A 57,671-nucleotide genomic window follows, 5' to 3' on the forward strand; every position below is an offset into this window, starting at 1 on the left:
GGCGGCCATAATAAGCCGGCCATCAACCAGGACATAGACCTGGTCTTCGATATGTCTAAGATCCATTTTTTTGACAAAGATACGGACAAAACGATCATCTAGACGCTACAGGATGACTCCTCTCTCTAAAAAAGCCGGCTCCGGAATTCTGTCCATAGCACTCTTCATATCCCTGGCATATCTGCTGTCAAGGCTCGCCTCGAACGTAATGCCCGGCGCGCCTCTTAATGTAAATCTCGCCGCTTCCGCAATATCCGCGTTTAATATCGCCATACTATTGTCCTGGCTGGCTTTCGGGATCGCCGGAGGCGCCGTGATGACAGCCCTTTCCTTTATAGCGGTCCTGTGGCTGATGCTGCGGGAAGGCGCTCACTGGTATTCCGTCTATATGCTGACGTTCCTCGCGACCACCTATCTCGGCTATATATGTTCCAGCAAGGGTTTGAATGCCGCCGCATCGCATAAGCTGAAATTGGAAAAACTGGGCGAAGACGTCAACATATTATCTCATGAAACGGCCGAGCGCCGGGACGGTATAAAGGCGCTTGAAGACAGGCTTGAGAGGTACTCTACCCTTGAAAGCGTCGTCGAAAGCCTTAGCACCCTCCTGTCTCTCGACGATATAACCAAAAATATGATCGAAAAGGCTAAGAAGATAATAAACCCCGGCGGCAGGGCCCTTTTATTCCTGGTCGATACAGAAAAACAGGCGCTGAAGCTGGTGGCTTCCGACGGCAGCCTGCCCATACTGACGAAAACGGGCGATACGTTTGATATGTGGGTATTGAGGAGCAGGAAGTCCCTATTGATAGAGGATATAACGAAAGATTTCAGGTTCTCCGCTGATAACGTCGAACGGGCGAAAGGCGTATTCCGCTCTCTCATAGCTGTGCCGCTCATAAGCGAGGACAAGGTCATAGGCCTTTTCAGGATGGACGCCGGGCGCGACCGCGTTTTTAAACAGGATGACCTTCGCCTCCTGGATATAATAGCCAATTTAGGCGCGGTCGTCATACAGAATGCGCTCCTTTACGCTAAGACCCAGGAGTACGCCATAAAAGACGGGCTGACAGGGCTCGCCATCCGCCGTTATTTCCTTGAACGGTTCCAGGAGGAGATGAAGCGGTCGGCCATCAGGAAAGGGAAGCTCTCCATACTGATGCTCGACATAGACTATTTTAAGGACTACAACGATAAGTACGGCCATGCGGCCGGCGACCTTGTCCTGAAACACCTTGCGAAAGTCATAGGGTCTCTGGCGCGGGAGGGCGATATAGTGGCAAGGTACGGCGGAGAGGAGATAGTCGTTCTTCTTTGCGGAAGGAGCAGGAAAGAGGCCGCGACGGAAGCCGAAAATCTCAGGAAGCTGATAAGAAAAGAGCCTCTCACGCTGCGGCGGCATGCGACGAACATAACCGTTTCTATAGGCCTCTCCAGTTATCCGGAGGACGGCATGTCACAGCAGGAGCTTATCGGAAAAGCGGATGAACGCCTTTATAAAGCGAAGGCCGGAGGGAGGGACCGCGTTTGCTCGTCTTGATCAGTATACTGCTCATGTGTCTTGCGCCTCTTAGCTACCTGTGCTCGGACAGGGTTTCGCTTATCCTGGCCGCGTCGTTGTGGCTCTTTCTCTATCCTGTATCCGTATTTCTATTTAAGGCGGACGGCTTAAGCGCGTTCCTTGTTATCCTTGTCTTCAATTGTATGCAGGCATGCGCCCTGTTCTATAAAAAAATAATTGAGGATGACGCTCAGGGGTTGCGCGCGGAATACGCAAATGAAGAAGCCGTGAAAAAAGACCTTCTGGAGAAACTTGACAAACTGGTCGCCCTGGAAGCCTCGATAAAGGATAAGGAGCAGGCCACAGTAAGCTTTTATGAGATAACCAAGAAGATGTCGGAAAAACTTAAATTCAGTGACATATTCGGCGTATTCAGCGCTTACCTGAAAGAGAACTTCCAGTTCAGGCGGTGCGAGCTCCTTATACTTGACCGGGACGCTCCGGCCGCGCGCCTGTATAAGAGATTCAGCGCGCGCCGCGACGGCCGGGAGAACGATTCCGGCGAGGGGTTTGATTACCAGAAGATCATAGAATTCTTTGTAGATAAGCCGGTAGAGATATTCCTGTCGAGGCCGGACGATGAAGAGGTCTTCGCAGCGATAGGAATAAAAGACCCGGAGATAGAGAGCTTTACGGCCTTTCCGCTGTTGTTCGGGAAGAATCCGGTGGCCATATTGACGGTCGAGAATATGCCCAGGTCGGATCTGGCCAGGTTCTTCATACTAGCGACGCAATTTACTCTTGAAATAAAGAAGGTCTTCCTTTATGAGACGGTTGAAAAACTGGCCATGACGGATTCCCTTACGGGTCTCTATGTCCGGCAATATTTTTACGAGAGGGCGACCGAGGAGATGCAGAGATCCGGCAGGTATAAATTCAAATTTGCCTTTATTATGGCCGATATAGATGATTTCAAGCATACCAACGATACTTACGGCCATCTGGTCGGGGACGTCATATTGAAGGAGCTGGGAGACCTGATAAAAGGGAGCGTCAGGGAGATAGACCTGGCCTGCAGGTACGGCGGCGAAGAGTTTGCGCTCGTCCTTCCGGAGACAGGCATAGAAGGGGCGAGGCTTGTGGCCGAGAGGATACGGAAAAAAGTCGCCGAGAAGGTATTCAGGGCGTATGACGAAAAATTGAACATAACGATAAGCATCGGTATAGCGGCTTATCCCGATGATTCCGTCGAGGTGGACGATCTGATAGAAAAAGCCGACGCGGCGCTCTATAGGGCGAAAAGAGCCGGCAAAAATGTTGTATATGAATATAAAAAAGAGTATAATAGTGAGAATTAAATTTTTTCGCCCTATCGGGAAAATTCCCCTCTCGGCGTTGTGCTTCGCGGGGACGCGAAATTTTCCCAGCGTGAAAATTTCGCTCGGAAAATCGCTCGCTCTTTTTGCGCATAGAATAATTATGGCAAAAAACCGTGCCCGCTCGCGATTTTCGACGCCCCGCTTAAGCACGAACGCCTCGGGGGAATCTTCTATGGCTGGGCGAAGAAAATTTACCATGGAAGCAGGTTAAAAGGACAATTCTAACCAGGTTAGAGTCTAAAAGGATTGGCAGAGTGTTCCTAAAAAATAACAATGTGCCGGTTATAGATCATGGTTCACTATCAGCGCGCACTGTTCTGATCGTTGCGCTCTTTTGCCTTTCCCTCGCTATCCAGGCCCCGGATGTATCCGCAGCCGCCTCCAATAAGAACGAATACGATTACAGGGCGATCAGGATCAAAGAGGACCGTGTCCGCGCAGGCAGGATCTACTATGACGCAAAGATGTATGATAAGGCCGTTGAACTGTGGGAAAAGGCGCTGGAGATCGACCCGAATGATAAAAATGTGACAAACCTCCTGAACTCCGCAAAGAAACGATTAGAGACAAAATCAAAGGCCGCCGTTACAAAAGAAGAGGGAGCGCGGCTTAAAGAGCTTGAGGCTAAAAAGATAGAAGACGCCGGGCTTGAACAGGAGAGGCAGCGCCGGGAAGAGCTTGTCCGGAAAGAGGAGGAGCGCAAAGCGAAGCTTGAGCAAGTCCGCCTTGCCGAGGAGAAAAAGCCCCAGGAAGAGCCCTCCGCGCGTGAAGCGCCTCAAGCCGAGAAACCCGAAGAGTTGAAGGCTGAAGAGCCGAAACCCGAGGAGCCGAAGGCCGCTGTAGAAGAAGAGGGCGAGCCGCCGGTCCGCACAGAAGAGCCGGCTCCGGAAGCCGTCATAGAAGAGGATAAGCTTCCGCCCTCCGAACCTGAGCCTGCCGTAACCCCTCCGGTATCCGCAGGGCCGGAATTTGGGGCTAAAGAACCCATCGTCGTCAACGGAGATAGAGTCGAGTACTTCCAGGAAAAACAGGAAGTCGTCGGGACCGGCAATATCTCAATAACATATAAAGACGTAGTTCTCACTTGCGACCGGATAACGGTCCATCTCGATACGAGGGAAGGCGAAGCTTCCGGTAACGTTAAGGTAACCCAAAAAGACGCCTACATGACAGGCGACAGGATATCGTATAATTTCGATACGAGAAAAGGGTCTATCGTCGACGGGTATGTCGACGCCAAGCCGTTCTACGGCAGGGCCCAACAAGTCGATAAGCTCGCCAACAAGGAACAGGTCAATATGGAGAGGGGCTATTTCACGACCTGTAACCTCGATAAACCCCACTATCGCGTCCAGTCCCGGGAAGTGAAGATATATCTGGACGATAAGGTCGTGGCCAAACACATATTGTTATTCGCCGGCAATATACCCGTCCTTTACATGCCTTACTATGTGCAGCCGTTGAATCAGGGGAAGACCCATGTTACGGTCATACCCGGAGAGAGCAAGGAGTGGGGATACTACGCGCTCACTTCGATCAGATATTACCTCGACGATCTCAACCGCGGCGACATCCTTCTGGATTACAGGTCGAAGAAGGGGTTGGGGATGGGTATAAATCACTACTACGATACCAAAAGAGTAGGCAATGGCGCCGTAAAGTTCTATTATACTTATGAAAATTACCTGGTTTACAGAGATATGGGCGAAAAGAGATCTAAATACCGCGTCCAGTTAAGGCATCGTTGGGATATAGAAGAGGATACGGCCGCTTTAGTCGAATTCAATAAATTGAGTGACAGGAATTTCATAAAAGATTACTTCTATAATGAATACGAGGAGCTCGGGGACAGGCCGGACAGCTATATATCTGTTATTACCCAGAAGACGGACTTTTCGACGCAGTTTCTTTTGAGGAAGCGTTTTGACGATTTCAACAGCGTCGTCGAACGCCTGCCGGAATACAGCATAGACATACCGAACAACAGGATAATAAAGGATCTCCCCATATATTATCAGGCGAAAGCCAGCGCCGGGTATCTTAATCAGACGTATGATAATACCGGCACAAGTTCGTGGCAGAAAGACATAGGCTCGGTGAGGGTGGATGTGAATAACCAGCTCTCTTACGCGGCGAGATTTTTCAAGGCTTTGAGCGTGACCCCTTACGGCGGCATAGAGAATACATATTATTCCAGGAACAAGTGGGGAACGACGAACCAGGTAAGGACTGTCTTCAACGCCGGCGTGGACAATTCGATAAAATTTTATAAGATATACGACGTTGAGACCAACGTGCTCGGCCTCGATATTAATAAGCTAAGGCATATAATCACTCCGACGGCAAATTACTATTTTACGCACCAGCCGACGATCTCGCCGGATAATCTTATACAATTCGATGAGATCGACGCGCGCGATAAACAGAACGGGATAAGATTTGCCGTTGAGAACAGGCTCCAGACGAAAAGGCTGGAAGGTGACCAGATGAAATCGGTCGACCTGGCAACGCTGATAATCAGCACCGATTATGCGTTCAGGCTGAAAAAACACAGCCTGGCGACCTATTACGAGAAATTCAAGACCGTAGACCTCGAGCTCGAACTTATCCCTTACAGCTGGGCGTATCTTCTCTCCAAGATGAGCATCAATACCAAAAAGTACGACGTCCAGACCGAGAGCATAGACCTGGTAGTGCATAGAGACGATAAATGGTCCGTCGCTATAGGGCACAGGTATGAGAATGCGGGCACCGGCAGGACTAACCTGGTCACGTTTGACGGGAATTATAAGATAAATGAAAAGTGGAAGTTCCGCGCTTATGGAAGATACAACGCGGAAAAGGCCTCTTTCGAAGAGCAGGAATACACTATCGATAGGGACCTCCACTGCTGGATAGCCGAACTTACCTATAATATAAAGGATATGGGGGACCAGAGTGTCTGGTTCGTCATGAAGCTGAAGGCTTTCCCGGAATATTCAATTGGCCTGAAACGCACATATTCCAGGCCCCGATTTGGTTCGACAGGTGCTCAATAACGGACCTGAACCCGCCTAAATTTAACTTGTTACCAATAATTATATTATGATATAATTTTAACCATATCTATATATTAGACAGGAAGGGGTCAATATGAGATTAGGGATAATCGGTTCCGGGTATGTGGGGCTTGTTACCGGCGCATGCTTGGCCGATCTTGGCAATACGGTAATATGCATGGATAGTGATGAATCCAAGATTAAGCGCTTGCGCAAAGGCGATATCCCTATATATGAACCAGGTTTGGAGGAGATGATCAGGCGGAACAATAAAGAAGGCAGGCTCTCTTTTACGGCGGATCTGAAAGAGACCGTTAAAAAGTCCGATATCATCTTTATCTGCGTGGGCACTCCCCCCAGAGATAATGGTGAGGCGGATCTGAGCTTTGTCGAGAACGTTGCCAGGGATATAGCTTTTTCAATGCCTTCGTACAGGCTTATTGTTGAAAAATCTACCGTGCCGGTCAATACGGGCGAATGGATCGGTCATATAGTGGATGTAGCGAATAAAAAGAATGTGAAATTTGACGTCGCTTCAAACCCGGAATTCTTAAGGGAAGGCTCCGCCATAAATGATTTCATGCATCCGGACAGGATAGTCATTGGGGCCGCCTCGAAGAAGGCCCGCGAAATGCTCTTAGAGCTCTACAAACCTCTCAACGCGCAGATCGTCCTGACGGACATAAAGAGCGCCGAACTGATTAAACACGCCTCAAACTCTTTTCTTGCCGCAAAGATATCTTTTATCAATTCAATAGCCAATATATGCGATAAGGTCGGCGCCGATATATCCGAGGTCGCCAAAGGGATGGGCATGGACAAGAGGATCGGCGAGAAGTTCCTGACAGCCGGGATCGGGTTCGGAGGATTCTGTTTCCCGAAAGACCTGTCCGCCTTCATAAGGATATCGGAAAAGCTCGGGTATGATTTCGGGATATTGAAACAGGTCCAAGTGGTGAATGACCACCAGAAGAAGGTCCTGATGGAGAAGATAGAGGACGCTTTATGGAACCTTGCCGGCAAGACGGTGGGCATATTAGGGCTCTCTTTCAAGCCGGATACCGACGATATAAGGTATGCGCCTTCCCTCGATATAATCGCCTCGCTTCTTAAGGAGAAGGCCCGTGTAAAGGCGTACGATCCTGTTGCCATGGCCAGGATGAAAAAGGTGTTCGGCAAAGACGTGAAATTCTGCAAGGACGCCTATTCTACGGCGGAGGGCAGCGACTGCCTTGTAGTCGTGACCGAATGGAATGAATTCAAGGAACTGGATTTCAATAAGATAAAGAGATTGATGAGGCAGCCGATAATCGTTGACGGAAGGAATATCTACAACCCCGCCGAGATCAAGAAGATGGGGTTTAAATATACAGGGATCGGGCGTAGATAAACGTAGATTAAATAAGGTTGCGTAATGTTACGTAAGGTTAGTGAAGGTTACGTAATGTTATAAAAGTGCAGTAACCTTACGTAACCTTAATTAACTTTCTCTAACATTACGTAACATATTTTGAGGGTTTGGCATTATGATACACGGCGTAAAAGTCAAAAGACTGAAGGTTATCCCCGACGACCGCGGGCGTCTCATGGAGATATTGAGATCCGACGACGGGGCATTTACGAAATTTGGCCAGGTCTATATGACTACAGCCTTCCCCGGGGTCGTCAAGGCATGGCATTACCATAAGAAGCAGGACGACAACTTCACCTGCGTCCAGGGAAAGATGAGGCTCGCCCTTTATGACGCCAGAAAGAAGTCGCCCACCTACAAAGAGGTGAACGAATTTATCATAAGCCTGGATGAGCCGATGCTAGTCACCATACCGAAACTTATTTATCACGGATTCAAATGCGTAAGCGATACGGAGGCTTTTGTCATCAATACCGTTACGAGGGCATATGACCGGGAGAAGCCTGATGAATTCAGACTCGATCCTTATGATAACGATATACCGTATGACTGGAGGAGATAACGTATGGGACTGAAAGGCGTGATACTGGCAGGCGGCCTGGGAAAGCGTTTATATCCTCTGACTAAGATAACGAACAAGCACCTATTGCCTATATACAGCAAACCGATGATATATTACCCTATCCGGACGCTGGTCGCCGCGGGCATAAAAGATATATTGATAGTCACCGGAGGCCAGCACGCCGGTGAATTCTTGAGACTGCTCGGCAACGGCGAGGAATTCGGGCTTAAAGCTATCAATTACACTTACCAGGAAGGCGAAGGCGGCATAGCGGACGCATTGAGGCTCGCCCGCCATTTTGCCGATAACGACAGGATAGTCGTGATGCTCGGCGACAATATAATAGAAAAGGATATAAAGAGGCCTGTGACCGAATTCATGAAGCAGCCGAGAGGCGCGAGGATACTGCTCAAGAAAGTCGAAGACCCCGAAAGGTTCGGCGTAGCGGAGATGAAAGGGCAGAAGATCGTCTCGATAGAGGAGAAGCCCAGGAGGCCTAAATCCGATTACGCCGTAACAGGGATCTATATGTATGACAACAGGGTATTCGATATCATAAAGACTCTAAAGCCATCAGGCAGGGGCGAGCTTGAGATAACCGACGTGAATAATGCATATCTCAAAAAGGGAGAGCTCGCGTACAGCGTACTCGAGGGATGGTGGACCGATTCAGGCACGTTCGATTCGCTCTTAAGGGCGAATAACCTGGTTGCGGGATAATCCTATGAGAAGACTGCTGATCACAGGCGGCGCGGGATTCATCGGCTCCAATTTCATCCGCTATATCCTCGATAAATACAAAGACTATCATATCATCAACCTCGATAAACTCACCTATTGCGGTAATCCGGCAAACCTTAAAGGCATAGCGAAACATAAGAATTATGAATTCGTAAAAGGCGATATAGCCAATCCCAAACTTATGGAGAGGTTGGTTAAGAATTGTGATGTTATCGTGAACTTCGCCGCAGAGACCCATGTCGACAGGTCGATAGACGACGCCGCCGCTTTTATCAAGACCAATGTCTTCGGAACGTACACTCTTCTTGAGGCGGCTAAGAAATTCAAGACAGAGTTATTCATCCAGATCTCCACCGACGAGGTGTACGGCAGTATAGCAAAAGGCTCGTTCAGAGAAGAAGACGCTATGAAGCCTAACAGTCCTTATTCTGCGACCAAGGCGTCCGGGGATCTCCTCGCCAGGTCGTATTATACGACATTCGGCGTGCCGGTAATAGTGACGCGCAGCTCCAACAACTTCGGTCCGTACCAGTATCCTGAAAAGGTCATACCGCTTTTCATTACCAATGCGCTGGAGGACAAAAAAGTCCCTCTTTACGCGGACGGCATGAATGTAAGGGACTGGCTATTTGTAGAGGATAACTGTGAAGGCATCGATATCGTCATGCATAAGGGCCATCCTGGCCAGGCCTATAATATCGGAGCGGGAGCCGAGATCACTAACCTGGAACTCACGCATATTATCCTGGATATCCTCTGCAAGGACAGGAGCCTCATCAAATTTGTAAAGGACAGGCCCGGGCACGATAAGAGGTATTCTCTAGACATAACGAAGATGAAAGACCTCGGTTGGTATCCCAGGCATGATTTCAGGTCCGCTCTTGAATTGGCCGTGGGATGGTATAAGAAGAATGTCAGCTGGTGGAAGCGATTGGTTAAATGCAGAAAAAACATCAAATACTGATAACCGGCTCAAGCGGGATGCTCGGGATCGATCTTTCACAGGAATTGGGCGGGGGCTGTGAGGTGGTGGGAGCGGATATAGTCCACAGTCCACAGTCCATAGTCCATAGTTTTAAGGAATGCGACATAACGGACGAAAAGGTTGTTCTCGATGTTGTTACGGAAGTAAGGCCTGATATTGTCATCCATACTGCCGCAATGACGGATGTAGACGAATGTGAAACCAATAAAGATAAAGCTTATAAAATAAATTCCGAGGGGACTTGGAATGTGGCGCTCGGATGTAAAAAGATTAACGCATCGCTCATTTACATAAGCACCGATTTTGTGTTTGATGGGAAGAAGAAGGAGCCTTACAAAGAGTCGGATAAAGTCAGCCCATTGAGTGTTTACGGTGATTCGAAGCTTAAAGGCGAAGAGGCCGTGAAAAAGGCTATAAAGAGGTATTTTATCGTCCGAACGAGCTGGCTTTACGGAGGGCATGGCAAGAATTTTGTGGATACCATTCTCTTGAAAGCGAAAGCCGGGCAAACGTTGAAAGTGGTCGATGACCAGTCCGGATCGCCTACATATACGAAAGACCTGGCTAAGGCGCTGCATGCGCTGTTGGACAAGATGTTCACTGGTAGCGGATTAGAAATTGCGGATTATGGAACATATCACGTGTCAAATTCCGGCAGCGTCTCCTGGTGCGATTACGCGAAAGAGATAATAAGGTCAGCCGGTTTGAAGATAAAAGTGGCGCCGATCTCTTCGGAAGAATTAGACAGGCCGGCGAAAAGGCCGGCTATGTCTGTGCTGGATAATTCAAAGTTCAGGGTGTTTACGGATTACCGGATGCGTGGATGGAAGGAAGCGTTAAGGGACTATATGACTGCAAATGTTACGTAAGGGTAGAGAAGGTTAATTAAGGTTACGTAAGGTTGATTTTTGTAACTTTACGTAACCTTCACTAACTTTCGTAACATTACGTAACCTAAATGGAGATAGAGTATGTTCAAGGGACTTGAGAAGAAGATTCTAAGCAAAAAGGCGAAGATAGGCATAATAGGGCTCGGTTATGTAGGACTGCCGCTTGCCGTCGTCTTCGCTAAAGGCGGATTTGAGACATACGGTATAGATATAGATAAGAAGAGGGTGGACAGGCTGAAGAGGGGCGAGTCGTACATATTGGACGTGCCGGCCTCAGATGTCGCAAAGGCCCAGAAGAGCGGCAAGCTGACCGCGACCGCGGACTTCAGTGTCATTAAAAAGCTGGACGCCGTTATAATATGCGTCCCTACTCCGCTCAATAAGACGAAAGAGCCGGACGTCTCATACATAGTGTCGGCCGTCGAGAACATAAAACGCCATATGAAACGCGGCCAGATAGTCGTGCTGGAATCTACGACATATCCGGGCACTACCGAGGAGGTCATGCTGCCTGTCCTGGAGTCGAAAGACTTTAAGGAAGGAAAGGATTTTTATCTGGCGTTCTCGCCGGAAAGGATAGACCCGGGCAACGCCAAATATAAGACCGAGAATACCCCTAAGATAATCGGCGGCATATCCGAAGAATCTACGCGAATAACGAAGATATTGTATGAACAGGTGATAGAGACGATCATCCCTGTGTCGTCCTGCAAAGTTGCGGAGATGGTGAAACTGCTGGAGAACACGTTCAGGATAGTGAACATAGGAATGGTGAACGAGTTGATGCTCATGTGCGATAAGCTGGGAATCGATGTATGGGAGGTAATCGAGGCGGCCAGGACAAAGCCTTACGGTTTTATGCCCTTCTATCCCGGACCCGGCGTCGGCGGCCATTGTATTCCCGTGGATCCGATATATCTATCGTGGAAAGCCAGGGGGCATGGTTTTGAAGCCAGGTTCATAGACCTGGCGTCCCACGTGAATTCACTTATGCCGCATTATGTGATCGAAAAGGTAACAAGCGGGCTTAACGACCATAAAAAGGCGCTTAAAGGATCAAACGTTTTCGTGATGGGAGTTACCTATAAGAAAGACATAAAGGACCTTCGAGAGTCGCCGGCGCTGGAGATCATACATATTTTACAGCAGAAAGGCGCGAACGTTTCATATTACGATCCCTATCTTCCGTATTTGAAGATGGACGATATGGATCTGAAGTGCGTTAAATTCGATAAGCATACGTTTGAGAACGCGGATTGTGTCGTCATAATCACAGACCATTCGAGCGTGGATTACAAATTTATGCTTAAGCACTCGAGGCTCGTGGTAGACACGAGGAACGTATTGAAAAACATGAAAGACAGGACCAAGATAGTGAGGTTATGATGGCGCGTTACCTGGTTACCGGCGGAGCCGGATTCATAGGATCGAATATAGTAGAAGAGCTTGTCAGGCGCAAGGCGAAGGTAAGGGTGCTCGACAGTTTCATCACCGGGAAGATGGAGAATATAAAACCTTTTATGGGCAGGATAGAGCTCGTAAAAGGTGATATACGGGATAAGAGGGCGCTTGGCAAAGCTCTTAAAAGCATAGATTTTGTAATCCATCAGGCGGCTCTTCGCTCAGTCCCTAAATCGGTTGACGATCCGTTCACGACTAATGACATAAACGTATTCGGCACGCTCAACCTGCTCATGGCCGCGAAGAAGGCGAAGGTGAAGAGGGTCGTCTACGCTTCCTCAAGCTCGGTTTATGGGGACGCTAAGACTTTTCCACAGAGAGAGTCGGACCTTACGTCGCCGATCTCTCCTTACGGCGTATCGAAACTGGCGGCTGAGAACTACTGCATCACTTTTGCTAAGACGTTCGGGCTGGAGACCGTATCGCTCAGGTATTTTAACGTATTCGGCCCACGCCAGAATCCGGAGTCGAAGTATTCAGCCGTCATACCGATGTTCATATTCCAGATGATGAAAGGGAAGCCTCCGGTAGTCGAGTGGGACGGCAAGCAGGCCAGGGACTTTACGTATGTGGCAAATGTAGTCGAAGCGAATTTAAGGGCCTGCGTTACGCCCGGTATATCCGGAGAGGTATTTAATGTGGCATGCGGTACGAGCATTTCAGTTAACGAGATTGTGAATGAGCTGAATGAGATCCTCGGCACGGATATTAAAGCTATCCGCGCGCCCAAGAGAAGGGGAGATGTCCGGACTACATATGCGGACATATCTAAGATGAAGAGCTTGCTGCGGCCGAAAAAGATAGTGCCTTTCAGCGAAGGCCTGCGTCTTACCATCGACTGGTTTCTGAGGTCGAAAAGGACAGGGTAACTATGTCACATATCCTTAAAAGATCTCTGGTTGTATTTTCCTTCCTGCTGGTGGTCTTGCTGGGATTTTTTTCGTCATCCCCGTATTTCAAGTCGCGCCTGGGCGGGGCGGTGAAACAGGTCGAAGAGATGGCGTACGATTACCATTTTAAGAAATTAGAGATATATCCGTCGGCTAGACTTTTTTTTATTCTTCCCGAAGGAGCGTACTCTACGTTTTACAGGACCAGGTTCACGGACGGCATGGCATACCAGGTATTGTCGAACGTCTTCATAAACTCGTTCTTCCAACCTCTATTCCTGTGTATTTTTACCCCGCAGGTAGTCCTGCATTACCTGCTCCTGCCGTTTTTCTTATACGGCTCGATAAGGTATTTCAAGAAGGTCCCGCTCCTGATAATATTTTTTATCGTGTCTATGTTTGGTTTGTGTGTAAAGAATGCGGTGGTAGAAACCCTGGTGAGGCACAGGATGGTATGCGACTTAATATACATATCGATCGGTATAGCTGGTTTGACAGACTCGATTACAAGAAAGTTATTCTGATAGCTTTCCTGCTGCGGGTCATATTCGCTTCCGTATATGATATAGGCGTATCTGTTACGGGCAGGGATATCCTTCTGCCGGACGGCAGGTTCTATTCGGCGATGGGCCGGTATATACAGATTTTGTTGAACGGCAACAGCGCGTTCCGGATCACCGATGCCATGGCGCCGCAGGACACACATAGCCGGGAACTTCTTGCCGCAACGATAGCAAGGACCAAGGGAGGCCTTCCTGTCGTGGATAACGAGACAGGAGCTTTTCTTTATGTCGTAGGCGCCATATATTTCCTGTTCGGGTATTTCCCGATCTTTGTGAGGATTTTTAATATCATCCTCAGCATCTCCTGCGTCTTTTTCATCTTCAGGATAGCGGCCAGGCATTTCGGCGAAACGCCGGCGAAGATATTTCTTATTATAGGGCTGTTCCTGCCCACGCAATTAGTTTATTCTATTACGCTTTCCAAGGACTTCACCAGGATGTTCCTTGTCTGTTTTGTTCTATGGATCATTTACGGAGGTGTGAGATGGAAAAGAGTATAAAGAGGCTCATAATATTCCTTCTTGTATATCTTGTGCTTTTCTGGATAGGATTCAGGTCGGGCGAGATATATAACCGGATGAAGAACAAGGTCGCGATCGAAAGGGTAATAATACCGCAGTCCCCCAGATATTACTACATCGTAGAAAATAGTACGGGAAACTGGGGCAGTACCGTTACGTTTTCAAGAGTCGGTGAGGACGATACCATACTGCAGTTTTTCTTCAATGAAAAGCTCAGGCCTCTTCTCAAACTGCGCGACCTGAAAATATATAAAAATGACGGTGAAAGGATATATTAAATGAAAAGAGCAAAAAGCGTTCTTATCACCGGAGGGGCAGGTTTTATAGGATCGCATCTTTGTGAACGTTACATACGCAAAGGGTGTAGAGTCATATGCATGGACAACCTGATAACCGGCGGCATGGAGAACATCTCCCACCTTCTGCGTGATAAAAACTGCAGATTTATAAAACATAACGTTACCAAATATATCGATGTGAAGGGCCCGGTCGATTATATACTGCATTTTGCGTCTCCCGCGAGCCCGGTCGATTACATAAAATATCCGATACAAACGCTGAAAGTCGGCTCTCTGGGTACGCATAATGCGCTCGGTCTTGCCAAAGCAAAAGGAGCCAAATTCCTTTTGGCGTCCACAAGCGAGATATATGGGGACCCTATGGTAAATCCTCAGCCCGAGACTTACTGGGGGCACGTGAACACCATCGGCCCGAGAGGCGTCTATGACGAGGCTAAGAGATTCGCGGAGGCTATAACTATGGCCTATCACAGGATACATAGAGTCGATACCAAGATAGTTCGTATATTTAATACATTCGGCGAAAGGATGAGGAAAGAAGACGGAAGGGTTATACCGAATTTCATAACACAGGCTATTAATAATAAGCCTATCACTGTATACGGCGCAGGTTTGCAGACCAGGAGCTTCTGCTATATTTCAGACCTGACAGAGGGTATTTGCAAACTCATGGTGTCGTCTATGCATGACCCTGTTAATATAGGAAATCCCCGTGAAATGACTCTCTTGGAACTTGCGCGTATAGTTATAAAGATTACCGGAAGCAAAAGCAGGATGGTATTCAGAACATTACCCGTCGACGATCCGAAGGTCAGGTGCCCGGATATAAGGAAGGCCCGCCGGCTATTGAGATGGCAGCCGAAGGTAAGCATCGAAGAGGGCCTTGGCAGGACCATTGAGTTCTTTAAGTCGAAGACATGCTAAGACATGTATGAAAAAAATTCTTCTCATAAATCCTCCGTATTTTTACCAGATATTTTCCGGATCCATGGTCAGGGCGATGGTGAGCCCCGGCATAATGCCTCTGGGGTTGGCCTGTGTCGCAGCTTCTCTCAGGGAAATCTCCTTCAGGGTTGAGATACTGGACCTTAATCTCGTTAAAGACCCCGAAGCAACCTTGAGATCCAAGATCAATTCATTTAAACCGGATATTGCGGGTGTTACTTTCACAACACCTTTGTCCGGTATAGCGAAAATTTTGGCCGGAATAATAAAAGACGCGGACCCGGGTATAATAACGGTCTGCGGCGGGCCCCACGTATCGATACTGCCGGAAGAGACGCTGAAAGATTCGAAGTTTGACGTAGCCGTCTTGAGAGAAGGGGATCTTTCGTTGAAAGAGATAGCCCTGGATGTTCCATTAAGCCGGATAGACGGAGTAGCCTATAAGGCGCAGGGCGGTATAATGGTAAATCAACCGAAATCATATATAGAAAACCTTGATAAGCTTCCCTATGCCGGCGTGGACCTGTTCGATTCCGGTAAGTATACCTATCCAAGGGTTACCGCAAGGAGAAATCCCGTGGCCTCTCTCGAGACGAGCAGGGGATGTTTTTCGAGATGCTCCTACTGTAATAAATCCATTTTCGGACACAAGTTTCGGGCGAAGAGCGCGGGAAGGGTCGTCGATGAGGCTGAATTCATCCTGAAATCCGGATACAGGGAAATACACATTATAGACGACGGTTTTACGACCGACATGGAAAGGGCTTTTGCGATATGCAGCGAAGTGAAGAAGCGAGGCCTTAACTTCCCATGGTATGTACGCGGCGGCGTAAGGGTAGACAGGGTATCGAGGGATCTTCTGCGCGAGATGAAGAGCGCCGGATGTTACAGGGTGCCTTACGGGATAGAATCCGGCGATCAGTCTGTTCTTGATAATATAAGGAAAGGGATAACGCTTCAGCAGGTTGACAATGCCGTAAAATGGGCGAAAGAAGCGGGGATGATAGTAGACGGTTATTTTATGATAGGCCTCCCGGGAGAGACGGTCGCATCGGTGGAAAAGTCGATTGCCTTTGCCCGCAGCCTGGACCTGGATTACGCCAAATTCTCCATAACCGTTCCTCTCCCCGGGACGGAAATGTTTGAAAAACTGAAGAGGGACGGAAGGCTCCTGACCGAGGATTGGACCAAGTATAATTTCGCGCAGTCCCCGAGGTGCATATATAAGCATGAGAATATCAGCTGGAGCGACCTTGAGATGTACTATAACCGCGCTCATAATAACTTCTATTTCAGGCCGGGTTATATACTAAGGCGCTTTATCGCCGGTGTGAAGAACGGCGAACTTCTCGCGTATATTAAAGCATTCTTCGATTTCGCGGGTAGTATTGTCGTAAACTTTAGGAGGACGCATGGATAGATCCTTGAGCGTGATAGTTCCGGTGTTTAATGAAGAGGGCGGTATAAAGGCCGTTTTGGATTCCCTCATTTCGGAACTTGGGAATATAAAAATCCCGTATGAGATAATAGTTGTGGACGACGGTTCGGCGGACTCTACGGCCGAGATACTGAAGAGCTACAAAGACAGGGTCGGGATCATACGTCATCCGGAGAACATGGGTTACGGGCGGTCCATTAAGGACGGCATTCTCAAGGCGAAATATCCGTATATAGCAATGCTTGACGGCGACGGTTCCTATCCCGTCGGAAGCATAGGCGATCTCTTCCGTAATATGGGCGAATATGACATGGTGGTGGGAGCGAGGACGGGAGATAATTATAAAGGCGCGCTCTTGAAGTATCCGGCCAGGCTCGTTTTTTTATGGCTGAGCGAATTCGCGTGCGGCAGGCGCATCCCGGACGTCAATTCCGGGTTCAGGATCTTTAAGAAAGAGGTTGTGATGAAATACTTTAATACGTTATGCCTGGGGTTTTCGTTCACCACGACCATCACTCTGGCCATGTCGCTGGGAGGGTATTTCATAAAATATATGCCGATCGAATACCACAAACGCAAGGGCGCTTCGAAGGTAAGGTATTTCAGAGATACCTTAAGGTCGCTCCAGATAATAGTGGAGACGATACTCTATTATAACCCTATAAAGATATTCATACTTTTATGCGGTTTCCTGTGGGCCGTTATGGTCATAGCAGTCGTTGCGTGCGCGTTTTTGGGACTGGATTTTCTCACACTCCTGGCAATAGAATCATTCCTTGCGTCGTTTATAGTATTTGGTCTCGGCCTGATAGCGGATCTTATGAGAAAGATTGATCTTAAGAATTCCGATACCGAATAAAATATAAGAGAGAGATATGTCCTGGAAAAGAGCCCTGCCTATTTTCCTCATTGGCTATATCGCGGCTAATTTAGTTTATGCTTCGCAAAAGACGGTTCTTGTAGATCCCGATGGCGCGTCGCGCGGAATGTTTGCGGTAATGGCCAAAGAGATCACACAGGATATCGCCTCGTCGAGATCTTTCTCCGCAGCCCGGATACTGCGGATAGTCAAAAAATATAATGCGCATTACCAGGTAGGCCCCGAACCGCTTTTTGTATGGACGCCGCTCCAATTATCCTACCTGTACCCATTAAGCTTTATTCCTCTTGATCACGAATTTGTCTTTGCCCTCACGAATCTTGCTTTTCTCATACTCCTGGCTGTATTCATATATAAATTGGCTTATCTGACATTCGAGAATGAGGGATACGCGTTAATATCAAGCATATTATTTTTACTGCATCCCATTGTTTTCGATACCGCCATATCCTTGAGGCGGGGAATGGGGGAGACGGCTTTTCTTACAGCCGCAAGCTACTGTTTTGTCGTGTTTTTGAAGACCCGCAGCATAAGAGCGTTCCTCGATTCACTTATCATAGCGCTTATCGGCTTCTTTTACAGAGAAACAATGCTTCTTCCCGTCGTTGCCATTTGTGCGCTCGGAGTTTTCGTTATATCCCGCAATATACCATGGCCCGAGTATGCTAAAGGCTTTCTACGCTACCGCGGCAGGTTATCGGTGATCGCGGTATTATGCCTTATTCTTTTTTTATACCTGTCCTCTGAGATATATATGACTAAAAAAGGCGTAGGAACCCTTTTAACGAAGGGAAAAGAATATAACAGCCAGCGCGTGAAGAATGTGGCCGTTAAAGGTCTCGTTACCATGGACGATTATTTTAAAGTGGAGTCTGTATACGCGCCGCTTAGATTTGACAGGAACCTGTTTGAAAAGATGGAGCAGACGCAACCGGAGTTTTACTCAAAGATTCGGCTCATAGAATCACGGTTTGGCATCCCGCACTATAAAAAATCATTTTTTATCGCAAGCACCATCTTTTATCAATGGTATCTTCTGCCTTTTTTCATTATAGGGATCATCGCGGCCCGCAAAGCCGCTAAGATACGATATGCGTCCGGCTTTATCCTGTTCTCCGCGCTCCTTTACTTCGCGGCGCTCTCGCTGACAGGCACTATACCCGATTTCAGCCTTCCTATGATACCCGCTGTCATGATATTTTGTACTTTAGGGATATTCGAAGTCGCCGGTAACCTGAATAAGTATTTAAAGGCCGCTTTATTTTGCGGGCTTTTTTTCATAATTACAATAAGCGGTTTATATGCGTTGCAAAATATCCAACTTCACCAAAGGATGCATGTAAGGTCTTCGCTGGTCATAAGCGACATATTAAAAGATAACAGCGGAGGCGCTCCTTTTACATTAATGGTGGACAGCTATGTCGCTCCGGAATACGGCCTTCGCGCTGTTCAAATGGATAAAGCAGGCGTGATGTATCTATTACCGGTTTCCGCTTTCACATTGAAGAAAGATAGATTGGCGGATTGCATGAAAAGGAAAGGGCTTAATCGGAGGTCGGGCTTTCTGGGCGATATATCCTGCCCTGGAATAGAATATATCGCGGCATTTTCCGAAAAACAATATGACTATTACAATTCGATAATATCGCCGGCAAAGATGCCTTTCAATATAGATATGGTAATAAGCGAGCCTAGCGCCGCCACGAAAACATATATATATAAGAGGAATGATGATTACGACATTATTTAAATCGTTTAATATAAAATAAACACTCCCGCTTTATAATGCATCGCAATATCCCTATCTAATTGATAACAAACAAGTTATATAAATAGCTAATGGTCAGTACATTCTATTTTGATATTGACATATTACTGATAAAATGCTATTATTCCCATTGTAATCTGACACTAATATCGCAAAAAAAAGGAGATCGAGCGTGAAGACACCGTTATTGGACTTAAGGGCTCAATACAAACAGATAAAGTCAGACGTAGACAAAGCCATCCGTAAGGTTATCGACAACCAGAATTTTGTATTGGGCGAGGATGTAAAGAAGCTTGAAGTCGAAATTGCGTCATATTGCAACGTAAGATACGCTGTCGGGGTGGCTTCAGGCACGGACGCCCTGATATTATCGCTTAAGGCCCTCGGGATAAGGGAAGGAGATGAAGTCATCACGTCTCCTTTTACTTTTTTTGCGACTGCGGAGGCGGTCTCGATCGTCGGCGCGAAGCCGGTATTCGTTGATATCGATCCAAAGACTTTTAATATAGACCCGTCCCTCATCGAAAAGAAGATCAACAGAAATACAAAAGCGATAATACCGGTCCATTTATACGGCCAGTGCGCGGATATGGACCCAATAGTAACAGTGGCTAAGAAAAATGGGCTTAAGATAATAGAGGACTGCGCCCAGGCCGTAGGGGCCAAGTATAACGGCATAAAGGCCGGCTCGATGGGAGACGCGGGAGCTTTAAGCTTTTTCCCGAGCAAGAATCTCGGGGCCTTCGGTGACGGAGGAATGGTGATCACTAACGATGAAAAGATCGCCGAAAAGATAAAGATGCTGCGCGTCCATGGCAGCGCAGCCAGATACATCCATTCCGAAATAGGAATGAATTCCAGGCTGGATAATCTTCAGGCTGCAGTCCTAAGAGTAAAACTTAAACGTCTCGATAAATGGCTCGATATGCGGCGGCAGAAAGCTCGTTACTACAACGAACGCCTTAAGGGTTTACCTCTGACTACGCCCCATGTTCCCTCGTATAATATACATACCTACCATCTATATGTCCTGAGGGTCAAGTCCGACCTTCAAAGACTTATGACCTTTCTGACGGATTCAGGCATTGAGACCAGGACCTACTATCCAGTACCTCTTCATCTGCAGGAATGCTATAAGCACCTCGGGTATAAGGAAGGCGATCTTGTCCATGCCGAGTCGGCCGCGCGGCAGACATTCTCTATTGCCGTCTATCCTGAGATGAAGAGACAGGCAGCGGATCATGTGATAAATAAGATCAAGGCGTTTTTTGGAAAGTAGCCGATATGTGCGGAATAGTTGGAGCCTTCAATCTAAATAACCGGCCTGTTGACCATGCCAGCATTGAAAAGATGGGCAGGGTCCTTTCTCACAGGGGGCCCGACGACGAAGGCTCGTTTTTTGACGGCAATATAGGCCTGGCACACCGTAGGCTTTCTATCATCGACCTATCCAGCGATGGCCATCAGCCTATGCATAATGAAGATAACACCTTGTGCATAGTACATAACGGCGAGATCTACAACTATCTGGAGCTCATGGCCGAGCTCAAATCCCTCGGGCATCTATTCAGGTCCCATTCGGATACGGAAGTCATAATCCACGCATATGAAGAATGGGGAGCCGGTTGTCCGGGCAAATTCAACGGGATGTGGTCGTTTGCCATATGGGACAGGGGCTGTAAGACTCTTTTCTGCAGCCGCGATAGGTTCGGGGTAAAGCCGTTCTATTATTTTATGGATAAGGACAAATTCGTCTTTGCTTCGGAGATCAAGGCCGTCCTGGAGTATGACGGTGTCCCTAAAGCCCCCGACAATGACGCCATATACCGGTATCTCGCCAAAGGCTACGGATATATGGATACCGACGAAAATACCTTCTTCTCACGCATTAAACAGCTTAAGAGCGGTCATTGCCTGTCGGTATCAGCGGACAATTTTGAATGCAGGAGATACTGGAATATAGATTTTGAAAATAAAGACCACGCCATAGATTTTGGACGCGCTAAAGAAAAATTTTCATTTCTGCTGGATGATTCGGTGAAATTAAGGCTGAGAAGCGATGTCCCTGTTGGCATATCCCTGAGCGGCGGGATAGATTCGTCGTCGCTTGCTGTAGTAATGTCCGGGATGCTGGATAAGAAGATAGAGAGCTTCTCGGCATGCTTTGATATGGAAGGATTTGACGAGCGCTCCTATATCAACGAAACGCTAAAGGATAAGAAGATAGTTCCAAACTTTGTCTTTCCTGAAGCGAAATCGCTTATGAGTGAATTCGAGAAGATGGTATGGCATCAGGACGAACCGTACAGCGGGGCCAGCGTTTATTCGCAGTGGCGGGTTATGGAAGAGGCTCATAAAAAAGGGATAAAGGTGCTCTTGACCGGCCAGGGAGGGGACGAGACCCTGGGAGGTTACTACAAATATTATCCTTATTACCTGGCTGACCTGTTCGCGTCGTTCAGATGGCCGTATTTTTCCATGGAGCTGAAGACCCTAAGCTCGGTTGCCGGCTATTCACTATCGAGCGCTTTTTTCTCAACGATGAAAGTGATGGGTTCCAAGTGGTGCCCCGCATGGATCAAGGAAGGTATAAACGGGGGTTTTGATCGCCGTCCGTTATTCCTCGACAGGGATTTCCCGGGCGCAGATCCGGTCAATAAGAAAGACCGCAGACGGGCCGGTTTCGGATCCTTCACAGACACGGAATTGTATAATTCTCTGGTAGTGTCGCCGCTCCCGTCACTCCTGCACATAGACGACAGGAACAGCATGGCCCATTCGGTAGAATCACGCACGCCGTTCCTGGATTACAGGCTTGTAGAATTTCTCTTTTCGCTGCCGTACGACATGAAGATATCCAATGGCTATACGAAATACATATTGCGCGAGACGTTAAAGGGCCGCTTGCCGGAGAGCATAAGGACTCGGCGCGACAAGATGGGTTTCGTCACGCCTACCGGCGTCTGGTTCAGGCGCGAGCTTAAAGACGATATATTGGAGATATTCAATTCCTCCGATTTCAAAAAGAGAGGAATATTCGATAAGAAAGGCGTGGACGAAGCGCTCTACGCGCATTTTTCCGGAAAGAGGGACTTGTCATTTACTATATGGAGTTGGATTAACCTGGAGCTTTGGTTCAGGCGATTTTTTAACTAAAGGCAGGACATGAATAGCATGAAAGACGTTCTAAATGTATTCCGCGCAAATTATTCTTTCCGTCAAAAGATGAACTATCTGAAATACCGTTTTTCCGCGAAAGAGGAGACCCTGGGCTACGAACCGATAGTGATTTCTGTCGTAGCTACGGGACGCTGCACCCTTTCCTGCGACATGTGCCCTACGCACTCGAAGAAAATGCCTAAAGACTACCCGCATATTCAGAGTCCTTCGAAAGATATTTCATTCGAGGATTTTAAGCGAGCGGTGGACGCGCTCCCCAGGGCTTTACATGTCCATATAATAGGCTCCGGCGAGCCGCTTTTGAACAGGGACTTTTTCAGGATAGCCGAATATGCGGCCGTTAAAAAGCGCATGAAGGTAAAGACATTCTCAAACGGCACTACGATAGAGAAGAACATCGATAACATTATCAACTCGCCGCTTGACGGTATTACCATAAGCCTCAACGGCCATTCTCCAGAGGAATTCAGCCGAATGACGGGATGCCCCAAAGAGACATATTCCAGGATATATGACGCTACGGCCAGGCTAATAAAGGCGCGCGATAGTTCAGGCTCGAAGGTCAAGGTCAAGCTCTCATTCATAATAGACAGGGTAAATTATGTGAATATGCCGTTGATGATAGAAACAGGCGAGCGCCTCGGCGCGGATTCGATATTTTTCTGTAACTTTCTTCCGGCCCCTTACAAGGGGTTTACTGCGGACGAGCGCATGATATTTACCTATGATTTGAGAGAAATCGATTTTATGAGGGGCGTCTATTCGCGGCTGGATCCGGTCATGAAAAAAAAGATCAGTCTTCCCGACGCGATCGATCCTGGCAGGACCAAGAACGGCTGTAATACATATTTTACGCAGATACGCATTGACGGTGAAGGAAGGGCGTCGAGCTGCTCTATAATGCTCTTGAATATGAAAGGTAGCGGCCGCGTATGGGATTACGGCGTGTGGAACAACGCGTTCTTCAGAAATATGCGGAAGACCTTCCTCTCGGACAGCGCCGGGCTGCTCCCCGAGCCATGCCGCGTATGCCCTGAAAATAAAGGCGTTATTTTAAGGTAAAAATATTTATGAGAATACTTTTTATAGATCCATTGGGCGATGAGGAATCGACCGGCCTGAATATAGGGATAGCGTATTGCGCGGTGAGCCTGATTGAGAGAGGCCATACGGTCAGCATCCTGGATATGGTGAATCTGCGGCAGCATGACCCGTTCGAACGCATAGAGGCGGCTGTGAAAAGCCTGGATCCCCATATTGTAGGGATCTCGATAACTAACATGAGTTTTAACAACTCCAGGTCCTGTATAAAAGATATGAAGCGTTATTTTAAAGGCAAGATATTGCTGGGGGGGCCTGAGATAACGGTGCTGGGCTCCAGGTCGCTGGAGATGATGCCGGAGGCGGATATGGCGGTTATCGGCGAGGGAGAGAGAACTCTTCCTGAGCTGTTAAGCGCTCTCGAAGGAGAAAAGGACCTGTCGTCCGTCCAAGGGCTGGTTTGGCGCAGTCTCGGCAGGATAACGGCCAATCCTCCGCGCCCTTTTATCATGGATCTGGATTCAGTTTCTTTCCCGCAGTATGCCGCCTTCGGCGTAGATGCCATGGACGTTTATCCTATTATAACAAGCCGCGGCTGCCCCTATGGGTGCATATTCTGTTTTTCGCATCTTGGCAAGAAATGGAGGCCCAGGACCCCGGAGAACATCTTAAAAGAGATAAAAACGGCTAAAGAAGTTTATCGCGCAAAAATGTTCCATGTAACCGACGCCTCATTTAACGTAGACATAAACCGGGTGGAGAGGTTCTGCGACCTGCTGATAGAAAATAAGATCGACATGCCCTGGGTTATACAGGGGTTCAGGGCGGACAGGGTAACTGAAAAAATGGTAAAGCGGCTTCATGACGCGCGCTGCAGGCGCATATGGGTGGGTATAGAGACGCTCGAGCAGGATGTATTCAAAAATATCAATAAAGGGGAAACGATAGACCAGATAAAAAATAGCATTGCGCTGATGAAGAAGTACGATATGGAGATCTTTGGATACATGTTGATGGGTTTACCGGGAGATACATTCAAGAAAACTTTATGGTCATTTGAAAATGCCCGAAAGCTCGATCTGGATGTCCTGGCATACTCGTCATGCGTCCCTTTTACCGGGACAGCCATGGAGAAATGGGTGAAGGCGAATGCTGTCAGCCTGGAGGATTCGTATAACATATCCTCGATAGGAACGCGGTATGACCGTATCGCGTTCGAGACGAACGAATTCTCCGCGAAGGAGAGGGTGCGTGCGCGGATGATCTTAAATGTAAAGAGCGGCAGCTATAATGAGCCGGGCCTGCATCCCGTTATTTTCAAGATAAAAAAATGGATATTGATATTGAGATACGATCTTGCCAATATATCGAAGCGCCTGAAGCAGTCGATCGTATACAGACATCGGTATAAAAAGAGCGTTGATAATATCAATCTTAAGAGGGGGATTTATTTCTCGCGGCTGCCCGACGGGACGTGGGGAGCGAAAAAAGGCGGATGCGAGCGGAAGGCGCAGGGTAAAAGAATATTTCTGGACCTTAAGCGCCTTGTCGCGCATGAAGTGGACTAGAGCATGGGATCACGAAAACGGAAAGCGCTTCTCATATCTTACGCATGGCCGCCGATGGAAGGCATCGGCCTTTTGCGGGTGTTGAAGTTCGCTCAATACCTGCCGCTGTACGGATGGGAGGCGTCCATATTAACCGTAAAAACAGCGGCGGACAGCTCATCGTGCGACGAGGGCTTTGTTCAAGCCGGCACAAAAGTTTTCAGGTCTGAATACAGGGATCGCGCGGAAGATATCAGGCGGATTTTCAGGATTACTAAGAAGAGCGGCCTCGCGCATAGCGGCAGTTCTAATCGGGATCCGGAAAAAAAGAGGAGAAAAAATACTGTTCCGTCTTTTATGCGGGAACTCATAACGATGCCGGACGGCCAGATAGGGTGGTATCCTTTTGCCGTTCAATTGGGGATGGAAGTCCTGCAGAAGAATAGGTTTGATATCGTTTTCAGCACATCGCCTCCCGAGACCGCCCATCTGATTGCCCGAAAGATGAAAAAAGAATATGGTATCCCGTGGGTCGCCGATCTAAGGGACCTTTGGGCAGACGACCATTTTAGGCCCAGAACTATATTTAAAAAGGTAATGTTAAAATTCATAGAAAGGAATACGTTGAGAGACGCCGATGCCGTGGTAACGGTATCGGAGCCATGGGCCCGGACGCTGCGGACTTCGTTGGGCAAAAGCTGCCCCGATGTTAAGGTGATAACAAACGCTTTTGACGACAATGATTTCGCTTCCATGCGGTACGGCAGAAATAAGAAATTCACCATAAGCTATACCGGGAAATTGCACAGGGAGTATCAGAGGGTAGATCCTTTTTTCAAAGCGCTCAGGGATCTTATAGCGGAAGGCCGCATAGACAGGAACAAAATATTTGTAGATTTTTTTATAATGGGTTATGACAAGCCGGATATAACGGCTATCGCAAAGATGTACGGGCTCAGCGACGTGGTAAGAGAGTCCGCAAAAGTCAGCTATTCCGAGTCCCTTAAGATACAGAAGGCGTCCGATGCCCTGCTTTTAATACAATGGATCGGTAAGGGCGGCGAAGGGTGCCATACCGCGAAGCTGTATGATTACCTGGGAGCGAGGAGGCCTGTGATTGCCTTGACGACCAGGGGAGGCGTTATGAAAGATCTGGTGCGGGCCACATCATGCGGTGCCGCAGTTTACGGCGATCACGATCTGCGGGAGAGCATATTGGGATTATATACAGAGTATGTAGCTAAGGGGTATGTTGATTATACCGGGAACGAGTTGGAGATACAAAAACATACCAGGGCGATCAAGGCCGGAGAATTGGCCGGCCTTTTCGATTCACTTGTCGCCGATACGGGTAAATTAGAATGAAAAAAATATTTTTTCCTATAGATGCGGTTATTTTCCTGGTGTTATACTGCGCTCTCGCGCTCTGGCTCGCCGTGGTAACGGTATACTCCGCTTTCAATCCGCGCAAGAAGAAGATAGGCAAAAAAATGCTGGAATTGGCGCATTACAATATTAACGATATAGAGCGTGAGGGGCTGTCACATCCGGTCTTTGAATATGACCTCGGGGGCTATTTTGAAAATATAGTCACGGTCATTTTTTCAACTACGGATACAAAGGAGTCGGATAAAATATACAAGCCTTTCCATCGGATAATCAGCGTCCCTCAGCAGCCGGAAGGCATATTGAGGCGTCTCGGTTTTAGTAAGACCAACTTTGCATTGAGCGTTATACGGCTTTTGTCTAAATGCGTCAAGGCGGCGAAGGAAGAGAAGGCGACATTTTTCAGGGCTCAGGATCCGCATATGCTGGGGCTTGCGGCTTTCCTTTGCTCCGCTATTGCAGGGATCCCGTATACCATACATGTGCTCCAAAACTACGATATCTCGACAAGACGCGTCCAGCGGATAGTCTTTCCTCCTTTTATATTTAGGTCCGTTGAGAACGGCATCGAGCGGATGATATTGAAAAATGCCTTATTTGTGACCGCCGGATGCGCCAATTATAAATTCTACGCGCTGTCTCACGGCGCCATGCCTGAAAGCGTTTTTTCATCCAGGATGCCGGCCGGGAAAGCCCATTTGAAGGAACCCGCTCTCCGCAAGGACCTGAAAGGCGAGCTGGGCCTTTCAGGCAAGCGCGTTATACTCTATGTGGGAAGGTTGGAAAAGGTAAAGTTCGTGGAAGACCTCATCCTGTGTTTTAAGGAAGTAGCGGTTTTAGCGGATGACGCAAGGCTTGTGATCGCCGGGATGGGCAGCCTGGGAGAGGACCTGAAAGCCATGGCAAGACGATCCGGCTTGGAGAATAAGACCCTGTTTCTCGGGAAAGTTTCCCGGGACCGTCTGGTGGACCTTTATTACACAGCCGATGTCATACTATTTACGCATGCCGGCGTTACTATCGTGGAGGCCCTGCTCGCTGAAAAACCTGTGGTAGCTTATGACCATGACTGGGCGGGGGAAGTAACAGGATATAACGAGAGAGGGCTGTTGGCGCAATTCAGGGATTTCCGCGCCCTGGCGCGCTGTGTTACGGAAATATTGAATGATAAAGAGCGCGCTGCGTCTCTTGGTTCAGCTGGAAGGAAATTCGCGCTTTCCTACTTTACCAGAGATGTGATATCCGGCATAGAACGTGCCGCTTTTGAGCGGTTCGAATAAGGCGGTCTTATTATGAAAAAGATGCTTAAAGCGACGGCTACGGCAAGCTCGATAACCGTATCCAATATCTTTACGGCGCTGGTTAGGTCCAAGTTTACGGCTGTTGTTCTCGGAACCTCGGGCGTAGGGCTTTTTTCCCAGGCGTTCAATCTGTTGAACTTTTCCATAACGGTAGCGTCTCTGGGCATAGGCAGGGGAGTCACTAAGTACGTTTCCACATTTTCCGCGCAGGATAAGGAAGAAAAGACGTCGTATACGATCTCTTTCGCGGTTATGACGCAGCTTGCGGCTACGGTGGCGCTGGCTGTTTTGATGATCGTTTTTTCCGGTTTTGTATCGCGCTACCTATTCCTTTCGGAAAGTTATTCGAGACTTGTGCTTTTTCTTGCGGTAAGCATCCCTCTGATAGTCTTATCCGGCACGTTTGAGGCGGTGCTTGTAGGATTTGGCCACTATAAAAATTTTACGTATGGCAGGGTTGCGGCGGCCCTTATTTCTCTTGTGCCGTTATTCGGCTTCATATATTTCATGGGATTCAGGGGGACATTCCCGTATCTTTTAGCCAGTTCCCTTATAGCGTTCGGCATAGGATACTACCTGATATACCGCAAAGTGCCGAGGGAGGTGTTCGCCTCTATATTTGATTTCCGTAATTTAATAAAGAGGTACGATAAGGGCTTGAGCCGGATGATCCTGTCATACGGCGCGACGTCTTTTATTACGGGAGGGCTGGGGCTTTTTTGCGTAGTCTTCTTAAGGACTATACTCATTAACTATTTCGGCCCTGAAGCAAACGGCCTTTATCAGGTCGTATTCGCCATGTCCGCGAACTACCTGACGCTCTTTACCAACGGGATATGGGCCTACTTTTTCCCCAAGGTCTCTTCTCTGTCCGCCGGCCCGGACAAGCAGGAGTATATGAATGAATTGAATAACGCTTTGAGGTTCTGCCTTGTCGGGGTTATCCCGTTCGCCGTATGCTTATATATTTTGCGCGATGTTGTCATAAGGGTAGTATTCTCGGTGAAATTCCTTCCGGCCGCGGACCTTTTTTCTACACAGCTTGCGGGAGACATGTTCTACCTGATCTTTTATCTGTTATGCGCATCGCTATTGGCCAGGGAGAAATTGAAGATGTACCTGGGCATAGGGCTCGTATACAACGCCTGCCTTGTCGTGGTATTTCTATGTGCCGCAGGGCATATGGGCTTGAGGGCTATTACCTTCTCGTATATGGTCTCAAACATGGCCGCAGCTCTTATCCTCGTGTTTTATCACAGCAGGGTCCTGGGCGTAAAAATATCTCATGATAATTTGAAATTGGCCGTTAAGGGCGCGCTGGTGCTGGGGGCGGTATTTTTCACCGGCGACTTCGGAATTTTGGGCGCTCTTCTCAAGACAGTCTTTACCGCGGTATGCATCTATTTCATATTGACGGAACATGAAAGAGGAAAGGTGTTCGGATATATAAGGTCCAAATTGAGCTATGGCAGAAGATAAGATAAGTCTTATTATACCGATGCGGGACGAAGAGGGCTCGGCAAACGCTTTGCTGGCATCGGTGTTCGAACAGAGCCGGATACCTGATGAAGTTGTAATTGCGGACGGCGGGTCGACCGACAGGACGCCGGAGATAGTGCGGTCTTTTATAGATAAGGGATATCCGGTAAATTTTATAAAGTCGGGCGACGCTTATCCGGGGAAGGCCAGGAATATCGCGATAGAGGCGTCGCGCAATGAGCTCATAGCGATGACCGACGCGGGTATCACGGTCGATAAGGCGTGGCTTGAGAATCTATACAAAAAGATTAAGGAAGACGCTTCCGTAGATGTCGTATATGGAGTATTTGAGCCAAAAAAAGACACGATCTTTAAACGGTATTCCTCTATAGCGTTCGTGCCGCCGAAGAGGCACGTTGACGGCAGGCAGATGAGGACGTTCTTCCTTGCCTCTATGCTGCTTAAGAAGCGCGTCTGGAGGGACATCGGAGGATTGCCGGAAGACCTGAGGTCAGCGGAAGACAGGATATTCATGGAAGAGATAAAAGCGAAGGGATATAAGACGCTCTTCGCTCCCGACGCGCTTGTGACTTGGGACATACCGAGGGGGCCGAAAGAATTATTCGGCAGGTTTTTTCTCTATTCGTATCACGGCGCGCGGGCCGGAAGGATGAAGGATTGGCATATACCGGTGATCCGGATATATTCCGTTCTCTTGCTCATGGCCGCTATGGGGATAGTCATTTCGCCGCTCTTTTTTTACGCGCCTCTATTGCTTCTCATGGCAAGAGCTTTCGGGCTTATCCTGGAGAGGGAAGAGGGCGGGCTTTGGCATAAGCTAGATCCTATGCAATTCGCCGTGGTATTTTTCTGCATGCTTCTTATAGATGCAGCCATGTTCTCAGGCATGGTGAAGTATTTCTTAATAAATAGGAAAGAAAGATGCGCATAACTTTAATATATCCGCTGTTATCAAGAAGGCGCGCCTCTGTAGACGAGAATAAGCAGTTCTGGCCGCCGCTGGGTTTGGCATATCTTGCCTCTGTGCTCGAAGACGCCGGACACAGCGTCCAGATAATAGACAGGGATATAGTGTTGAGGCAGAACTCTCTCGATTTTGGGAAAACAGATCTTATAATGATAGACAGGATAGGGCAATTCCGCTCGGATATGGTGGGGATAAGCGCAACGACCCCTAATATGCCGGACGTCGACCATATTTCAGGCGTTATAAAGAAGAACAGGGATATACCGATAGTTTTGGGCGGCACCCACGCGACAGGCGAGCCCGAGCTTTCCATAGAGGAGTTGAAGAATGTGGATCTCGTCGCCCGCGGCGAAGGTGAGAATATCGTTGTAAGCCTGGCAAATGGGTTAAATTGGCAGGATATAAATGGACTGACGTTCAGGAAAGGAGCCGATATTATATCGACGCCTGACGCCGAGCCGATATCCGACCTGGACAAATTGCCTCTTCCCGCAAGACATCTTCTCGAGATGTCTTATTACACAAGGCCAAGCAGGTTCACGAGCAGGAACCTGAGCCTTAGGACTACTTCGATATTTACGGCCAGAGGATGCCCGTATAGATGTAATTTCTGCGCGGGGCCGCTGATATTCAACGGAAAGGTCAGGTATCATTCGCCTGAAAGGGTGGTAAAGGAGGCCGAGGAACTTGCAGACAGGTATGCTGTCGAAGCCTTATATTTTGCGGAGGATATGTTCCTGAGCAATAAGAAGAGGGCCGAAGAGGTGCTCAATCTTTTTATACAAAAGGGCCTCGACAAGAGGCTGCGGTGGGTCGCCCAGGCTAAGGCGAGCGTCATCACGGAAGACCTCCTGGCGTTCATGAAGAGGTCCGGGTGCATAGGCGTAGAATACGGGTTCGAATCCGGCTCGCAGCGCGTCCTGGATCTAATGAACAAAAAGATGAAAGTGGAAGAGAGTGTAATGGCCGCGAGCCTGGCGAAGAAGGCCGGCATGAGATTCCAGGCGAATATCATAGTGGGGTATCCGGGCGAAAAACCGGAAGACTTCAATATGACCATTAAGCTTATCAAAAAGACCAGGCCTAACATGATCGGCTTTAACATATTTATGCCGCTTCCGGGAACACAGAGTTACAGAGACCTTAAAGCGGCTGGCAGGGAGCTGCCGGACTGGCAGGATGTCGGCGATCAGGAGAAGACTCAAGTCAATTACGCGGATATGGGTGAGGGCGTATTCGAAAAGATGTATCTAAGGGCCAGATTCACGACGATATTGCCGATAAATTTTTATAATTTCGTAAAAGATAACATCGCCAACCCCGCCAGGCTTTTCAGTGTCCTCACTACGCAGTTCGGCGGGATAATGGTCAAAACCATGCGGGCGTTTCCGGCGATGCTCGGTGTTAAAAGACGGAAAACACGTGTTGTTTCCCGCATGAATATATTATTCCTGTCTTACAACGGACTTTTAGAGCCTATACTGCCATCCCAGGGTTTGTCTTATATGAAAGAGCTGAGCAAAAAAGGAGCGAGTTTTGTCCTGTTGACGTATGAGAAAGAGAAAGACCTGAGAAAGGCCGGAAGGAACGGAATAAAAGACCTGAAAGAGAGCCTTAAAAAAGAAGGTATAGAATGGCATATCCTGAGGTATCATAAATATCCACCGATAATATCGACCGTATTCGATCTTACGATGGGCGTGTTATGGTCGTATTTTTTAATGATAGCGAATAATATCAGAGTGGTCCATGTTAGGGGCGTTACGCCCGGTTTTATCGCGCTCGCCCTGTCCCATATCAGGAAGATTAAAATAATTTTCGATATGAGGGGTTTCCTGGCGGAAGAATATGCCGCCGGCGGGATATGGAAAGAGGGAAGCGTTATCTATAATATGGTAAAGCGTCTCGAGAAGAATCTTTTAAAACGCGCCGACGCCGTCACAGTTCTTACTAACAAGCACTATGAGTTTAACGGGGCTTCCGGTTCCGTGAAGCCGGGTTCAAAACCTATGGAGGTCGTGCCATGCTGCGTAGACCTCGGTCGATTCAAACCGGACGCCGCGGAGGCTAAGCGTATCAGAAAAGAGACCGGCATCGGCAGCCGGTTCGTCTTCATGTATCCCGGTAAGATAGGGACGTTCTATCTTATGGACGAAATGATGGAGTTCTTTAAGTGCGCCAAAGCACTTATACCCGAAAGCCTGTTTTTAGTATTGACCAAAGACGCCAAGGAGCTTATCGCCGCGTCGGCAAAAGACCACGGTATAGATCCGCAGGACATCAGGATAATGACCGCTGAATTTGATGAGATGCCCAAATATCTTAATCTTGCCGACGCCGGGATATTTTTCATCAACCCGTACAAAAAAACAGGATCGTCGCCTATAAAGATGGGAGAGTTCCTTTCTTCCGGTATCCCGGTTATAATAAATCCGGGGGTCGGCGATACCGAGGAGATAGTCAGGTCGAACCGCGTCGGTGTAGTCGTTGATAAATTCGACAGTGAACATTATGTAAGAGGGGTCAAAGAAATAACGGACCTCCTCGCCGGGGACGGCGGACTGAAAGAACGGTGCAGGGACACTGCAAGAAGTTATTTATCGCTGGAAGAAGGCGTTAATAAATATTACAAAATATACGAAAGCCTGATCAAGGTATGAAAGTGTTATTTATAGTTCCGTATCCGAACGAAGGCGCCTCTAACCGTCTCAGGGTGGAGCAGTTCCTGCCGTATTTAAGAGCGAACGGCATAGAATATACCTTAAGGCCGTTTATCGGAAGGGGCTTTTACAGGATATTATACCTGCGTCATAAATACTTGAAGAAGATATTGTTCTTCATTTTTGCCACAGTGGCCAGGATCTCGGACATATTCAGGGCCATGGCGCATGATATAATATTTATTCACCGCGAGGCGTATCCATTCGGCCCGCCCGTATTCGAACATATATTCCGCTGTCTCGGCAAGCCGATCATATACGATTTCGACGACGCGATATTTTTGCGCAATACGAGCGGTATAAATAATTACATCGAGAGGTTTAAGAATCCGGGTAAGATATCGGGGATAGTAAGCCTAAGCCGGTATGTCATAGCCGGCAACCGGTATCTTCGCGATTTCGCGGCTAGATTTAATATAAATGTTATAATAATACCCACCACCATAGATACCGATATGTACCGTCCGCCGGCCAGGCGGCCGGACAAAAAAGAAGTGGTCATAGGATGGATAGGGAGCAATACGACAAGAAGGTTCCTGCGGGATATGGAGGACGTATTCAAAGAATTGTCCGCCCGTTACGACAATCTGGTATTCAAGATCGTCGGCGGTTATCATCACTCCGAATTAAAGAACGTCGTGAATATTGAATGGTCCATGGAAAGAGAGATAGAGCTCCTGGGGACATTCGATATCGGCATAATGCCGATGCCGGACGATGAATGGACGCGCGGGAAGTGCGCTTTCAAGGCGATACTGTATATGGCATGCGGTATCGTGCCGGTCTGCTCTCCCGTTGGGGTGAATACGGAGGTCGTGCAGGACGGGGTGAACGGTTACCTGGCCAACGACAAGAGCGAATGGGTCGGGAAACTATCGGCCCTCATAGAGGATAGGGGCCTGAGGGAAAGGATGGCCGCCTCGGCCAGGGCCCTTGTGGAAAAAAAATATTCGGTGAAAACTTATGAGCCGGTTTTTCTCAGGACATTGAGAGCGGCGGGAAGTGAAAATGGCTAGGATAGCGTTCCTTCAGCATATATGGTACGAGACAATGGGCCCCATGTATCTCTCGGCGTCGGTCAAGGCCCGCGGCCACGAATGCGAAATGTTCATAGGCAGGGAGGACAGGATACTGGATGAGATCACGCGTTACAGGCCGGACATAGCGTGCTTTTCCGTCATGACGGCGCAGTTTCCCTGGGCCATAGCCCTGGCCGAGAAGATAAAGAGAAGTAACAGCGATATCGTCGTAGCTTTCGGCGGCGCGCATCCGACATTTTTCCCTGAAATGATAGAAGAGAAATCTGTCGATGTGATATGCGTCGGAGAAGGTGAACTCGCTTTGTCGGAGCTTGCCGACGCCCTAGACGCCGGGAAGGATATCACGGCTATAAAGAACCTGCATGTAAAACCAGGGGGCAGGGTCTATAAAAACGAGGTCAGGGACTTCGTGTCCGATATCGATACCCTGCCGCCGCCTGACAGGGCGCTCTACTACAAGTATCCTTTTCTGGCGAAAAGCCCTGAGAAATCGTTCATGTGCGGCAGGGGATGCCCTTATAACTGCACCTTCTGTTTCAACCATATATACATGCGTCTTTACAAGGACAAGGGGCCGTTCGTAAGATATCGGAAGGTGGAGAGCGTGATCAGGGAGCTTATCGATGTGAAGAGTAAATACGGCCTTGAGCTCGTATACTTCCAGGACGACACATGGGTGCTTAACAAAAAATGGCTGTATGAATTCCTGCCGCGATATAAAAAAGAGGTGAGGCTTCCCTTCATAGCTTATGTGCGGGGCAATATGGTCGATGATGAACTCGCTTTCAAGCTAAAGGATGCGGGCTGCAGGGTGGTCGATATGGGGGTCGAGACCGGTGATGAGGCGCGCCGCAACGCGATACTGAAAAAAGGGATAACGGATTTCGATCTGGAGAACGCGGCCCGGTTATTCCGGAAGCACAAACTTATGTTCAGGACCACAAATATGCTGGGCCTGCCGGGAGAGACGATTGACCAAGCGCTGAGGACCCTCGATGTCAACATTAAACTCAGGCCGAATTTCAGCTGGTGCTCGATATTCCAGCCGTTCCCAAAACTCGAGCTTACGGATATGGCCATAGCAGAGGGGTATATTCCTAAGGATGGGAGTCTGAAGATAGGGGGGTCATACAAAACGAGCCTTCTGAATATGCCGGACATAAAACGCATCGTAAACCTCCAAAAATTCTTCATAATAACGGTCAAGTATCCGTCGCTGTCGCCGCTGGTCAAAATATTGATACGGTTTCCAAATAATGCCCTGTATGATGTTATCGGATTTTTATGCTACGCTTTCATGTATTACAGATACACGGGCACAAGTTTCATAAGGCTTCTAAGGGAAGCGGTCAGGATGTTCTCGGAAAAAAGCTATGAACATGTATCATAGCGGAAGACGGCAATGATCGTAAAGACATACAGGTTAAAAGACAGAGGGGCCGCCGGCCAGGATATCTCGTCCTGGACAGAGGATTGGGATAAGGTGCAAAACCTGGCCCGGGGCGCGGAAGGCACAGACCGAAACCACCTCTCTTTCTTCCTGAAGAAATATTTTCCGCGCCCGCCCGCCAGGATACTCGACGGCGGATGCGGCACGGGCAGATATGTGATATCGTACAGGTCAAAAGGATATGACATTACGGGGGTGGATTTCTCCGAGGAGACTATCAGGCGCATCAAGGCGGAGATGGGTGAGGATTATCCCGTCCAAACAGCTGATATAACGGCCCTTCCGTTCAAAGACGATGCGTTCGACTGCTATTTATCCGGCGGCGTAATGGAGCATTTCGAGGACGGCCCCGACAGGGCGCTTAGGGAAGCGCACAGGGTCCTGAAAAAAGGGAGCGGTATATTGCTTATGACCGTTCCTTATGTCAATGTCATTCGGAGGACACGGCTTTGTATTTCAGGCAAGAGGAAGGCCGGCGGACTTTTCCATAGAGTGGTTAAGAAGTGCGGTGTAGATACGGACAGCTGTCCGGGCCTATTATTTTGCGAATACGCTTTTGACGCAGGCTCGATAAGTTTTTATCTTGAGAATAACGGGTTTAAAGTGAAGAAGGTCTACCCTACGGATTTTTTATGGGGTGAAATCGGTTCCCTGCTGCGCCGGTTTATGGTATCGCCACGCGCATCGTCGGGGACAGCGCCGCAGAAGACAGTATCCGCCGGCCAGATGGTAAGGGCCGGAATGGGACGTAATAATGCGATAAGGGACACGATGTATGACCTGTTCGTTACGGAGAACAGAGAAAGATTGTTGTATAGATCGACGATCGGCAAGCTTAACCACCTGAGTGGTCATATGGTGCTCATAGTAGCCAGAGTTCTGCCGCGAACTGCGCAAGGAGAGGATGTCCATGAGCGAAAATAATAACGTAGATGTCAGCATAATCGTAGCCTGTTATAATGACGCCCCTCATCTAAAGAACAATGTCGGCCAGATCATGGATATAATGGATACGACCAGATACTCATACGAGATCATATTTGTAGACGACAAGAGCCGCGATAATTCCAGGGATATGATAGATCAGATCATCGCCGAGCATCCCGGCCGGCGCCTGAGTAAAAAATTCCACGAACAGAATATGGGAAGAGGCCGCAGCGTTACCGACGGATTTATCGCCGCGAAAGGGAGGATCATGGGATATCTCGACATCGACCTCGAGATACACGCAAGGTATATACCTTCGGTGCTGCTCGAAATAGAAAAAGGCGCCGACTTTGTCATTGCCAGAAGATTATTCGACCTCAATTATCATTCCATCGTACGGTTCATAGTGAGCAAGGGCTATATCAGGTTCTCCGGCATGGTCCTAGGCATGAAGGGGATAGATTCGGAAAGCGGGTTTAAGTTCTTTAACAGGAAGACGATGATGGGGGTAATAAATAGCGTCAAGGACGGCCACTGGTTCTGGGACACGGAGGTCGTCTGCCGGTCGAGACTCGCCGATAAAAAGATCATCGAGGTGCCGGCTCTATTTGTAAAATTACCGCACAAGCCCAGTACCGTAAGATTTTCAAAGGATATTGCCGATTATGTAATAAAGATATTCAAGTTCAGGCGGGAACTGCGGGAAGATATATGCAAAACAAAAGGGAGGTGAACATGTCATACATATCATACGTGGCGGCTTTCGTATGTCTGTTTGCGGCTGGTTTTCTCACGACCCTTTTTACGCTCGAGATAAAGTCGATATACATACAAGGAATATTTTGGAAGATGCCGCTCCCGGTAATATATTGGGGATTGGCTGTTCTATACGCATTCACCCATAGCAGGTTGTTTAAGGCCGGTTTTAAGAACTCCCTGGCTCGTATAATAAAGCCCTGGCTCCTGGCGGAGCTGGCCGTTTTGCTGGTCGATCTTCATGTCAGGCTTGGCGCTTCAAATCCGCTTAACAAGGTGTATATGGTATACGTGATTGCTGTTATGCTGGCCGTTTTTGCCCTTGTGGGGTATCTTGCCGCGTGTTTTGCGAAAGACTGCTTTACAAAAAAGAGCGGTTTATTTGACATCGGATTAATATATCTTATGACATTCATTGCGCTTTCGGGCATTCTTTTGAAAAGCGGATTTGTTGCGGGGCTTCTGGCGATGGTTGGAGCGTTCGGCGCGTCGTTCGTCGTTGACGCCGGCGTCACATTCGGAAGAGCAGCGCGCGCAGTTTCGAAATTCTTTGAGAAGAGATGGAAATTCCTTGTATTTGTGTATCTGCTGGCGGTCATTCTTCGCATCATGTTCGGGGTGATACTCATAATACAGACTGGGGAGCGTTTTACCGTCGCCAGCTGCGACGGACTCAGCTACGACGAGAACGCGCAGATGATAGCCAAGGATTTCAAATCCCTTTTTGACGGCTCGCTCGTCTTCGTCGTATTCGGTCCCTACTATTGGATATTCTTAGGCCTTATTTATAAAATATTCGGCAGGAACTTCTATGCGGTATCTTTCATACAGAGCATCCTGGCCTCTTTCATGGCGCCGCTGGTCTATTATATTATGCTCAAACTGACCAGCCAGGAGAGGATGGCCAGGCTTGCCGCCATATTGACGGCATTGTGCATGTCGCTTGTATATCTTGCCGCGGTGCTCCAGCCCGAGGCTCTCATGATACCGCTATTATACCTGTATGTGCTTTTACTGGCAGGCTATTCCGAAAAAGGAAAAAATATTATAGGTATATCGGCACTAACAGGGCTCGTCTTCGGCCTCATGAACGGCGTGCGGTCCATAATGGTCCTCTTTCCGGTGTTCGCCTTTATATGGCTTCTCTTTTTTGTAAAAAGCATGGGCCTGAGGTCGAAGGTGGTCAACTTCATACTGTTCCTCGCCGTTACGTTCATCGCGACCTACCCGGCGGAATACATGTACTCAAAATACCGGAACGCCGATTTTACGCAAGATGCAAATACGCTCGTCATAAGCCAGGGGGTGGGGACGTTCAGGCACCATCATTCGGAACTCGACAAGCTCGGCTTCAACCCGTTCGCCAGTATCACAGGCTCGATAAAGGCGCTCCAGGAGCATCCCGTCGAGATCCCCACCATATTCCTTAAGAAAGTAGCGGTCAACATCCATGCCTTCTTTTTCATAACGTTCTTCGGGTTCTTCAATCCTTTTATTCTCGTCCTGCCGTCCAGGTACTATAACGCTTTCGGCTCGTACATGCTTTCCTACATATACATCTTTATCATACTTGGCGCATTCCTGTGGTTCTCGAAAAAAAACAGGCGGGACCTCGTCTGGCTGTTTTTCCTGATCTTTGTGTATTATTTCATATCGCATCCTCTGTTTTTTACCATAAGGACCGGCCGCCACAGGGCGCCGCTCCATCCGTTCTTTATTATGCTGTTCGTGATAGGTTTCTATTATGTATGGGATTGTATTAAAAAATGGGAAAAGAACCGGAAGATAAAATGAAAAAGGCGTTCCTTTTATATCCGCCTACCGGATTGTACGACAGGTCGGACCGCTGCCAGTCGTACCTGGAGAGTGAAACAGGGGCTTTGGTCTCTCCTCCGATGGACATACTTTATATGGCCGCTGTATTGGAGAAGGCCGGATACAGATGCTTTGTCAGGGACTATACCATCGAAAAGAAAGGGTGGGCCGATGTGCGCCTGGACCTCGAGAGAGAGCTGCCTTCCGTGCTCGTTGTGAGCACAACGATGTCTACGCTGAAAGAGGACTTGAAGGCCTGCGATATGGCTAAGGGCATTAAACCTGACTGTCTAACGGTCGCTAAAGGAGGATATGTAGGGGATGACAGCGAGGCGCTGCTCAGGGTCAACGGGAACCTGGATATATTTATCAATAACGAACCGGAATTCGTGATTCGGGAGATAGTTTCTCTATCGCGCCTGCAGGATATAAGAGGCATAAGCTATAGGGCATACGGCCGGACCTTCACAAACCAGCCCAGGCCTTTTGGGGACGATCTCGATTCTCTTCCTCTGCCTGCCAGGCACCTGATAAGGAACGAATTATACAGGATGCCGGACACGCGCAGACGGTTCACGACCATATTGACAGGAAGGGGCTGTCCGTTCAAATGCATTTATTGCATGGCAGGTAAGGTCGGCGGCGCACACCTGAGGCTGCGATCGCCGGAGAACATCGTCCGCGAGCTTGAAGAATGCATGACGCGGTTCGGCATAAAGGATTTCTGGATGAGGGCGGACACGTTCACTTTCGATAAGAAGTGGGTTGCCGAGATATGCCGTCTTATCACAGATAAGGGGCTGCATATAAAGTGGATGACGAACAGCCGCGTGGACAGGATAGACGATGAGATGCTGTACGCGATGAAACGTTCAGGCTGCACGGTAATAGGTTTCGGCATAGAGAGCGGCAACCAGGGACTTCTCGACAGGATGAAGAAGGGTATAACCCTGGAGCAGTCGCGCAGGGCCGTGGAGATGTGCCGAAAGCACCGGATAAAGACCTACCTTAACTTCATCGTAGGGCTTCCCTGGGAAAGCGAGGAGACTTTCGAAGAGACGATAAGGTTCGCGAAGTCGTTAAAGGCGGATATGTATAATTTCAGCATCTCATACCCATTTCCGGGGACGGAGTTGTATGAATATGTGAAAGAGAAAGGGCTCCTGAAGTCCGACGAGGATCTGAAGACTTACGGGTTTTTCGAGCCCGTCGCGGATACGCATTACATGAAGCGCGAGAGGCTGGGCCGGCTGAAGGAGGCCGCTTTCAGGAAGGTCATGCTCGACCCGCGTTTCGTTCTCAGGACCATATCGAATATGAGGTCGCCCGCCTTGATCGCGGCTTATTGCAGGGAAGCGGCGCGGCTTTTAGGCGTAATCTACGGGAAAACCAGGAAAGGGAAAGGGCCGAGATGACCGGAAAAAGAGTGTCGGACTCATGGGAGGAATTCCTTAGCCGCGGCGGGGTCTATTTCCCGAAAGATGTGGACAGAGGATTCTTTTCGGACATATTGTCATCGCGCTGGGTAGTATCCCTATTGAAGGACGGATCCCGTAAAAAATTCCTGTCGGCGGGATGCGGGCTGGGAAGGTTTGCCATTGCCATAGCCGCAGCAGGGCGGGATGTTGCTTTGATGGATTGTTCGGAAGAGTCTCTCAACGCCGCTAGACTGCTGGGGGAGATAGCCAAACGGCACTTCGGCGACATTAGCATCAGGTTCTTAAAGGACGACTTGGAACGTACCTCGTTCGCGGACGGCGAGTTCGATGTTACATTTAATGAGGGCGTTGTGGAGCACTGGCTTGACCGCGGCGAGAGGATAAAGGTGATAAAGGAAATGGCGAGGATAACAAGGGATGGAGGGGTTGTTTCGATAAGGGTAATTAATAATAAGAACCCTTTATATAATCTCATATACAAGAAAGCGCTGAGGGAAGACGTGCCTGCGCACCACAGGTATGACATGAGAGAGCTAAAGGCCGAGATGGAAGACGCAGGGCTCGATCCTGTCCTGTGGGACGGTGAGACGATCAATGATCCGGACGAATACTCCGCGAACAAGCTCCTGATAAAGACGCTTCGCATTGCGGCCCTGGCAATAAACACGGCCCCCAAATTCGTCAGGGAGGCTTTCTGTCCTTCGATATTCTGCACGGCGATTGTAAGGAGGACGCGGCCATGAGAGCGCTTTTAATAAACCCTTCGCAGGAAAAAGTCTACGGGATGAAGATGTCGCAGATATATCCGCCGCTGGGGCTACTCTACGTCGGCACTGTCATTAAACTATTAGGACACGAGGTTCGGCTGCTGGATATAGATATCGATAAAGTGACGCCTGTATCGTTCAGGGAAAAATTATCCGGCTTCAAACCCGGACTTATAGTTATAACGAGCGTCACTCCTACGGTCAAAGACGCCTTAAGCTGGGCGCGCGCCGTCAAAGAATACGACAGTTCCATCAGGGTTATCATAGGCGGGATACATGCCACTATCGATCCCGTCGTTACGGCCGAAAAGAAAGAGATAGATTTTGTGGTCGTGGGGGAAGGCGAGAAGACTGTCGAAGAGCTGGTAAAGGCGATCGATGAAGGGAAGAACGATTATTCCGGGATAAGCGGAATATTATATAAAGAGGGCGGGCGGGTCATCCGTAATAAACCGCGCGAGTTGATAGCGAACCTCGACGATATAACATTCCCGGACAGGAGCCTCCTCCGGTCGCTCAATGATTATGTCCCGCCCGATGCGGTGCGCACTCCGGTCGCGACCATAATGACTTCAAGGGGCTGCCCGGGCGATTGCACATTTTGCTGCACCAAACAGATATTCACCAGGCATGTCAGGCTTAGAAGCGTGAAGAATATAATGGATGAGATTGATATGCTGGTCGCCCAGCACGGCGTTAAAGAGATACATATAGCGGATGACACATTTACGATAAATAAGCAAAGGGTGCTTGATTTCTGCAAAGCGATCCTGCAGAGAAATTATGACCTGACACTCGAGTTCATGAACGGCATCAGGGCGGACTGCGTGGATGAGGACATATTGAAGGCGCTCAGGTCGATAAAGGTAAGGAACGTCGGTTTCGGAGTTGAATCCGGCAATAAGGAAGTGTTGAAGCTCGCCAGGAAGAACATAAGCCTGGATAGGGTAAGGAGCGCTTTCAAGCTGGCCAAAAAATTCGGCTTCGAGACGTGGGCGTTTTTCATCATAGGGCTTCCGGGAGAGACTGAACAAAGCGTCAGGGAGTCGATAGATTTTGCCAAGGAGCTCGATCCGGATTTTGCAAAGTTCCTGATACTTAAGCCTTATCCCGGCAGCGAAGCATTCAGCTACCTTTCGGAAAGAGCTCTTATAGATAATTATGATTATGACATGTACGGAGTATATACACAGCCCGTACATCACCTGCCGGGGATGTCAAAAGACGACATGATACGGTGGCAGAAGAAGGCTTTTACCGGTTTCTATCTGCGCCCCTCGAAAGTGATGAGCCATTTACTTCGGATAAGGTCCCTGACTCAGCTGTCCCTTGTAGCGCGCGGCTTTGTGTTCGTTGTTTTCAATATATTCAAAAGGCGGAAATAAGAGATGAGAGCGAAAAATATAAAGCGCGCGGCCATTATTCTGGTGTGCGTGTTAATAGTCGCCGGCGTTCTTAACTTACAGGTTTCAATACGGCAGAACATCGACGGTAAGACGCGGAGGATCACTATGCCGCTTTATGTGAAGTGGATAGAGTTTCTGTCGCGCCATTATGAATACGACAGGATCGCGAAAGAGGTCGCCTCCTCCCGCAGGACGGACGCGGAAAAGGCATTGGCCATTTTTAAATGGACCGGCGATAGTATTAAAAAAGTGCCGCAAGGCATGCCGGTAGTAGATGACCATATCTATAATATTATCGTGAGGGGGTACGGCACCGACAGCCAATCGCAGGACGTCTTTACTACACTCTGTTCCTATGCTCATGTGCCGGCATTCTGGGAGAGGGTCTACTACAACGACCGCAAGTCGATGTTCATTATGTCATTTGTCAAATTGAACGGCAAGTGGGCTATCTTCGATTCGTATAATGGGACGTATTTCATGACCGCGGACGGGAAGATTGCTACTATCGATGATATGTCCGGCAAGGACTTCGGGGATTCGTCTTATAGGGGAGTTCCTTTTAGCGAGCTGAAACAGGAATTGGAGCGTATTTTGAATGAAAAAAGGACGACTCGTCCCGAGAAACAGATGCCCGCAAGAAGGATATGGTTTGAGATCAAAAAAGTCTTGGGTATAGAGAAAGAGGATGAGAAGGAGAGCGGAGAGGTATAATTATTGACATAATGCAGGTACTATGGTATATTACGTTTGAAATGTTCTAAACAAAGCGAAAGGTAATAATATGAATAGAAAATTGGAGATGGCTCAGGATAAATTCATAGAGAGCATAGGTAAGCTATGCGGCAGCTTCGGTCTTAACAAATTTGTTGCGCAACTATATGCTGTGCTTTATCTTAGCAACAAGCCGCTGTCTCTGGATGAGATGGCTGAGGAACTCGAAGTCAGTAAAGGCAGTGTCAGTATTAATATCAGGGAACTGGAGAAATGGGGCGCTGTAAAGAATATATGGGTAAAGGGTTCCAGGAAGGACTATTATGAGGCCGAACTTGATATAAAGAAGGTATTTGCCAACAAGCTGAGATCGGCAGTGCAGAAGAGGATAGCGGAAGTATCCAACATGACGGATGAATTCAAGAAGATAACAAAGTCCGCCGCGACTGAGCTTACCGATGAGGAGAAGGTCATAGCGCAGGTATATGAGGAGCGGTTGAAGAAGATAGAGGAGTTGAAGGCTATGGCTGCGACCGCGTTGAGCCTCGCGGAAAAATTTCTACAATAGGACGGTAATATGAAAGATTTCGGATTTAGGGTAAGGACAAATTTGAAATACGGGGTAGGCGTTTCAGCCAGGCTGGGGATATTTGTAAAGGAATTGGGTTTCCATAAGGCCGCGATTATAATAGATGCCGGAGTCAAGAGCCTGGATGCTACCGCAAAAGCCGCCTCAAGTTTGAAGAATGAAGGGCTGTACGTAGAGACGTTTATAAACGATGTTGCCGAGCCGGACTACGATTATCTCGAGAATTATAAGGCCGGGTTTATGGATAAGGGGTTCGAGGTGATAATAGGCATAGGCGGCGGCAGCACAATGGATCTGGCAAAAGGAATAGCCACTCTGGTCACGAATCCGGGCAAGGCTATCGAATATAGAGGGTTTCCGGCGCTGAAGTCCAAGCCGCTTCCAGTGATCGCCATCCCCACCACAGCCGGGACCGGGAGTGAAGCAACGTATAATGCCGTATTTACAGACGCCGCCCAGAAGAAGAAGCTCGGCATCAATTCCGAATATAACTTTCCTGTTCTCGCCATTCTGGACCCGTCATTCATCCTGAATTGTCCGAAGAGCGTCGCCGTATCTTCCGGGATGGACGCGCTTACACATACGCTCGAAAGTTTTGTCCATAAGGACCATACGCCGATATCCAGAATTTTTTCGAAAGAGGCCTTCAGGTTAATATTTAACAGCCTGATGGTTATGCCTGATAAGCCGCACGATATAGAGATCTGCTCAAGGTTGCAATGGGGGGCATATCTGGCGGGGATAGCGCTTATCAACGCCGGCTCCGGCCCGTCGGGGGCGCTCTCATATCCGTTGGGTGCGCATTATAAAGTGCCGCACGGGATGGCGGGCGCGGTATTTCTTTCAACCGTTACGGAATTTAACGTCTCGCGCGGTTACCAGGATTACGCCGAGCTTTACGACCTGATAGAGGGCTCTGTCAGGGGACTTTCCATAAAAGAGAAGAACGAAGCTTTCGTCGAATATATGAAAGCCTTGGACGAGAAGATGGGTATCCCCTCGAAGCTTTCAGCGCTGGGGCTGAAAGAGAGTGATGTCTCTTTTTTGATAGATCAATATGATGTTTTGAAGAAGGCCATTGAGCAAAACCCTGTCGACATAAGTAAAAAAGACTTATCGGATATGCTCGGCAGGATGAGAGAGGAAAGGGACCTTAAAGATGCCAGGATTTGAATTGGTGGGCAAGGAGGAACGCCAGGCGGTACTCGATATATTTGATAAGTACGGCGGTATCCTGTTCAAGCACGGATTTGACGGAATGCGCAACGGTTCTTTTAAAGTCCAGGAATTCCAGAAGGTTTTCGCGAAGAAATTCGGTTCAGGATACGCGCAGGCCGTTACTTCGGGCTCGGTGGCGCTGAAGGTAGCGCTGCAGGCTCTCGGGATCAGGCCCGGCGACGAGGTGATAACACAGAGCTTCACCTTTGTAGCCACGGTCGAAGCTATAATGGAATGCGGCGCCGTCCCCGTAATTACGGAAGTGAACGAGACCCTTACCATGGATCCTGAGGACCTTAAACGCAGGATCACACAGAAGACAAAGGCGGTGATACCGGTCCATATGTACGGCGCTTCCTGCAACATGGATAAGATAATGAAGATAGCGAAAGACGCGGGGCTCAAGGTCCTGGAAGACAGCGCGCAGGCGATAGGCGGGAAATATAAGGGAAAGCTCCTGGGCTCGATAGGAGACGCGGGGGCGTTCAGTTTCGATTTCGGGAAAGCGGTCACCTGCGGCGAGGGTGGGATGATCATTACGGATGACAAAGAGATATACCAGAAGGCGATGGAGTTTGCCGATCACGGCCACCAGTGCAACCCGAACTTCCCCAGGGGCGAGGACACGAGACGGCAGGCCGGATTCAACTATCGCATGATGGAACTGCAGGGCGCGTTAGGGATCGTCCAGCTTGCCAAGCTTGACTACGCAATCTCTCAGCAGAAAAAGAATAAAGCGGAGATAATGGCGGGGATTAAAAATGTGAAAGGGCTCAAGTTCAGGTCCTTTAACGACGCGGAAGGCGAGACTGCCGATACGCTTACTTTTACCGTGGAGAGCGTCGAAAAAGCTAAAAAGTTCGTAGAGAAACTTAAGGAGAAGAAGGTAGGCACTAAGAACCTGCCGGACGCGTTCAATTGGCATTTTTCGGGGACGTGGGACCATCTGCTCTCCGGCCTGGACCCATATAAAGGGAAAGACCTCACCGGGTTGTGGCCGAGATCTTACGACCATTTGAGGAGGACGATAGCGCTCCCGATCAATATAAAGATGTCCGGCGAACAGATCGACAGGATCGTTGGGTCTGTAAAAGAGATAGCTAAAGAGGTTTTATGACGTTAGGTATAATACCGGCCCGCGGAGGGTCTAAGGGCATACCGCGAAAAAATATAAAGATGGTAGCAGGTAAGCCCCTGATCGCATGGACTATTGAGGCGGCGAAGAAGTCGAAACTATTGGATCGCTTTGTGGTCTCGACGGACGACGCGGTAATAGCCAATATCGCAAAACGGTGCGGAGCGGACGTTATAAATCGCCCCGCGAGACTGGCGACGGATAAAGCGACGACGCTTTCCGCGTTGCAGCATGTGCTTTCGCTGATCGACACGGACACGGTAGTGCTGCTCCAACCTACTTCCCCGGTCCGTAGCCCGGGATTGATAGACAGGTGTATAAAGAAGTTTCGCAGGACGAAAGCGGACAATCTCGCGACAGGATTTATATGCAAATTCATGGAGTATGGCTCGTATATAAATAAGAGGCGCCAGGACCTGAAAGGATTTTTCTACGACGACGGCAATGTATATGTTATAAAGGCAGACCTGATAAAGAAGGGAAAGATATTCGGTAAAAAGGCTGGACGTATATTTACCTCGAAAGAAGAGAACGTAGAGATAGACGATGAATTTGAATTATGGATGGCGGGAGAGATCCTGTCGAAACGCGCCGGCGGGGGCAGACAGTAATGCGAAGATATGTTACGATTGCGGGAAGGAAGATAGGAGAAGGCCGGCCGGTATTTATCATAGCCGAGGCCGGCGTGAACCATAATGGCAGCCTTGCCATAGCGATGAAGATGGTCGACGCGGCTAAAAACGCCGGCGCCGACGCCGTTAAATTCCAGACCTTTAGGGCAGAGGAGCTTGTGGTGAAGGACGCGCCGAAAGCCGCTTATCAAAAGAGGGCGGTCCCCGGGAAATCGCAGTTCCAGATGCTCAAGTCGCTTGAGCTCTCCGAAGAAGCGTTTAAAAGATTATCCGATCACTGCAAAAAAAGAAAGATACTATTCCTCTCTACTCCGTTCGATCTTCAAAGCGCCACTCTCTTGAATAGGCTTGGAGTGTCCGCCTTTAAGATCAGTTCGGGTGAGATAACCAACACCCCTTTACTAAAACAGGCAGCCGGATACGGGAAACCGATCATCCTTTCTACCGGCATGTCAACTCTACGTGAGGTGAGGGAAGCCGTTGATGTAATTTATTCGGCCGGCAACAGGCGCCTGATACTGCTGCACTGCACTTCTAATTATCCGGCGCGTTACGAAGACGCCAATCTAAGGGCGATCGTTACGCTTCAGAAAAATTTTGACTGTCCGGTAGGATATTCGGATCACACAGAAGGATTGGAGGCGTCGATTGCGGCGACGGCATTAGGAGCCTGTGTTATCGAGAGACATTTTACCCTGGACAGAGCCATGAAGGGCCCGGACCATAAGGCGTCCTTAGACGTTAAGGGGCTGGAGGATCTGGTGAGGTCTGTCAGAAATACCGAAAAGTCCATGGGCGGCGGCATAAAAGCCCCTGCCTCCGCCGAGGAAGAAGTGAAGAGGATAGCAAGGAAGAGCGTCGTGGCGCTTGAAGATATCCCAAAAGGCCGAACAATAAGACGGAGCATGCTTACGGTGAAGAGGCCAGGGACAGGTTTGAGTCCTAAATACCTGTATATTCTGGATGGAAAGAAAGCCAAACTACGCATAAAGAAGGACGAGGTCTTGACCTCGGATATGATATGAAACGTAAAGTCTGCGTTATAACAGGGTCGCGGTCGGATTATGGGATTCTCCAACCGGTGATGAAGGCGATAAAAAAATCTAAGCGCCTGGAACTCTTTGTTATCGCCACTTCCATGCATCTGATGAAGGAATTCGGCTATACGGTCCGCGAGATAGAGAAAGACGGTTTTCATATAAACAACAGGATAAACATTTCGTATTGGGAGGATACCGGCCATGCAATGGCGTTCTCCGTCGGGAAGGCCGTATCGATGTTCTCTGACAGTTTTCTCCGGCTGAAGCCCGATATAGTATTGGTGCTGGGCGATAGAGGAGAGATGCTTGCCGCGGCCATCGCCGCGAATTATATGAATATACCCGTCGCGCACATTCACGGAGGCGAGGTGTCGGGGCACATAGACGGACTTGTCAGGCACGCTATAACGAAGTTGTCCAACATACACTTTCCCGCTACGGATAAGGCGAAAGAAAGGATAAAAAAGCTGGGTGAGAGGCCGGATACGGTCTTTAAAGTCGGCGCGCCTGCCCTGGATAGTGTACTATCCGGCCGTTACGCGGGCAAGAAAGAACTTCTTAAGAAATACGGCCTCAATGACGGTCCGACATTGATCGTGGTCCAGCATCCTGTAAGCGCCGAAACAGGCAAGTCGGCGTCGCATATGCGGACGACGCTGGAAGCGGTCAAAGAGTTACAGATACAGACTATTGTAATATACTCCAATGCCGACGCCGGAGGCAGGAAGATGATCGATGTGATAAAAAGATACGAGAGGCATTCGCTCATAAAAGCCTTTAAGAGCATACCGCACGCAGACTACCTGGGGCTTATGAGAATATCGTCCGTCCTGGTGGGAAATTCTTCAAGCGGTATTATCGAAGCCGCTTCGTTCAAGCTTCCGGTCGTAAATATTGGCGATCGACAAAGGGGCCGCGAGCGTTGCGGTAACGTCATAGACGCCGATCATGGGATGAACGCAATTTTAAGGGCGATCAAAAAGGCGCTTTTCGATAAGAAATTCAGGAATAAGGTGAGACATTGCAATAATCCTTACGGCGACGGTCACGCAGGGCAACGTATAGCAGACAGACTGGCCGCAATACGCCTGAACAAAGAACTGCTTGTTAAGCAATTGACCTATTGAGGGGCAAAATGAAGAAAAGGGAAAAGATCGTGATATTCGGCGCCGGCGGGCATGGCAGGGTAGTCCTCGATATCCTCGCGGAGGCAGGCGCCGATACAGCCGGTTTTATCGATGAGGATATACAAAAGGCAGGCTCTATTATAAACGGTTTTAAGGTCCTGGGAGACTGGAAGTATCTGGAGGGCAGGAAGGATCTCTCTGTCGCCCTGGGTATAGGCGATAATGAAATGCGTGAGAAGATATTCAGAAAAGCAAAAAAGTTTGGCCTGGATATCCGCTCAGCCGTACATCCGAAGGCAGTCATTTCCAGAACGGCAAAACTTGGCGAAGGCGTTGTCATTATGGCCGGGGCGGTGGTCAATACTGGCGCCGCGCTGGAAGACGGGGTTGTGGTTAATACAGGAGCGACGGTCGATCACGATTGCCGTCTCGGAAGGTTCTGCCAGTTATGGCCCGGTTCGCATCTGGCGGGCACTGTAAGTGTCGGTGAATTTTCGTATATCGGTACGGGCGCATCCGTTATCAATAATATAAGAATAGGCAGGGAAGTCACAGTGGGCGCAGGGGCCGCGGTCATATCGGATATACCCGATAACGTGAAGGCTGTAGGCGTGCCCGCAAAAATTATATAAGGAAATATGTCATGAAGCTGAAAAACCTTAAAGATGTCATTGCCGGCGCGGGGTCGTCGATAAAAGACGTCATGAGACTTATCGACCATTCGGGCTTGAGAGTAGCTTACATAGTAGACGCGCAAAAAAGATTGGCAGGAGCCATAAGCGATAGCGAGATCAGGAAGGCGATCCTGCGGGGTGTGGACATTCGTAACAAAGCGTTGGATATAGCCAATCCCGACCCGATCGTCTTCCGGGAAGAAGACGCGGCAAATCCTTATTCCGCGGAGCGGGCCGTCAAGCGCTTGCTGGAGAAGATGCCGGACAGCCGCTATATTCTTGTCGTTGACAGGAATAGCCGGCCGAAAAAGATCGTGCGCTGCCGGGCATTCACAAGCGTGGCGAATAAAGAAAAACATGAACATACGGGAAGGAAGATACTTGTGGTGGGCGGCGCGGGATATCTGGGATCTATCCTTGTAAGAAAGCTTCTCGCGCGCGATATCAAGGTCAGAGTCCTCGATATCCTGATGTACGGGTCAAAATCGGTAGAGGGCCTTCTTAAAAACAGGATGTTCGAACTTGTAAATGGCGATATGCGTGACATATCTACAATAGTCAGGGCGCTGTCGGGCGTCGACGCGGTTGTCAACCTTGCGGCGATAGTAGGCGACCCGGCCTGCAAAAACAGGCCTGAAGCGGCGATAGAGACAAACTACCTCGCGAATAAGGCCTTGGCCGAGGCGTGCAAGTATCACCAGATAAACAGGTTCGTCTATGCCTCTACGTGCAGCGTGTACGGGACGATGGATGGGAATAAACTACTGGACGAAAATTCCGCCCTCAATCCGGTTTCGCTCTACGCCAGGTCCAAGATACATGCCGAGGAGGGGATACTAAGCCTCATGGACGAGAACTTCTCCCCGACCATATTGCGGATGGGGACATTATACGGCTGTTCGCCGAGGATGAGGTTTGACCTCGTAGTGAATACAATGACTAAAACAGCGGTGAAGTCAGGCAGGATATCGGTCCATGGAGGCGGTAAACAGTGGCGTCCTATGCTGCATGTCGACGATGCCGCCGAGGCCTACATAAAATGTCTGGAGGCCCCTATTCACAGGATAAGAGGCGAGATATTCAATGTCGGCTCGGAAGACGAGAACTACAGGATAATCCGCCTGGCAGAGATAGTGAAGGGGTGTGTACCGGGCTCGAAGCTGGTAATGGAGGGGAAGGCAAATGATCCGAGGAACTATTCGGTCTCATTCGCCAAGATAAGGAAGGCCCTGAAGTTCAGGCCTGTCGTCAGGATGGAGAAGGGCGTCATGGACATAAAGAAGAAGATAGGCGAGGAGATCGATAACGTGGACGATCCGAAATATTATAACGTGGAATACAGCCAATGAACCATAAAGAGAAGCCGGCGATATTAGGCGGAAAACCCGTTTTCAAAGAACCGGTCCCCATTACCAGGCCCACTATCGGCCGCATAGGGCGCCTGAAGAAAGCGTTTGGGGAGATATTGCGCACCAGGATGATCACGAACTCGGATTACGTCAGGCGTTTCGAATCGAAGCTGTCGAGGCATATAGGGGTAAAACACGCCGTTGCACTTTCCAGCTGCACAAGCGGGCTCATGCTGATAATGAAAGCGCTTGAGCTGAAGGGTGAGGTGATAATGCCGAGCTTCACCTTTCACGCTACTGCCCACGCGGCAGTATGGAACGGCCTTAAGCCGGTATTTGTCGACTGCAATATAGATACCTACAATATTGACCCGGACGAAGTGGAAAGATCCATCACATCCAGAACGTCGGCGATAGTCGCAGTGCACATATTCGGGAACCCGCCGGACATAGGAGCCCTGACCAAGATAGCTAAAAGGCACGGGCTGAAGCTGGTCTTTGATGCCGCCCACGGCCTCGGATCCGCATATAAAGGGAAGAGGGTGGGTTGTTTTGGGGACGCCGAATCGTTCAGTTTGAGTCCCACCAAACTTCTGACCACCGGCGAGGGCGGCGTAGTGACGACGAATAATGACCGGATCGCCAATTTCGTCCGTATGGGCAGGACGTATGGGGATCCTGGTAGTTACGATCCCGCGTTCTCGGGCCTCAGCTCGAGAATGACGGAGTTTTCCGCGCTGCTCGGTATCGAAGGGCTCGACCTCCTGGAAGAAAACGCAAGACGGAGGAACAGGCTGGCCGGATTGTACAAAGAACTGTTATCCGGGATACCCGGCCTGAGTTTTCAGAAAATAGATAAAAGCCTCCGGTCGAGCTATAAGGACTTCTCGGTCCTGGTCGATAAGGATATGTTCGGCTTGTCGAGGGACTTACTCTTTGATTCTTTGGCCGCCGAGAACATTAGCGCCAAAAAATATTTTTATCCTCCTGTACACCGCCAGAGAGCATTCGCCTCTTTCGGCCAGGCCGGCAAAAAGCTAAAAAATACAGAAATACTGTCCGACAACTCATTGAGCCTGCCGCTCTATTCCGATATGCCGGAGTCCGACGTAAGTAAGATATGTCTTGCCGTGCGCCGCTCGCATCGTTATGCCCGGGAGATATCGAAGGCCGAGAGATGAAAAAGATATGTTTTTTCTTACAGACGCCTCTCACAAGACGCGATTATGAAAGATTCGGAGTAGAGTTGCTTAGAAATATTGGGTTTGAGGTATTGTTCCTGGATATGACGGCAGTCATGAATCCTGATTATAAGTCATCAGAAAAGATTGCTACGGATAGTACAGTATACTGTAATACTTACGATGATGCAGATAAATTTCTGAGGGATAGCGGGGATATGTTCGGTATAGACATGATAGGCGCCCGCGTGATAAACGTATTTTTTTACAGGATATTGAAAAGACATAAGGTACGCTATGCCGCTTTTTGTGCTAATAGTATTCCGACCTCTTATTCCTGGAACAGCAAAGGCATGGATCTTATCGGAAATATAAAAATATTATTTGGAAGCATAGTTTGGCGGCTTCCGAATTCATTGTTGGGGCTGCCTACGCCAGATTATGTCTTAGCCGGCGGAGAGAGATATTCTCCAAAACGACCTCAACCCGGCAGTGCCACGCGGGTAATATGGGCACATTCACTTGATTACGATAAATATCTGGAATATTGTTTGAGCGACCGCATTCCTCTTATTGACGGAGGGTATGCCGTTTTTCTTGACGAATATTTTCCGCTACATCCAGATTATAATATAAAAGGCGGTATGCATAAAAATCCTTTTAGCGAGGACAGGCAAGGCGAATATTATACAGGAATGAACAGGTTTTTTTCTTATCTGGAAAACCGTATTGGCATACCTATCGCTATCGCTGCACACCCGAAGTCGAAGTACGAAGACATGCCGGGTGTGTTCGGAGAGCGTAAGATGTTTAAAGGTAAAACTATAGAATTGGTGTCGCGCGCCAGATATGTAATAGCACACGTCAGCACTTCCGTAAATTTTGCGGTATTGTTCAGAAAACCGATAGTATTCGTTACCATGAATGCGATGGAAAGTACGCCTTATGGTCCTTTAATATCGAATTTCGCATCTCAATTTAATGAGAGGGTTGTCAATATAGATCTTGACCCTGCCGGTTGGCCTGCGAAAGAACCGGTTATTGTGGCAGAGGGGCCGTATAAGGAATACGTTAGGCGTTTTATCAAAACCGACGGTTCTCCGCAACTTCCGTTCTGGCAGATAGTGGGCGACAGGCTAAAGGCTTATAACTGATATGACTAAGATGGCAGTATTCGAAAAGTTGAGTTTCATCTCGCTTCCCATCGCGGCGGGTTATCTGGCCATGGGATATGAGGTGGGCTATTTCGATAAGAACGTATCGTCCGCTTTTTCAGTGTTATACGGATATTTTCATCGCACCGGGAAGATCAAGAAAATGCCGCCGGAAGACTTTACTCTTGCGATGCAGTATGAAGCCCATAACGCGGCGCTTGACATCGTAGAGAGCGCATATGAGGTGCGCTTCAGTAAGAGCGGTGCCATAAGGCTTATAGCAAGGATGATGGGTTCCGACCTGGTCCATTCTATTTACAAAAAAGCCCTCCTTGCAAGGATATACGATTATTATCGTATGCAGTCGGTGTTGAATAAGATGGCGGTTGACGCCGGTCCCGGCAGCCGGCTTTGTTTTGTCGCCTGCGATTATATGGTCATGGAGAAGATGACCGCTTTCGGCAAGCCGCGCGGCGGTCTCGATAAACGTTTTTTCATATCATGGTGGTCGCGCATATTGTCATTAGCTGCGGGGATGGGCGGTTATATAGCAAATATATTCTGCCTTTTTGCCTTTCCCGTATGGATATCGGCCAAAGTGAAAAAGGTAGACCGTGACAAGCCGCTGGTAAAGGACTATCAGGCCGGTATCCGCGTATATCAGGGAGATTTCGGGATGTGCGGCAAATACCGCTCCATGGATTTTATTCTCGATGGCAGGGACCTCAATGCCTCGAATGTCCTTTTCTGCGCGGAGACGTATTTGTCCGGGGACTACGTTTCCGAGATAAGAAAACGTGGATACAGCCTTGTTGTCCTGCCGGAGATACTGTGCCGTGTCAGCCGCGCATTCTTAAAGGAAAAGGTATTCAAAGTCTTTCTGCCTTTCTGGGCCCAGTCCATGGCCGCCTCTTTGACGGAAAGCGGTTTTATAACCAAGACGACCGTGACCATATTACGCGATTATCTCCTGTGGTCCAGGTTCCTGGATGAGTTCCGTATTAAGCACTACGCAGTCTACAACAATTATGAACGTGGGCACATAACGAGGAACATCCTCCTTTCGAAGAGGGACGTCACTACCTGGTATTATATACATTCCGGTCACAATCCGGACCTCTTCAATGCCCCGGACGAACCCGATTACAGACATACATTCTTCTCCTATATGTATTATGACAGGTTCCTGTCTTGGGGCGGCAGGGTGACGCGGTATTATTCATCTTTCATTACCCATATTGGGAAGTTTGAGAACTCGGGATGCCTGTGGTCGGAGCATGTGAGGAAGGCGGCGGAGGACAAAGAACTTTATTCCTCAAAGCGAAGGTCTATTCTCAAAAGCCTGGGCAGGGACTCGGGCAGGATAGTGGCCGTATTCGATACGACGGTAGGAGCGGATGCGCCCCTGCAGCTTGAGGACATGGCCGCTTTTGTGACTGGCATAGTGAGGCTTATGGATGAAGACCCTGATATCGTGGTCGTTTTCAAGGAAAAATGGCTGTGGAATGAATTGCTGGAGCGTGAACCCGGGATAGCGTCTTATTATCAGAAGCTTTATGAGCATGCGCGCTGTTACCGTACAGGAGGCAGCAACAGGGACTCCACGGAAGTGATGGCTGTTTCCGATCTTGTCATATCCGCTCCTTTTACGGCACCTACAACGGAAGCGCTCGGCGCCCGGAAAAAGGCGATCTATTTCGATGCCACGAACAGGTTCAGGGGTCGTTTCTACGACACGTTCCCGAAGCTGGTTGCTCATAATTATAATGAGTTGAAAGGCCTTGTACGTTACTGGCTGGACGAGGCTTCGGACAAGGATTTCAGCGACTATCTCGACAGGCATATAAAAGGCAAGATAGACGCTTATGTCGACGGCAGGGGAATAACGAGATTCCGCGCCTTTCTGTGCGGAAAGGAAGAGGCAGCCAAGCATGGTGAAGATAGCTACGCCCATATCGGGTCTTTTTAAAGATAAGGCCGCCGCGCTCTCTATATCGGCGCATTCGGACTGCCTGGAGTTCCGCGACCATAGCCTGGGCTCAGAGCTTAAGAAGCAGGAGATATTTCATTGCGACCTGCAACCTATACATGTTTTTAGCGATAAAGAGACAGGTTACTTGCGGCATGTCAAAAAAAATAAGCCGGGATTGAAGCTTGTTACTTTTCACATCGCTTCATGCTGCGACAGGCCCAGGCTTAAAGGCGGCATGTTCGAGCCAGGCGGCAGGCGTTACACGAGACAGGAGTTGCTGAGGACGGCCGGGCGCAATTTCAGGGCGATAAAGAGGATATTTGGCAGTAAGACGAAGATCGCCGTCGAGAACAACAACTTTTATCCTACGGGCGCGTATAAATATATCACGGACGCGGATTTCGTTTCGGAGATGGTCCGCGGGAATGCCATATATTTCGTGTTTGACATCGCGCACGGCGTGATAACGTCCCGAAACAGGGGGATCGACTACCGCGGATACAAGAGGGCGCTTCCGATGGACAGGGCGGTGCAGTTGCATGTAAGCGCCCCGGGATCGCGACACGGCATTGCCTATGACGCGCATAGGCTGCCGGGCGATAATGAGTATGGGGAGGTCAGGGAGCTGCTGGCGGAATATCCCGGTATAGAATATGTGACCGTGGAGTATTATAAAGGCGCCAAGGATCTTGTCGCCTCACTGGAAAGGATGAGAAGGTTGCTATGAGCTATCTAGACGGACAGTTCGGGCTCAGGGATAAAGTGGCGCTGATTACCGGTGCCTCGGGGCAGCTCGGCCGGCGGCTGTGCGAAAGTTTCGTCAAGGCGGGGGCCAAGGTGGCAGGGCTGGACAAGGTCATATCGAAAGCGAAGACAGACGGCGTCGAATATTACAGAGCCGATATAACGAAGAAGAAGGATGTTGAGGGTGCTCTGGGGCGCGTAGCCGGGAAATACGGGACCATAGATATAATGATCAACAACGCGGGTGTCAGCGTTTTCGAGCCTTTCGAGAAGAGGCCCGAGAAGAGCATAGACCATGTCATGGACGTGAACCTGAAAGGGACGTTCTTCTGCATCCAGTCGTACGTCAATATATTCGACAGGTGTAAGCTGAAGAAGGGCTCGATCGTCAACGTTGCCTCCTTTTACGGCGTCATATCTCCGGACTTCAGGATATATACGGACTGCAAGAGAAAGAATTCCGAGATCTACGGGGCTACCAAGGCCGGTGTCATACAGATGACTAGATATTTCGCCGTCCACCTGGCTTCCAGGAATATCCGGGTGAATGCGGTATCTCCGGGCGGGATATACAATCCCGATAATCCGCAGGGGAAAGATTTCATAAAGAACTATTCGGCGAGGTGCCCCATGGGAAGGATGGCCAGGGACGGGGAGATCGCGGGGGCCGTCATGTACCTTTCCGGTGACGCGGCAAGCTATACGACCGGGCACAATATAGTAGTAGACGGCGGCATGAGCTGCTGGTGAGAGAAGGCGGGTGCGATATGGGTTACTCAAGAAAAGACCTTAAAGATTACGGGCTCGGCACAAATAACGGCATCTACGTTATAGCGGAGATAGGTATAAACCACATGGGTGACATCGACTCCGCCAGGAACCTCATAGGGTCAGCGCGCAGGGCCGGCGCGGACGCGGTGAAATTCCAGACTTATGTGACAGAAAGAAGGACGCATAAAGGCTCTCCGATATTCGATATACTGAAAAGGTGCGAGCTTCCGTTCGAGGCCTTCAGGGAGCTTAAGGATTATTCGAGTTCGCTCGACATAGAATTTTTCTCGACGCCTTTTGACGCCGAGAGCGTGGATTTTCTGGAGAGCATCGGCTGCCGCATATACAAGGTATCGTCGTTCGATGTGACGAACCATGCGCTTCTTTCCAGGGTCGCCGCCACGGGCAAGACTGTCATGATGTCCGTAGGCATGGCCAATATGGGCGAGATACAGGACGCTTACAATATCCTGAAAGGCGGGACCTCAAAGGTCGCGCTGTTACATTGTATCTCCGCGTATCCGTCCAGGCCGGAAGACGCGAACCTGGCCGCGATATATGTCCTGAAGGAAAAATTCGATTGTCTGATAGGCCAGTCCGACCATACGAACGATATCGTGATACCGTTGTATGCGGCCTCGGCCGGAGCGCAGGTCGTCGAGAAGCATTATAAGATCGATGAACGGATGGACTGCGTGGATGCGGCCGTGTCTATTACTGAGAAACAGATGGCCGGGATGGTGGAAGAGATGAGAAAGCTCGATAAGGCGCTTGGAAGGGGCGAGCTGGGGGTGAGGCCCGCCGAAAAAGGCTGCGAGATATTCCGGAGAAAAGCGGGGGCGCGATGAATAAACTTT

Annotated in this window: 50 protein-coding genes (1 of these 50 running past the window's edge); all 50 read left to right on the forward strand. The window is 49.0% G+C overall.

Annotated features, from left to right (window positions below):
* Positions 1-112 precede the first annotated feature (112 nt).
* Entirely contained in the window at positions 113-1,540 is a 1,428-nt protein-coding gene (locus WC592_01145) for a sensor domain-containing diguanylate cyclase (GenBank protein ID MFA4981060.1), read from the forward strand.
* The gene (locus WC592_01150) at positions 1,528-2,859 is read left to right on the forward strand and encodes a GGDEF domain-containing protein (GenBank protein MFA4981061.1); all 1,332 of its coding nucleotides are present in this window, start codon (positions 1,528-1,530) and stop codon (positions 2,857-2,859) included. The genes WC592_01145 and WC592_01150 overlap by 13 nt, the downstream gene beginning before the upstream one ends.
* Positions 2,860-3,134: 275 nt before the next feature.
* A complete protein-coding gene (locus WC592_01155; protein MFA4981062.1) occupies positions 3,135-5,918 on the forward strand; it encodes a tetratricopeptide repeat protein in 2,784 nt (927 codons plus the stop codon).
* 94 nt (positions 5,919-6,012) lie between these two features.
* On the forward strand, positions 6,013-7,308 hold the full coding sequence (locus tag WC592_01160; protein MFA4981063.1) for a UDP-glucose/GDP-mannose dehydrogenase family protein: 1,296 nt from the start codon (positions 6,013-6,015) through the stop codon (positions 7,306-7,308).
* Positions 7,309-7,444: 136 nt separating this feature from the next.
* Positions 7,445-7,891, forward strand: coding sequence for a dTDP-4-dehydrorhamnose 3,5-epimerase family protein (locus WC592_01165; protein ID MFA4981064.1), 447 nt, complete (start codon positions 7,445-7,447; stop codon positions 7,889-7,891).
* A 9-nt stretch (positions 7,892-7,900) separates the two neighbouring features.
* The gene (locus WC592_01170; GenBank protein MFA4981065.1) at positions 7,901-8,611 is read left to right on the forward strand and encodes a sugar phosphate nucleotidyltransferase; all 711 of its coding nucleotides are present in this window, start codon (positions 7,901-7,903) and stop codon (positions 8,609-8,611) included.
* Positions 8,612-8,615: 4 nt separating this feature from the next.
* Complete coding sequence (rfbB, locus tag WC592_01175) at positions 8,616-9,596, forward strand: dTDP-glucose 4,6-dehydratase (GenBank protein MFA4981066.1); 981 nt, start codon at positions 8,616-8,618, stop codon at positions 9,594-9,596.
* Complete coding sequence (gene rfbD, locus WC592_01180; protein MFA4981067.1) at positions 9,572-10,486, forward strand: dTDP-4-dehydrorhamnose reductase; 915 nt, start codon at positions 9,572-9,574, stop codon at positions 10,484-10,486. The genes rfbB and rfbD overlap by 25 nt, the downstream gene beginning before the upstream one ends.
* 102 nt (positions 10,487-10,588) lie before the next feature.
* Positions 10,589-11,893: a nucleotide sugar dehydrogenase gene (locus WC592_01185; GenBank protein ID MFA4981068.1), complete on the forward strand. Its 1,305-nt coding sequence runs from the start codon at positions 10,589-10,591 to the stop codon at positions 11,891-11,893.
* The gene (locus WC592_01190) at positions 11,890-12,837 is read left to right on the forward strand and encodes an SDR family oxidoreductase (GenBank protein MFA4981069.1); all 948 of its coding nucleotides are present in this window, start codon (positions 11,890-11,892) and stop codon (positions 12,835-12,837) included. The genes WC592_01185 and WC592_01190 overlap by 4 nt, the downstream gene beginning before the upstream one ends.
* Positions 12,838-12,839: 2 nt before the next feature.
* Positions 12,840-13,382 (forward strand): hypothetical protein, encoded by a 543-nt coding sequence (locus WC592_01195; protein MFA4981070.1) that lies wholly within the window; start codon positions 12,840-12,842, stop codon positions 13,380-13,382.
* Positions 13,313-13,921, forward strand: coding sequence for a hypothetical protein (locus WC592_01200; GenBank protein MFA4981071.1), 609 nt, complete (start codon positions 13,313-13,315; stop codon positions 13,919-13,921). The genes WC592_01195 and WC592_01200 overlap by 70 nt, the downstream gene beginning before the upstream one ends.
* Complete coding sequence (locus WC592_01205; GenBank protein ID MFA4981072.1) at positions 13,906-14,220, forward strand: hypothetical protein; 315 nt, start codon at positions 13,906-13,908, stop codon at positions 14,218-14,220. Before WC592_01200 ends, WC592_01205 begins: the two co-directional genes overlap by 16 nt.
* A complete protein-coding gene (locus WC592_01210; GenBank protein MFA4981073.1) occupies positions 14,221-15,165 on the forward strand; it encodes a UDP-glucuronic acid decarboxylase family protein in 945 nt (314 codons plus the stop codon).
* Positions 15,166-15,172: 7 nt separating this feature from the next.
* Complete coding sequence (locus WC592_01215; GenBank protein ID MFA4981074.1) at positions 15,173-16,606, forward strand: radical SAM protein; 1,434 nt, start codon at positions 15,173-15,175, stop codon at positions 16,604-16,606.
* Positions 16,599-17,483, forward strand: a complete 885-nt coding sequence (locus tag WC592_01220; protein ID MFA4981075.1) for a glycosyltransferase family 2 protein — start codon at positions 16,599-16,601, stop codon at positions 17,481-17,483. Before WC592_01215 ends, WC592_01220 begins: the two co-directional genes overlap by 8 nt.
* Before the next feature lie 16 nt (positions 17,484-17,499).
* The gene (locus tag WC592_01225) at positions 17,500-19,254 is read left to right on the forward strand and encodes a hypothetical protein (GenBank protein MFA4981076.1); all 1,755 of its coding nucleotides are present in this window, start codon (positions 17,500-17,502) and stop codon (positions 19,252-19,254) included.
* 190 nt (positions 19,255-19,444) lie between these two features.
* A complete protein-coding gene (locus WC592_01230; GenBank protein MFA4981077.1) occupies positions 19,445-20,551 on the forward strand; it encodes a DegT/DnrJ/EryC1/StrS family aminotransferase in 1,107 nt (368 codons plus the stop codon).
* A 5-nt stretch (positions 20,552-20,556) separates the two neighbouring features.
* Complete coding sequence (asnB, locus tag WC592_01235; GenBank protein ID MFA4981078.1) at positions 20,557-22,428, forward strand: asparagine synthase (glutamine-hydrolyzing); 1,872 nt, start codon at positions 20,557-20,559, stop codon at positions 22,426-22,428.
* Between the two features lie 18 nt (positions 22,429-22,446).
* A complete protein-coding gene (locus tag WC592_01240; protein MFA4981079.1) occupies positions 22,447-23,514 on the forward strand; it encodes a radical SAM protein in 1,068 nt (355 codons plus the stop codon).
* An 8-nt stretch (positions 23,515-23,522) separates the two neighbouring features.
* The gene (locus WC592_01245; protein ID MFA4981080.1) at positions 23,523-25,061 is read left to right on the forward strand and encodes a radical SAM protein; all 1,539 of its coding nucleotides are present in this window, start codon (positions 23,523-23,525) and stop codon (positions 25,059-25,061) included.
* A gap of 3 nt (positions 25,062-25,064) precedes the next feature.
* Positions 25,065-26,405 (forward strand): glycosyltransferase, encoded by a 1,341-nt coding sequence (locus WC592_01250; protein ID MFA4981081.1) that lies wholly within the window; start codon positions 25,065-25,067, stop codon positions 26,403-26,405.
* Complete coding sequence (locus tag WC592_01255; protein MFA4981082.1) at positions 26,402-27,706, forward strand: glycosyltransferase; 1,305 nt, start codon at positions 26,402-26,404, stop codon at positions 27,704-27,706. Before WC592_01250 ends, WC592_01255 begins: the two co-directional genes overlap by 4 nt.
* A 12-nt stretch (positions 27,707-27,718) precedes the next feature.
* Positions 27,719-29,206: an oligosaccharide flippase family protein gene (locus tag WC592_01260; GenBank protein ID MFA4981083.1), complete on the forward strand. Its 1,488-nt coding sequence runs from the start codon at positions 27,719-27,721 to the stop codon at positions 29,204-29,206.
* A complete protein-coding gene (locus tag WC592_01265; protein ID MFA4981084.1) occupies positions 29,193-30,158 on the forward strand; it encodes a glycosyltransferase in 966 nt (321 codons plus the stop codon). Before WC592_01260 ends, WC592_01265 begins: the two co-directional genes overlap by 14 nt.
* On the forward strand, positions 30,149-32,854 hold the full coding sequence (locus tag WC592_01270) for a radical SAM protein (protein MFA4981085.1): 2,706 nt from the start codon (positions 30,149-30,151) through the stop codon (positions 32,852-32,854). Before WC592_01265 ends, WC592_01270 begins: the two co-directional genes overlap by 10 nt.
* Positions 32,851-33,930, forward strand: a complete 1,080-nt coding sequence (locus WC592_01275) for a glycosyltransferase family 4 protein (protein ID MFA4981086.1) — start codon at positions 32,851-32,853, stop codon at positions 33,928-33,930. The genes WC592_01270 and WC592_01275 overlap by 4 nt, the downstream gene beginning before the upstream one ends.
* Entirely contained in the window at positions 33,923-35,344 is a 1,422-nt protein-coding gene (locus WC592_01280) for a radical SAM protein (protein MFA4981087.1), read from the forward strand. Before WC592_01275 ends, WC592_01280 begins: the two co-directional genes overlap by 8 nt.
* A 12-nt stretch (positions 35,345-35,356) precedes the next feature.
* Positions 35,357-36,328: a class I SAM-dependent methyltransferase gene (locus WC592_01285; GenBank protein MFA4981088.1), complete on the forward strand. Its 972-nt coding sequence runs from the start codon at positions 35,357-35,359 to the stop codon at positions 36,326-36,328.
* The gene (locus tag WC592_01290) at positions 36,315-37,064 is read left to right on the forward strand and encodes a glycosyltransferase family 2 protein (GenBank protein ID MFA4981089.1); all 750 of its coding nucleotides are present in this window, start codon (positions 36,315-36,317) and stop codon (positions 37,062-37,064) included. The genes WC592_01285 and WC592_01290 overlap by 14 nt, the downstream gene beginning before the upstream one ends.
* A 2-nt stretch (positions 37,065-37,066) precedes the next feature.
* Positions 37,067-38,881 (forward strand): glycosyltransferase family 39 protein, encoded by a 1,815-nt coding sequence (locus tag WC592_01295; protein ID MFA4981090.1) that lies wholly within the window; start codon positions 37,067-37,069, stop codon positions 38,879-38,881.
* A complete protein-coding gene (locus WC592_01300) occupies positions 38,878-40,317 on the forward strand; it encodes a B12-binding domain-containing radical SAM protein (protein ID MFA4981091.1) in 1,440 nt (479 codons plus the stop codon). Before WC592_01295 ends, WC592_01300 begins: the two co-directional genes overlap by 4 nt.
* Entirely contained in the window at positions 40,314-41,084 is a 771-nt protein-coding gene (locus WC592_01305) for a class I SAM-dependent methyltransferase (protein MFA4981092.1), read from the forward strand. Before WC592_01300 ends, WC592_01305 begins: the two co-directional genes overlap by 4 nt.
* On the forward strand, positions 41,081-42,493 hold the full coding sequence (locus WC592_01310) for a radical SAM protein (protein ID MFA4981093.1): 1,413 nt from the start codon (positions 41,081-41,083) through the stop codon (positions 42,491-42,493). The genes WC592_01305 and WC592_01310 overlap by 4 nt, the downstream gene beginning before the upstream one ends.
* A 3-nt stretch (positions 42,494-42,496) precedes the next feature.
* The gene (locus tag WC592_01315; protein ID MFA4981094.1) at positions 42,497-43,228 is read left to right on the forward strand and encodes a hypothetical protein; all 732 of its coding nucleotides are present in this window, start codon (positions 42,497-42,499) and stop codon (positions 43,226-43,228) included.
* Positions 43,229-43,298: 70 nt separating this feature from the next.
* Positions 43,299-43,796, forward strand: a complete 498-nt coding sequence (locus tag WC592_01320; GenBank protein MFA4981095.1) for an HTH domain-containing protein — start codon at positions 43,299-43,301, stop codon at positions 43,794-43,796.
* A 9-nt stretch (positions 43,797-43,805) separates the two neighbouring features.
* Entirely contained in the window at positions 43,806-44,990 is a 1,185-nt protein-coding gene (locus WC592_01325; GenBank protein ID MFA4981096.1) for an iron-containing alcohol dehydrogenase, read from the forward strand.
* Entirely contained in the window at positions 44,977-46,152 is a 1,176-nt protein-coding gene (locus WC592_01330) for a DegT/DnrJ/EryC1/StrS family aminotransferase (protein ID MFA4981097.1), read from the forward strand. Before WC592_01325 ends, WC592_01330 begins: the two co-directional genes overlap by 14 nt.
* Positions 46,149-46,781 (forward strand): acylneuraminate cytidylyltransferase family protein, encoded by a 633-nt coding sequence (locus tag WC592_01335; protein ID MFA4981098.1) that lies wholly within the window; start codon positions 46,149-46,151, stop codon positions 46,779-46,781. Before WC592_01330 ends, WC592_01335 begins: the two co-directional genes overlap by 4 nt.
* On the forward strand, positions 46,781-47,827 hold the full coding sequence (neuB, locus tag WC592_01340; protein MFA4981099.1) for an N-acetylneuraminate synthase: 1,047 nt from the start codon (positions 46,781-46,783) through the stop codon (positions 47,825-47,827). Before WC592_01335 ends, neuB begins: the two co-directional genes overlap by 1 nt.
* The gene (gene neuC, locus WC592_01345; GenBank protein ID MFA4981100.1) at positions 47,824-48,969 is read left to right on the forward strand and encodes a UDP-N-acetylglucosamine 2-epimerase; all 1,146 of its coding nucleotides are present in this window, start codon (positions 47,824-47,826) and stop codon (positions 48,967-48,969) included. The genes neuB and neuC overlap by 4 nt, the downstream gene beginning before the upstream one ends.
* An 8-nt stretch (positions 48,970-48,977) precedes the next feature.
* Entirely contained in the window at positions 48,978-49,601 is a 624-nt protein-coding gene (locus WC592_01350; GenBank protein ID MFA4981101.1) for an acetyltransferase, read from the forward strand.
* Positions 49,602-49,612: 11 nt separating this feature from the next.
* Positions 49,613-50,992 carry an NAD-dependent epimerase/dehydratase family protein gene (locus WC592_01355; protein ID MFA4981102.1) on the forward strand — a complete coding sequence of 460 codons (1,380 nt, stop codon included), beginning with the start codon at positions 49,613-49,615 and terminating at the stop codon, positions 50,990-50,992.
* Complete coding sequence (locus WC592_01360; protein MFA4981103.1) at positions 50,989-52,173, forward strand: DegT/DnrJ/EryC1/StrS family aminotransferase; 1,185 nt, start codon at positions 50,989-50,991, stop codon at positions 52,171-52,173. Before WC592_01355 ends, WC592_01360 begins: the two co-directional genes overlap by 4 nt.
* Positions 52,170-53,327 (forward strand): hypothetical protein, encoded by a 1,158-nt coding sequence (locus WC592_01365; GenBank protein ID MFA4981104.1) that lies wholly within the window; start codon positions 52,170-52,172, stop codon positions 53,325-53,327. Before WC592_01360 ends, WC592_01365 begins: the two co-directional genes overlap by 4 nt.
* 1 nt (position 53,328) lies before the next feature.
* Positions 53,329-55,296: a polysaccharide biosynthesis PFTS motif protein gene (locus WC592_01370; protein MFA4981105.1), complete on the forward strand. Its 1,968-nt coding sequence runs from the start codon at positions 53,329-53,331 to the stop codon at positions 55,294-55,296.
* Positions 55,259-56,026 (forward strand): DUF692 family multinuclear iron-containing protein, encoded by a 768-nt coding sequence (locus WC592_01375; GenBank protein MFA4981106.1) that lies wholly within the window; start codon positions 55,259-55,261, stop codon positions 56,024-56,026. The genes WC592_01370 and WC592_01375 overlap by 38 nt, the downstream gene beginning before the upstream one ends.
* On the forward strand, positions 56,023-56,793 hold the full coding sequence (locus tag WC592_01380) for an SDR family oxidoreductase (GenBank protein ID MFA4981107.1): 771 nt from the start codon (positions 56,023-56,025) through the stop codon (positions 56,791-56,793). The genes WC592_01375 and WC592_01380 overlap by 4 nt, the downstream gene beginning before the upstream one ends.
* A gap of 17 nt (positions 56,794-56,810) precedes the next feature.
* The gene (locus tag WC592_01385) at positions 56,811-57,662 is read left to right on the forward strand and encodes an N-acetylneuraminate synthase family protein (protein ID MFA4981108.1); all 852 of its coding nucleotides are present in this window, start codon (positions 56,811-56,813) and stop codon (positions 57,660-57,662) included.
* Positions 57,659-57,671, forward strand: partial view of a GNAT family N-acetyltransferase gene (locus WC592_01390; GenBank protein ID MFA4981109.1) — the 5' end (the start) only. Its footprint extends 1,061 nt past the window's final position; only the first 13 of its 1,074 coding nucleotides appear in the window; its start codon is at positions 57,659-57,661; its stop codon lies beyond the right edge, outside the window. Before WC592_01385 ends, WC592_01390 begins: the two co-directional genes overlap by 4 nt.

The sequence above is a fragment of the Candidatus Omnitrophota bacterium genome (genome assembly GCA_041648975.1).
Lineage (GTDB): Bacteria > Omnitrophota > Gorgyraeia > 2-01-FULL-45-10 > 2-01-FULL-45-10 > JAQUSE01.

Bases quoted from the DNA above. Each gene is read 5' to 3' on its own strand.
- WC592_01145 (MFA4981060.1), top strand. From the start codon at position 113: ATGACTCCTCTCTCTAAAAAAGCCGGCTCCGGAATTCTGTCCATAGCA.
- WC592_01160 (MFA4981063.1), top strand. From the start codon at position 6,013: ATGAGATTAGGGATAATCGGTTCCGGGTATGTGGGGCTTGTTACCGGC.
- WC592_01165 (MFA4981064.1), top strand. From the start codon at position 7,445: ATGATACACGGCGTAAAAGTCAAAAGACTGAAGGTTATCCCCGACGAC.
- rfbB (MFA4981066.1), top strand. From the start codon at position 8,616: ATGAGAAGACTGCTGATCACAGGCGGCGCGGGATTCATCGGCTCCAAT.
- rfbD (MFA4981067.1), top strand. From the start codon at position 9,572: ATGCAGAAAAAACATCAAATACTGATAACCGGCTCAAGCGGGATGCTC.
- WC592_01185 (MFA4981068.1), top strand. From the start codon at position 10,589: ATGTTCAAGGGACTTGAGAAGAAGATTCTAAGCAAAAAGGCGAAGATA.
- WC592_01190 (MFA4981069.1), top strand. From the start codon at position 11,890: ATGATGGCGCGTTACCTGGTTACCGGCGGAGCCGGATTCATAGGATCG.
- WC592_01195 (MFA4981070.1), top strand. From the start codon at position 12,840: ATGTCACATATCCTTAAAAGATCTCTGGTTGTATTTTCCTTCCTGCTG.
- WC592_01200 (MFA4981071.1), top strand. From the start codon at position 13,313: ATGCGACTTAATATACATATCGATCGGTATAGCTGGTTTGACAGACTC.
- WC592_01205 (MFA4981072.1), top strand. From the start codon at position 13,906: ATGGAAAAGAGTATAAAGAGGCTCATAATATTCCTTCTTGTATATCTT.
- WC592_01210 (MFA4981073.1), top strand. From the start codon at position 14,221: ATGAAAAGAGCAAAAAGCGTTCTTATCACCGGAGGGGCAGGTTTTATA.
- WC592_01215 (MFA4981074.1), top strand. From the start codon at position 15,173: ATGAAAAAAATTCTTCTCATAAATCCTCCGTATTTTTACCAGATATTT.
- WC592_01220 (MFA4981075.1), top strand. From the start codon at position 16,599: ATGGATAGATCCTTGAGCGTGATAGTTCCGGTGTTTAATGAAGAGGGC.
- WC592_01225 (MFA4981076.1), top strand. From the start codon at position 17,500: ATGTCCTGGAAAAGAGCCCTGCCTATTTTCCTCATTGGCTATATCGCG.
- asnB (MFA4981078.1), top strand. From the start codon at position 20,557: ATGTGCGGAATAGTTGGAGCCTTCAATCTAAATAACCGGCCTGTTGAC.
- WC592_01240 (MFA4981079.1), top strand. From the start codon at position 22,447: ATGAAAGACGTTCTAAATGTATTCCGCGCAAATTATTCTTTCCGTCAA.
- WC592_01245 (MFA4981080.1), top strand. From the start codon at position 23,523: ATGAGAATACTTTTTATAGATCCATTGGGCGATGAGGAATCGACCGGC.
- WC592_01250 (MFA4981081.1), top strand. From the start codon at position 25,065: ATGGGATCACGAAAACGGAAAGCGCTTCTCATATCTTACGCATGGCCG.
- WC592_01255 (MFA4981082.1), top strand. From the start codon at position 26,402: ATGAAAAAAATATTTTTTCCTATAGATGCGGTTATTTTCCTGGTGTTA.
- WC592_01260 (MFA4981083.1), top strand. From the start codon at position 27,719: ATGAAAAAGATGCTTAAAGCGACGGCTACGGCAAGCTCGATAACCGTA.
- WC592_01265 (MFA4981084.1), top strand. From the start codon at position 29,193: ATGGCAGAAGATAAGATAAGTCTTATTATACCGATGCGGGACGAAGAG.
- WC592_01270 (MFA4981085.1), top strand. From the start codon at position 30,149: ATGCGCATAACTTTAATATATCCGCTGTTATCAAGAAGGCGCGCCTCT.
- WC592_01275 (MFA4981086.1), top strand. From the start codon at position 32,851: ATGAAAGTGTTATTTATAGTTCCGTATCCGAACGAAGGCGCCTCTAAC.
- WC592_01280 (MFA4981087.1), top strand. From the start codon at position 33,923: ATGGCTAGGATAGCGTTCCTTCAGCATATATGGTACGAGACAATGGGC.
- WC592_01285 (MFA4981088.1), top strand. From the start codon at position 35,357: ATGATCGTAAAGACATACAGGTTAAAAGACAGAGGGGCCGCCGGCCAG.
- WC592_01290 (MFA4981089.1), top strand. From the start codon at position 36,315: ATGAGCGAAAATAATAACGTAGATGTCAGCATAATCGTAGCCTGTTAT.
- WC592_01295 (MFA4981090.1), top strand. From the start codon at position 37,067: ATGTCATACATATCATACGTGGCGGCTTTCGTATGTCTGTTTGCGGCT.
- WC592_01300 (MFA4981091.1), top strand. From the start codon at position 38,878: ATGAAAAAGGCGTTCCTTTTATATCCGCCTACCGGATTGTACGACAGG.
- WC592_01305 (MFA4981092.1), top strand. From the start codon at position 40,314: ATGACCGGAAAAAGAGTGTCGGACTCATGGGAGGAATTCCTTAGCCGC.
- WC592_01310 (MFA4981093.1), top strand. From the start codon at position 41,081: ATGAGAGCGCTTTTAATAAACCCTTCGCAGGAAAAAGTCTACGGGATG.
- WC592_01315 (MFA4981094.1), top strand. From the start codon at position 42,497: ATGAGAGCGAAAAATATAAAGCGCGCGGCCATTATTCTGGTGTGCGTG.
- WC592_01320 (MFA4981095.1), top strand. From the start codon at position 43,299: ATGAATAGAAAATTGGAGATGGCTCAGGATAAATTCATAGAGAGCATA.
- WC592_01325 (MFA4981096.1), top strand. From the start codon at position 43,806: ATGAAAGATTTCGGATTTAGGGTAAGGACAAATTTGAAATACGGGGTA.
- WC592_01330 (MFA4981097.1), top strand. From the start codon at position 44,977: ATGCCAGGATTTGAATTGGTGGGCAAGGAGGAACGCCAGGCGGTACTC.
- WC592_01335 (MFA4981098.1), top strand. From the start codon at position 46,149: ATGACGTTAGGTATAATACCGGCCCGCGGAGGGTCTAAGGGCATACCG.
- neuB (MFA4981099.1), top strand. From the start codon at position 46,781: ATGCGAAGATATGTTACGATTGCGGGAAGGAAGATAGGAGAAGGCCGG.
- neuC (MFA4981100.1), top strand. From the start codon at position 47,824: ATGAAACGTAAAGTCTGCGTTATAACAGGGTCGCGGTCGGATTATGGG.
- WC592_01350 (MFA4981101.1), top strand. From the start codon at position 48,978: ATGAAGAAAAGGGAAAAGATCGTGATATTCGGCGCCGGCGGGCATGGC.
- WC592_01355 (MFA4981102.1), top strand. From the start codon at position 49,613: ATGAAGCTGAAAAACCTTAAAGATGTCATTGCCGGCGCGGGGTCGTCG.
- WC592_01360 (MFA4981103.1), top strand. From the start codon at position 50,989: ATGAACCATAAAGAGAAGCCGGCGATATTAGGCGGAAAACCCGTTTTC.
- WC592_01365 (MFA4981104.1), top strand. From the start codon at position 52,170: ATGAAAAAGATATGTTTTTTCTTACAGACGCCTCTCACAAGACGCGAT.
- WC592_01370 (MFA4981105.1), top strand. From the start codon at position 53,329: ATGACTAAGATGGCAGTATTCGAAAAGTTGAGTTTCATCTCGCTTCCC.
- WC592_01375 (MFA4981106.1), top strand. From the start codon at position 55,259: ATGGTGAAGATAGCTACGCCCATATCGGGTCTTTTTAAAGATAAGGCC.
- WC592_01380 (MFA4981107.1), top strand. From the start codon at position 56,023: ATGAGCTATCTAGACGGACAGTTCGGGCTCAGGGATAAAGTGGCGCTG.
- WC592_01385 (MFA4981108.1), top strand. From the start codon at position 56,811: ATGGGTTACTCAAGAAAAGACCTTAAAGATTACGGGCTCGGCACAAAT.